The following is a 57,671-nucleotide window of genomic DNA, read 5'->3' as shown; positions in this document are numbered from 1 at the left end:
CATCTGGTGGTATGGGTATTGCTCTTGAAGCGCTTGGTTCCAAGTATTATGAACTTGCACTGGAGACAGGCATTTCCCCGGAAGCTTTCCACCGGATTGCATCACTAGCTTCAGGCGGTCTTGACTCGTTACCGCATAATGGTGCAGTTTTGACGTTACTTACAATAACGGCTATGTCACATAAGGACAGCTACAAAGACATCTTTGTTGTTTCTGTTGCAATTCCAATCCTCTCCGTTGTCGTTGCGATTATTTTAGCTTCCTTGGGGATTTACTAAAATAATTATCTTAGATTTATTTCACACTGGGTTCGTCCTAACCATACAGGTTTGTTTACATAAGAGATAAAGATGGTAAAATGGTATCATTAAAAGGAAAAGCCGGTTTAGAAATACACCATCGTGGTAAGAAGAAAGGTTGTCAAAATTGAATCAAAAGAAATCGAATCTAGTTGTAATTGCTGTGGTTGGTCTTATTTTTGCCTTACTGTTGGATATTAAATATAAAGGATTGGTTTATCAAATATTACAACCGAAAAAGGTACAGTCCTGACAAAGGGAATACGGATTCAGAGAATGCGGCAAAATAGATGCATACTCTGCTACCGTATTCTTTTTTTTCTAGATATTGGTTATGTTGGTTTTCAAATTATCTTTACAATGTTCCTACTTTGGAATAAAATATTGAATGTTGTTCTTTTTTTAGGCAACAGCGTTGTCAGTTAAATAGTCACAACTTTACAACTTAGAGGAGGCTTACATCAATGGACTCGAAAGAGCGGGATGCCATACTGAAAACTGTGCCACAAAAAGGTTTCTTTGGACATCCTAAAGGTTTATCTACACTGTTTTTTACAGAGTTTTGGGAGCGATTCTCTTATTACGGGATGCGCGCCATATTACTCTACTATATGTATTATGAAATTTATCAAGGCGGACTAGGAATCGAGCTAACTACAGCTAACTCGATTATGGCGATATACGGTTCCTTAGTATATATGTCAGGTATTATTGGCGGATGGATTGCCGACCGAGTACTTGGAATGAACCAGACGGTATTTTATGGCGGCGTATTGATCATGATTGGTCATATTATTTTAGCGTTGCCAGGTGGTTTCACTGCATTATTAATTTCCATGCTTTTCATCATCATTGGGACAGGCTTACTAAAGCCGAATGTTGGTGGAATGGTTGGAGAACTATATACGAAGACAGATCCACGTCGTGATTCCGGATTCAGCATCTATTACATGGGTATCAACATGGGTGGTTTTCTTGCACCTTTAATTGTTGGTACGATTGGTGAGAAGTATAGCTTCCATCTTGGTTTCGGTATTGCGGCAGTAGGTATGTTTGCTGGGTTAGTTGTATACTTATTCACTCGTAAAAAATTTATGGGTCTTGCAGGGATGCAGGTGCCGAACCCACTCTCTGCGCGAGATAAGGGCTTATACGGTAGAATCTTTATTTTTGGTGCTTTAATAATTGGTCTACTTGGATGGGTAGGTTTTTCTATTGGCATACTAACTATTGAGCGTGTCATCTTCTCTATCAGTATTCTAGGAATTATTATTCCAGCTGCTTACTTCATTGTAATGTATCGCAGTAAAAAGACTACAGATGATGAGCGTTCACGTTTAATAGCCTATATACCTTTGTTTATTGCTGCAATGATGTTCTGGGCGATTGCGGAACAAGGTTCAAACATCCTTGCAACATATGCGAATACACGGGTAGAACTTAGTTTTCTAGGCTTTGAAATACAATCTTCATGGTTCCAATCGTTGAATCCATTGTTTATTATTACGCTTGCACCGGTATTCGCTTGGCTATGGGTTAAATTAGGAGATCGTCAGCCTAGTACTCCACAGAAGTTCTCGTTAGCTTTGATTTTCGCGGGTCTTTCATTTATTATTATGATCTTCCCGGCGGTATTTGCTGGAGCGGAAGCCTTGGTTAGCCCTCTATGGCTTGTAATGAGCTTCTTCTTGGTTGTTCTTGGTGAGTTACTATTATCTCCTGTCGGATTATCCGCTTCAACTAAACTTGCTCCCGCTGCGTTTGCGGCTCAAATGATGAGTCTTTGGAATCTATCCAACGCATCTGCGCAAGCGATCAACGCACAAGTGGTACGTTTCTATTCTGCTGAAACGGAAGCTGTTTATTTTGGTGCCATTGGTGGATTTGCAATCCTGTTAGGGATTGGATTAATGCTTCTTGCACCGAAGTTGAAGAAATATATGCGTGGTATCAACTAATATAATAAAAAGCCAACCAGTTCAAATTGGTTGGCTTTTTATTTATATTTAAGGCTATTATTGTAATAAACAAAAGGAATATGTTTGAGAGCCGTTCGATTGTAGAAGGCTATCTCCAGATGAACAACTTCCTATATTTAGTCCGGTATCAGTCTTTTACAGGGGAATCACTTGTGTTTAAAGCGATGATGCCACCGATGATAAGCGCGATACCAAGTAACTTCACAAGGTCTAGTGCCTCATTCCAAAACATAAAACCGACTAATGCAGTTAATGCCGTCCCAGCTCCCGACCAAATGGCGTATACGAGGCTTAGAGGAAGGGTACGGAGGCACAGGGATAATAAGTAAAATGAAACACCATAGCCGACAGCAACCCCGATAGACGGAGCGAGTACCGTAAAACCATCGGATAACTTCAACATGGAGGTGCCGAAAACTTCTGCTATAATTGAAATGATGAGTAAAGCAAAACCTTTCATGACAAAAGATCAACCTCTTTTCATCCTGTCTATACTTTAAATGTTTAGTAAAACAACCCCTGCGATAATAAGAAAGATTCCAGTTAATTTTTTCATATTAAAAATCTCTTTATAGACTAAAACACCTACTAATGAGGTTAGTGCTGTCCCTACTCCTGCCCAGATAGCATAAACCATACCTATCGGCAATTCTGTGAGTGTCAAGGATAGACTATAAAAAGCGATTGAATACCCAATGATGACTCCTAGAGTCGGGATTATTCGCTTAAAACCATTAGTTAGTTTCAGTAAAGAACTGCCAAATACTTCACCTAAGATGGAAATGATAAGCAGTACGTATGCATTCAACTGTATACACCTTCCAATACTTGCTGTTCTAAACAATTATAGCTTTTCCATATGCATTCTGCAGTGTTGACGCTCCTCTTTGGCTCTATGATTTTTACAACAATTAGAAAAAATCTTATAATGAAAGTATATAAATAATGAAGCGACGATGGTGATGGAGTTGAAGAGACTAAATATATGGTTGCTGTTCTTTGCAATTTTTTTAACAAGTTGCTCCCAAGCGGGGGAGGGGAAGGTGCAGACAACATTGAATGTTGCGGCTGCCGTTAGTTTACAAGATGCATTAATGGAATTAAAGGAGATTTATGAAAAGGAAAGCGATGTCGAAGTTCTTTTTCAGTTGGGTGGGTCGGGCACACTTGCCCGTCAGTTGGAACAAGGGATGGATGCAGATGTTTTTTTATCGAGTAATATCACCTGGATGGATAACTTAGAAGAAAAAGACCTCATTATAAAAGAAACCCGAAAAGACATCCTACAAAATCGTTTAGTACTGGTGACGAATAAGGATGATGTTCCTTCTATTGATAATCTAATATATTTTAATTGGGAAGATGTAAATCGAATTGCGATAGGAAACCCGGAAAGTGTCCCTGCCGGAGAATATGCTAAGGAAGCGTTGATGGAACTGGAGATATGGGATGAGTGGGAGAACCAATTTGTATTTGCAAAGGATGTCCGACAGGTAATGGCATATGTTGAATCGGGAAATGCAGACTATGGGCTTGTATACGGTAGTGATATAGTAGTGTCAGAACAATTACACGTGGTGGCCACAATAGATTCTAGCCTACATACACAAATTATTTATCCTGGAGCAGTAATAAAGAATTCGGAACATGTAGAAGAAGCTACAGGTTTTTTACAGTTTCTGCAAACTGATGTGGCACAGGAAGTGTTCAAACATTATGGCTTTGGAGGTAATCCCTAATGGATATGGATCTTTTTCCTTTATGGATATCTCTGAAAACAGCAAGTGTTGCCACGATAATTGTATTTTTGCTCGGTGTTTTCCTTGCTTGGACTTTTTCTAGGCGGAATTTTTTGGGGAAGACGGTTGTAGAAGCATTGTTTTTATTACCTATGGTCTTACCGCCAACGGTTGTTGGATTTGGTTTATTATATCTTTTTGGCAGAAATGCTTTTTTAGGGAACATCTTGAGTGAATTCTTTGGCATACAAATTGTATTCACTTGGTATGCTGTCGTCTTGGCAGCCATTGTTGTATCCTTTCCGTTGATGTTTCAGAGCGCAAAAGCGGCATTTCAACAATATGACTCCAATTTAGAAAGGGTTGCTTATACAATGGGGGCTTCTCGTATCCGTGTATTTTGGACGATATCTTTACCGCTTGCTTGGCCAGGTTTATTGGCGGGTCTTGTTTTGACATTTGCGCGTGCCCTAGGTGAGTTCGGTGCAACGTTGATGGTGGCTGGTTTTGTTCCCGGAGTGACCGAAACCATACCTTTAGCCATTTACTTTGCAGTTGAGAGCGGGGACATGGCAACCGCGGGAATTTGGGTTACAATCATTAGTATGGTAGGATTTGTTGCACTACTCTGGCTGAATTGGTGGAATAAACGGAGCATGCAGCGATTTCATAAGTGATGGGTGGAAATAATATGTTGCAAGTTGATATAAATAAACGTTTGTTTCATTTTGAATTGGAAGCTAAATTCGTTCTCCAGAGTCAAATCATGGTACTTGTCGGGAAATCGGGCTCTGGAAAAACAAGTCTTTTAAATTGTATTGCAGGAATTATACAACCGGATTCAGGAAATATTTTATTAAATGAACAAACATTCTTTTCCTCTGCCGGTTCCCTCCCGATTCAAAGGCGGAAAATCGGTTATCTTTTTCAAGATTATGCTTTATTTCCTCATATGACTGTAGGAAAAAATATCATATATGGAATGAAAGACGAAAAGCTCACCCGCAGACTTATGAAGGAGCTGCAAATAGAGCATTTGGAAGAATATTATCCCCATGAGATTTCAGGAGGGGAAAAACAACGGGTTGCATTAGTGCGGGCGCTCGCAACGGAACCGAGGTTGCTTATGTTGGACGAGCCGTTTGCTGCACTTGATGATGACACGAGAGATCTTGCTCATCAACAACTTCTCGAGCTCCATACTCAATGGAAGATACCTATAATTCTCGTAACGCATAGTAAACGTGAAGCTGAAAAGTTAGGAGATGTGATATATACAATGGAGGATGGGAAGTTGGTGATTTGAACCGGATTGCTTCTATTGAATAGTATTAGAGGCATGTTTGAAATTTAGGTGTAATGATTCGGTCAGGAACTGGTTTTCTGTAAACGCACAGTTTTACACTACTCTCAGGAATGGAGGGAATATATTGGGAGCAAGGAAGCAAAAGAGGAAACGAAAAATAGAGGACCGTATCGAAAGGTTTGATTGGATTCTTACAATTGGGGAAATCATTTTATATCTGCCCCGGATATTTGGCCGTTCGATTCGGAAGCTATTTGATTGGTTTTAGGAGGTATTGTGATGACGGTGTTAAACAATGATTGGGCTCCGTTACTGGAAGAGGAGTTTTCAAAAGAGTATTATCAGAATTTGAGACAATTTCTGAAGGAGGAATACTGCAGCAGGACAATTTATCCTGGAATGGACGACATATTCAATGCGTTACATTATACAGGCTATAAAGAGACGAAGGTTGTGATTCTTGGGCAAGATCCTTATCATGGTCCTAATCAAGCCCATGGCTTAAGTTTCTCCGTTCAAAAGGGTGTGGCGGTTCCTCCTTCTTTAAGGAATATTTATAAAGAAATTCAAGATGATTTAGGTATCGAACCCCCTGACCATGGTTATCTAAAGAAATGGGCTGATGAGGGTGTACTCTTATTAAATACTGTTCTGACCGTCAGGGAGAAGCAACCCGCTTCCCATCGGGGGAAAGGTTGGGAGAACTTCACAAATAAAGTGATAGGACTTGTAAATGAAAAATCGGATCCGGTTGTCTTTATTCTTTGGGGCCGTCACGCTCAGGAAAAAGAGACCTTACTGACAAATCCGCAGCATCTTATTATTAAATCTCCACACCCAAGCCCGTTCTCTGCAAATCGGGGCTTTTTTGGAAGCAAGCCTTTTTCAAGAGCGAATGATTTTCTGAAAGCGAATGGTCGTCATCCGGTTAATTGGAATTTGACATAGACATGGTGTACATTTTGTAATGTAGGCGAAGGATGTATAGAAATAATGGATATTAAGCTGCATTGCAACTAGTCTTTATATTACTTATAATAGTTGATAATTATCATAATTTAATCATATTACTTCATCTAAAGGGGCGAGAATGAATGGACCGTGTCTACAACTTTTCAGCAGGGCCTTCTGTTTTACCACAGTCTGTGCTGGCAAAGGCGCAAGCGGAACTATTGAATTATGCAGATTCTGGAATGTCAGTAATGGAGCTTAGTCATCGATCTAGTCTATTTAACGACATTATTGAAAAAGCAGAGAAGGACTTACGTGATTTGATGGATATTCCTGATAATTATCAAATCCTATTTCTACAAGGTGGAGCAACACTTCAATTTTCCATGATACCATTGAATTTGATGGTAAAGGGGAAGGCTGGATATATCCATACGGGCTCTTGGTCGAAAAAAGCGATACAAGAAGCAAAGAAATATGGAGAAATTGATGTTATTGCCTCTAGTGAGGATAAAGGATTCACATACATACCAAAGCTGGATCAAGTACAATTCGACCAAGTTTACGATTATATCCATATAACAACAAATAATACGATTGAAGGTACTGCTTATTCCGATATACCTGACACAGGTGATATTCCACTTGTTGCAGACATGTCCTCGAATATTCTTTCAGAGGTTATTGATGTGAAGAAATTTGGAGTCATTTATGCAGGTGCTCAGAAAAATATAGGACCTGCAGGACTGACCCTTGTTATTATCCGGGAAGATTTGATTGGGAAAGCTAAAAAAAATTGCCCGGTCATGTTGGATTATAAGACTCACAGTGATAGCAATTCTCTATACAATACTCCGCCAACCTTTGCTATTTATATGGCTTCCCTTGTTTTCGAATGGTTAAAGGAGCTTGGCGGTGTGAAGAAAATGGAAGAACTCAATCGTGGGAAAGCGGCTATATTGTATGGTTATCTTGAACAGTCGAAGCTATTCTCAAGTCCGGTAGAAAAAGAAAGCCGTTCGCTCATGAATATTCCTTTTGCAACTTCGACTGCAGCACTTGATGCGGAGTTTTTAGCAAAAGCACAAGCTGCAGGACTTGTGACGTTGAAAGGGCACCGTTCGGTTGGTGGAATGCGTGCGAGCATTTATAATGCGATGCCGGTTGAAGGTGTGAAAAGACTCGTTGAAGTAATGGAAATTTTCGAGAACAGCCATAAAGTAAATGTGTAATGAGGATTATGTGATGGGACTTGCGGTAACAGTGACTGCGAATTTAAGGTATTTTCTACCCATGTATCTTCACCGATGAATACCGAGTTGTTGATGACTGGGATAAAGATTCTTTGACTTTATGATAATTAGTGTTCCGCTTCGAATACGATTGTTTGTTGTCTTGAATCTCTGTATTTCCCATTATAGATTGATGAAAAGAGACGATGTAATGAAGCAATATAAATATGATAAGTTACTAGGGATACGGACGGGGGAGGACCGTTTCGTCTCCCCATCGTTCAATACCCATTATAATCCGTATGAACCAACATCCTATGAAACATTGGAAACGTTAATAGAACACTACCCTATTGATAAAAACGATCATATCGTTGATTTTGGGTGTGGCAAAGGTAGAGTTAATTTCTTTCTCCATCATTTCACTGGAGCATCGGTAAAAGGTATTGAGATGAAGGATGAATTTTTTGAAGGCGCTCAGATCAATTTAGAGAAATATAAAAAAAATTTCCCTGACAGTACCAGCACCATAGAGTTTCTAGTTTGTTTAGCGGAAGAATATCGAATTACGGAAAGAGACAATCGATTTTATTTCTTCAATCCGTTTTCTGTACAAATCTTTCAAAAGGTCGTAAATAATATACTTCATTCTGTTGAGGAATACCCACGTTCCGTAGATATTATTCTTTATTATCCACATGAAGATTATATCTATTACCTTGAGAAAAACACTGCCTTTGAATTGATACAAGAAATTAAGATTGATTGTTTTTATAAAAATGATTCTGATGAGCGGATATTAATCTATCGAAAATAGAAGTACCCGTGTCATATTTACATGACACGGGTACTTGATTTTGTTCTATAGAAGATCTCTTCTTAAATCACTTGCTGAACGTGGAGATAAGTAACCTGGTGCAATGTCAAAAACGGTCTTGGCACCAACTGCCCCTTCTTTACTTAAACGATGTGCCGCTCGAGCATACGCGACGAGCACGCTGGAAGTGAATTCTGGATTACTTTCCAATTTGAGGGAGAACTCAATGAGCTGTTTATTATCCTCACCTGTTTTTCCAGAGCGAATCACAAATCCTCCATGAGGTGCTTTAGAATGCTCTTTTTTCAGTTCTTCTTCCGTAATGAAATGAACTTCTGTCTGATAGTCGGCAAAGTAGTTAGGCATTGTTTTAATCGTATTTTCAATTTCGTTTGTATCCGCGCCTTCTTCAGGAACGATATAACAAACACGGCGATGCTTTTCTGCTGTTTCTAATGTTGGGTTTTCTCCGCTGCGAACCCGTTCCATCGCTTCATCTGATGGAATCGTATATTGGACTCCGGCTTTAACACCTTCAACACGACGGACTGCATCAGAGTGTCCTTGGCTTAATCCTTTACCCCAGAATGTGTATGTTTCTCCGTTAGGGATAATCGCTTCACTGACTAAGCGGTTAATGGAAAACAACCCCGGATCCCAACCGACAGCAATAATGGAAATATTTCCACCTTGCTTGGCAGCTTCATCGACTGCTTCAAAGTATTCTGGAATCTTTGCATGTGTATCATAGCTGTCAATGGTATTAAAGAGTTTAGTATATTTCGGTCCTTGTCCTGGTAAATCTGTTGCCGAACCACCACATAGAATCATAACGTCGATCTTATCTTTATAACTTTCAACTTCATCGATATGTACTGCTTTAATAGATGGATCCTCCAGTTCAAGAGAAGCAGGATCTCTTCTGGTGAAGACGGCAACGATCTCCATATCGGAGGTTTGTTTCACAGCCTTTACCGTACCTTTTCCTAAGTTACCATATCCTAAAATACCTACTTTTATTGGATTGCTCATGAAAAATCCTCCTTGTTATTTTATGGGTTCATTCTACAGAAAAATAAACGATTCCTCAAATGTTAACACTAGAAGCTTTTACGTCCAGGGCATTCATTTTTTCCATGATTGTGATCATGCGAAGCAGCTGTTCATTAATTGGAGTTGGAACATGATACTTCTTTCCCAGCTCAACTACCGTACCAGCAAAATATTCCACCTCGGTCTTCCTGTTTCCTTCGATATCTTGGAGCATTGAAGTTTTCCCCTTAGGAGATAGCGCGTGCAGTATTGGACGAAAGTTTTTAACATCCTCATCCGTAAGACCGACACCAGCCTTTTTCGAAATTTCCACGACTTCATACATCGCGTCCTCCATCCAGCTGTATAGGGAAGGGACTTTATGAAAGTATTCATATGGTGCGCGCTTTACTGCAGAAACCTGATTCACACCAACGTTAAGCATGAATTTGGCCCAAATTGCATGCCAAATGTCTTGAGGAATTTCATAAGGTATCGCAGCTGCATCAAATAGTGTTTTGACTGCCTGCGCATCTTCTTCTGTCCCAAAATCCTCTCGGTAACCGAAACATATCTTACCTAAGCTGGAGAATCGGATCTGTTGATTTTCACGTACAGCATCGATTCCTACACACATACTATGAAGGATATGTGCATTTTCAGTTGCTTCGTATATCTCCTCTTCGCTGGAAATCCCATTCAGTAGCGATAATATTATTGTGTCAGGGCCGATATGGTGCTTTATTTCTTGAATAGCTTGCTTTAATTCTGCATTTTTCACTGAAAAAATTACTAAGTCGCGTGGTCCACTGTCTGTTTCAGGTGTTTCGTAACGAAAATTATATGTTTCCTCCAATACTTTTATTCCGCTTTGTTGATAGCGGGAAATTCTTTCCTCGTTCGCAACAACAGTAAAATCATCACCAAGATATTGATGTAACTTGCTTCCGTATGCAGCTCCAATTGCACCTAAGCCAATTAAAGAGACGGTACGAATTTTTTTCATTTTTAGAATCCCCCCAAATCTTATAAAGAAGAGCCATGATAAGATGTACTCAAAAAAACTAATGAATATATTAAAGTATTATATCAAAAAAGAGACGCATTCTAAAATATTCAGAAATATGAATAGGTAATGATAGAGTGATAATTATACTAATAGAATGAAATAACAACGATGAGCCGATAGTTGCTTACATCGGCCCATCGTTGTTATTGATTCTATCTTAGCGATTTTTTTCAAACACTACTGCTTCATAACCTAATACAGTAATAAATTCTCCGCTAATTTCCGAGTGATTGGTTCTTTCTTTTGAAAGGTTTGATACGGAAATTTTCCAATTCCCTGGTGCTGGTAATTTGACCCGTTTTTCAAGAGCTGTAGGGTTGATGAATATGGCAAAGTCCTTCTTATCCCCTAGAAGAGTGAAGTTGAATAGGGGCTCATTCTCATTGGATGGATGAAAACGTCTAGAAATTTCTTCCTTCGTGCGCAAACGGAATTCAGGATTCTCTTTTCTTAATAGAATCAGCTTTTTAACAAACTGAACATTATCATCTTCCAGCTCACGACGGCTCCAATCCAACTGATTAATCGCATCTCCTGAAATATAACTGTTTTCAACTCCGTATTTTGTCCGGAAAAATTCCTGTCCGGCGTGTAGGAATGGAACTCCTTGGCTTAAAATAGTAAGAGCAGTTGCGAGTTGGTGCATCTTTTTTCGGGTATCAGAATCTTCCTTATTTGTAAGTGCCAAGCGATCCCATAGGGTGTGGTTGTCATGGCATTCTACATAATTAATCGTCTGACCAATGTCATGCTGGTCCATTCCTTCCACTAAAGTTCCACCGCTTAGCAGTGCTGGAAGTCGTTCATAATTATGACCGTTCCCATTTACATAACCGGTATCGTGGGCATCAAATAACTTCCCCTTTAACGTGTCCCGGAAATAATCGTTAAAGAAACCAATTCCTTTTACTCGGTCCGCATGAGCGGAAATTGCTTTATCATTTCGAGGAATAGCAGTAGCTAGATCCCAGCCTTCACCGAACAGCAGAATTGTACGCTTCTCTTTGAGGCAACGTTTTTTTATTTGCTGCATAGTCTCTATATCCATATTTCCCATTAAATCAAAACGAAAGCCATCTACTTTATATTCTCTTAACCAAAAATCAATTGTATCGAGAATAAATTTACGGACCATTTTGCGTTCCGTTGCCAAATCATTTCCTACACCAGTGCCATTACTGAGAGTTCCATTTTCATGATAGCGGAAAAAGTATCCTGGGACGAGCTTCTCAAAAACTGATTCCTCCATAATAAATACATGATTAAGGACGACATCTTGAATTATCCCCAATTCTTCGTCATGAAATGCCTGAATCACTTTCTTCAGCTCATTTATTCTTGCGGTTGCCCTATCAGGGAGAACAGAGTAACTTCCTTCAGGAACTTGAAAAAATAGTGGGTCATATCCCCAGTTATAGTCGGATTCGGACTCTAAATCGGATACTCGAGCAAAATCATTGATGGGAAGCAGTTGGATGTGTGTGACACTTAGCTCTTTTATATAAGTTAAACCAGTCGAATAGCCGTTTTTAGTAGTCGTATTTTTCTCAGTCAAACCTAAATATTTTCCTTTGTTGACTATTCCACTGTTTGGATGGATAGTAGCATCACGTACATGAAGTTCATAAATAACGGCATCCACTGGATGTTCGATCGGAGTTTGAAATTCATCAAGCTGCATGGTACGCGAAAAGTCAACAAGTATGGAAGTTTCACTATTGGCCGACAAGCCTTTTGCATAGGGGTCATGAACGTTTATCTTTTTACCATGAATGATGGCCTCAAAATGATAACTGCAGCCATGCCAGTCCCCCGCTAGAGAAAGCGTCCATACTCCCTTTTCAGAACGATTCATTGGATAGAGGTTTCCTTCGACATTGACTTCAACACTGGTCGCAATTGGGGTCCATACGCGAAAGACCGCTTCTTGCTCCGTGCATAATGGACCTAATTCAACATCCAGTACTGCAAACCTTTCGTCGAACTCCTTCGTACGGACGATATTTCTTGGATGGATCGGTATTTGTTTTTCACCCCAAAGCAATACCAAATCTTCCCCGATTGGGAGCTCTTCATGATGTTTTACTTGCACTGCGTGGCTGTATGTCTCCTCGATAAACTCTGTTTGAAAATAGGTTTGCTTTTTCTCCCAATAGATAATGGGAGGATTATTGGTTTGTTTCCTCAAAGGGTCCAATTCATCAATTGGAATGGTGATGAGATGATAATCATCCATCCATGCCGTGTATTCGCTCATGAAACTATCTCCTTTTATGACTATAATTACCGAATTGTCATCTAAACAAAGTAATAGCCCTCTTTGTTCACATTTAAACCAATTGCTTCCTAATCATATTTACCTGTTCTTAATAGTATAGACGCTACGTTCTGATTGGTTTCTTACAAGGTTGTTAAGTTTTCTATAAGATTAGAGAAATAAACAGAAATTACAATTTATTTGTAATATATTTATAATATAGTTCTTTACGTCTGGATTATAGGTTCATCACAATGTTCAAAACTTAAGGAAAGACTAGGTTTAACCTCAAATTTGGCTACTTCTTGAACTTTCCTATGCAATCGACAAAAAGCTACAATAAAGTATAAAAAATATTCAAAATTCACCTTGCATTTATCTTGAAATGGTGATAATGTTTTTTGGTATATAAGGGAGGGAATCTAGTTGTACCGCATCGCTGAAGAAGATATTTTTTTATTTCATCAAGGAACAAATTACCAGAGTTATCAGCTGCTTGGCTGTCATTTTATTGATTGGGAAGAGGAGCAGGGTTACCGATTCGTTGTATGGGCTCCTCATGCCAAGCATGTCGCTATTGCGAGTGAATTAAATGGTTGGCAAGGGAATACACATGAACTAAAACGATGGAATGAGGAAGGATTATGGGTTGGTTTTTTCACTGATATACCTCCTTGTACCGCTTATAAATATCAAATTACTACAGTTGATAACGAAAGGATTTTAAAAGCAGATCCATATGCGACTCAAGCTGAAATTCGTCCACAAACCGCCTCTATGACCCCTTCACTTCAATCTTATGAGTGGAACGATGATGCTTGGCAAGAGCAAATGAAAATATATAATCCTTATACTTCTCCGATAACCATCTATGAAGTCCACCTCGGTTCCTGGAGAATCAAGGATAATGGAGATTTTTACACTTACACAGAGCTTGCACAAATACTAATCCCCTATGTAAAAGATTTAGGTTATACCCATATTGAGCTATTGCCGATTGCAGAGCATCCCCTTGATTTATCTTGGGGCTATCAAATCACTGGGTATTATGCCGTTACATCAAGATATGGCACACCAGAAGAATTTAAATATTTTATTGATTGCTGTCATCAGGCAGGAATTGGCGTCATTATGGATTGGGTTCCTGGTCACTTCTGTAAAGACGATTTTGGTCTGCGTGAGTTTGATGGAAGGCCGCTCTATGAATATCAAGATCCGAAAAAAGCCGAAAAAAGAAACTGGGGAACGCTGGCCTTCGATTTTGGTCGCCCGGAAGTCCAAAGTTTCCTAGTGTCAAATGCTATTTATTGGCTTAAAGAATTCCATATTGACGGTCTTCGTGTAGATGCTGTTGCCAGCATGTTGTATTTGAATTTTGATCGTCCTGATGATGAAGAAAAGATTTTCAATTCCTACGGTGGAGAAGAGAATCTAGAAGCCAGTGCGTTTTTGCAGAAGTTGAATGAAACGGTTTTTCGCTATCGACCCAATGCATTAGTAATGGCTGAAGATAGTTCTGATCTTCCGATGATCACGTCGCCAACTTATCTTGGTGGGTTAGGTTTCAATTTCAAATGGAATATGGGATGGATGAACGACATGCTGGAATTCATGAAGTTGGATCCAATTCATCGGAAATGGCATCACAATTTAGTAACCTTTTCATTTATGTATACGTTCGCGGAGAATTTTTTGTTACCACTGTCCCATGATGAAGTGGTACATGGAAAAAAATCATTACTCGATAAGATGCCGGGAGATCAATGGCAGCAATTTGCGAGTCTACGTTTATTAATCGGCTATATGTACACACATCCCGGAAAAAAGTTGTTATTCATGGGAACGGAGCTCGCACTTTATTCCGAGTGGAAAGACCAGGAACAATTAGACTGGCATCTATTGGATTACCCACTACATAAAGGAATTTTTCATTATGTTAAAAAGTTAAATCACTTTTTAAAGGACCAACCAGCTTTATATGAATTGGATCATGAATCATCTGGTTTTGAATGGATTGATCCACATAATATCGATCAAAGCATTATTGCATTTAGAAGACGAGCAAGAAACAAACAGGAGGAGTTGATTATTGTTTGTAACTTCACGCCAAAGGTTTATTACGACTATAAAGTCGGGGTACCAGAACCCGGAGTACATGAAGAAATCTTCAATTCGGATCACGAATCGTTTGGAGGTTCCGGCCAATTGAATGGGATGCATTTTAGCTTCCCTGATAAATGGCATGGAATGAAACAACACATCAAAGTAAAAATTGCTCCATTAGCTGTAATGATTTTTAAAAGAAGAGTTGAGGAGGATGCGAAGTGAAAGAATGTCTTGGAATGTTACTGGCTGGAGGAGAAGGAAAGCGATTAGGTCCATTGACGAGTGAAAATGCTAAGCCTGCTGTCCCTTTTGGCGGGAAATATCGAATCATCGATTTTACATTAAGTAATTGTGCAAATTCTTCCATTCCGACACTCGGTGTTTTGACGCAGTATTCACCAATCATGCTAAATCGTCACATAGGAACTGGAAAACCATGGGATATGGATCGACGGGATGGTGGTGTAACGACACTTTCTCCAGCGATTGGGAAGCATGGGGGAGATTGGTATTCTGGAACGGCTGATGCGATTTATCAAAATATACATTTTATCGATCAATATAATCCGAAATACGTCCTCGTAATCTCTGGTGATCATATTTATCAAATGAACTATCAATCCATTCTTAGACAGCATAAGGAAACAGCAGCTGATGCAACGATTTCAGTAATTGAAGTTCCCTGGGATGAGGCATCCCGCTTTGGAATTTTAAATACAGAAGATGGTTTAAGAATCTATGAATTTGATGAAAAGCCGGCTGAACCGAAAAATAATCTGGCATCAATGGGGATTTATATGTTTACCTGGTCTACACTACGCAAATATTTAATCGAGGATGCTGAGAATAAGAATTCGAGTCATGACTTCGGTAAAGATATTATACCGGCAATGCTTGAAGATAATAAGCCGCTATTTGGTTATCAGTTCGATGGTTACTGGAAGGATGTCGGGACCATCCGAAGTTATTGGGAAGCGACAATGGATTTGCTGGATGAGAATTCCGGTTCTCCGATTTCCGTTGCAAGAGAGGATATGAGTAAGCAAATTTATACAAATGAAGCTAATTTGCCACCTCATTTCATAGGAACTTCAGGGACAGTAATAAATTCATTAATCAATTCAGGTTGCTTTATCTATGGGCATATTTTGAATTCTGTGATCTTCCAAAAAGTGCTTGTAAAGAAAAACGCATATATAAATGAATCGATTTTACATCCAGGTGTATGTGTTGGCGAGGATGTCCACCTTGAACGGGTGATTGTGATGGAAAATACGGAGATTGCTGACGGGGTAAGAATACATGCATTAGAGGAAGAAGAGCCGATTGTGATTAATCAGGAAAATCTCTCAGAGTATGTTGCTGTAAGGGAGGAGATTGTGTAATGGAGCGAATGATGGGACTGATTAATTTGGAACATGAACACCATGTGTTTAATGAGTTGACCTATTTTCGGAACAATGCATCGCTTCCATTTGCCGGACGTTATCGTCTGATTGATTTTGCTTTATCGAATATGACGAATTCAGGTATTGAAGAAGTTGCTGTATTTGTACGGAATAAGTACCGCTCGTTACTTGATCATCTGGGAACAGGTGATAGTTGGGATTTGGACCGAAGACATGGGGGGTTGTTCATTTTACCTCCTGACTGGAATGATCCCACTGATCGATCTCTAGGTGATTTAAGCTTCTTCCATAATAATCGGGATTATTTTTATAGAGGAAAGGCAAATCATGTTTTGGTGAGTGGTAGTCAGTTTATCGCTAATACAGATTATAAAGATGCTTTCAAACGGCATCTCATCCACGATGCAGATGTGACAGTCATCTACACTGATGTTGATACCATCGGACCTGAACATCAAGCATACTATCGAGTCGAGACGGATCAGGATGGTTGGGTAACCCAGATGACGAATGACCACCGGAACCCGAATGTATTTACTGGGGTTTATATTATTAAAAAGGAACTTCTACTAGATATTGTGGATTATTGTATTGCCTATAACTATGACAATTTGTTTATGAATGGAATTAAGGAGCGGCTTCAGGAATTAAAAGTATATTCGTACCGTTTTGAGGGATACCACGCGTTTATCAATACAACTGAAAGTTATTATCGGGAAAATATGAAACTCTTGCAAGAACAGAATTTTTTAAGGTTATTTCAAAAACCATTTATCCGGACCAAGGTTTCGAGCAACCCGCCGGTGAAATATCAGGCACAAGCGGTGGTGAATAATTCAATTATAGCGAATGGTTGCATAATCAACGGTGACGTGGAGAACAGTATTCTTTTCCGTGGAGTGGAGGTAAGTGAACACTCACAAATAAGGAACTCCATTATTATGCAGCGCTGCAAAATTGAGGAAGATGTGTATTTGGAAAATGTCATTTTAGATAAAGATGTGCATGTAAAAAGTGGCCAGCGGATCATCGGCACAAAAGAGAAACCATATATCGTGGCAAAACGTCAGGTCGTATAGTTGTGAATAAGATTGTGGCAACTGGTAAACAACACACTATGTAAAATCAAGTTGAGGAGAGGTAGTAATGGAAAAAGTATTATTCGTCGCTTCGGAGGGAACACCATTCATTAAAACAGGAGGTCTTGCCGACGTCATCGGGTCCCTTCCGCAAGCTCTAAAGACATTTGAAGATCTGGACGTACGTGTCATGCTTCCATACTACGATGAAATCAGTGAGGAATGGAAAGATAACATGACCTATCTTACTTCCCTGGATGTGCAAGTAGGCTGGAGAAATCAAGAAGCAACGATTTATACGCTCAACTATCAAGATTGTATCTATTACTTTATTGAAAATGACTATTATTTTACAAGGAAAGGGATTTATGGTTATTACGATGATGGAGAAAGATTTGTTTTCTTTTGTCATGCCGTCATCGAAGCGTTGAAGCATCTTGATTTTCAACCGGATATTCTCCATGCGCATGATTGGCAAGCGGCACTTTCTGTGATGCTGGCGAAGATTACACAGCCGGTACCTAATTTAAAAACGGTGTTGACTATCCATAATTTGAAATATCAAGGACTCATGCCTGTCGATATTTACGATGATTTTTTCCAATTAGGGCGTGAACACATAGCTGGTATGGAGTGGAACGGGATGTTGAATAGTTTGAAAGGCGGGCTTTTCCATGCAGATAAAATTACAACAGTGAGTCCGACTTATGCGGTGGAAATTAAGGATCCTTATTATGGAGAAAATTTGGATCGCATTATTAAAGACCGTGAGAAAGATTTGATTGGTATCCTGAATGGAATTGACACAAAGGAATACAATCCAATGACAGACACACATCTACCCGTCAATTATCGTACCGCCCGAAGTAAAAAGCAGGAGAATCGTCTGCTTTTGCATGAAGAACTTAATTTTACGTATCAACCAGAAGCTCCGTTATATATTATGGTAACGAGATTAGTCGAGCAAAAAGGGCTTCATCTTGTGCAGCATATTTTGGAGGATTTTTTGCAGGAGGATATTCAATTCATCGTTCTTGGAACAGGTGAGCAAGAATTTGAAGACTACTTCCGTTATTTGGAGGACAAATATCCGGAAAAGGTGAAATCATTGCTGACATTTAGCGAAGCATTAGCTCGTCGTCTCTATGCAAGTGCAGACTTTTTAGTCATGCCGTCCCAATTTGAACCATGTGGCCTCTCGCAATTAATTGCCCTGCAATATAAAACAGTTCCAATTGTAAGGGAAACTGGCGGACTTAAGGATACAGTCACCGCTTTTAATGAGGAAACCGGTGAGGGGAATGGTTTTAGTTTCACTAATTATAATGCACATGAATTATTACATGTATTACACTATTCCTTATCCACTTACAAGGACGAGGAGAAGTGGAAGCAGCTCATAAAAAATGTGAATAAAGGTGCGTTTACTTGGAAACAATCAGCAAAGCAATATAGCAAACTATATCAAGAACTTACCGGTTCAGTGAAACAATTAGTAAGTGCAGGGAGCGATTCTTTTTGAAACGATTAACGGCCAAAGAGCTGGCAGCGCAAATAACCCAATTTATAAATACTAGCTATAACGTCGAGGTCCAAGAAGCAACGAATGAAGAAATATTCTATTCATTAGCTGCGGTTGTAAATGAACAAATAAAGCCTCTTTGGTTTGATACGAAAAATCGGTATAAATCTGAGCAGGCAAAGCAGGTTTACTATCTCTCTATGGAGTTTTTAATTGGCCGGTTAATAAAAAGCAATTTATTGAATACCGGAATGTTGGACGTTGCGAACCAAGCATTAGCGGAGCTTGGGTTTGATGCTGAAGAAGTTTACGCAGTGGAACATGACGCAGGACTGGGGAATGGGGGACTTGGCCGGCTTGCTGCTTGTTTTCTTGATTCTCTCGCATCGCTTGGTCTTCCAGGTCATGGCTATGGTATCCGCTATCGCTACGGATTATTTGAACAGCGGATCATTCATGGCAATCAAGTGGAGCTGCCGGACTATTGGCTGAAAAAACCGTATGCTTGGGAAGTGCGCAGAGAAGATGAAATCTGTGTTGTCCAATTTCAAGGTAACGTATTGATGCATCAACGGAACGATGGATCACTTGAGTTCAAATATGAACATACGGATAAAGTTTTAGCTGTACCCTATGATATCCCTATCATTGGATATGAAAATGAGACGGTAAATACATTGCGATTGTGGAGTGCAGAACCTATAACAGAAGAGCCGAATCATTCGACAGATCAGGATGAATTTTACCGTCATCTTGATTTTGAACACTCAATTGAACAACTATCGGGATTTCTCTATCCAGATGACTCAAGCTACGAGGGTAAAGAATTACGGTTGAAACAACAATACTTCCTTGTTTCAGCAAGTATACAAAACATTATGAAGCAGTTTAAGAAAAATTATCGTTTATCCCTGAAACATTTACCGGAAAAGGTTGTCATTCAGATTAACGATACGCATCCGAGTCTAAGCATCCCGGAACTGATGCGGATTCTAATGGATGAAGAGAGACTGGGTTGGGATGAAGCTTGGGACATAACGACGAAGGTGTTTGCGTATACCAATCATACGACGTTGAGTGAAGCCCTCGAAACATGGCCAAAACAAATGATGCAAAGTCTGCTTCCGAGGATTTACATGATCATTGAGGAAATAAATGAAAGGTTCTGTCAGGGGATTTGGTTTGAACACAAGGAACTGCGCGATAAGATTCCCGAGCTTGCGGTAATCGCCGATGATCAGGTCCATATGGCCCGCCTTGCAATCGTCGGCAGTTTCAGTGTTAATGGCGTAGCGAATATCCATACAGAAATTCTAAAGAAAAAAGAAATGAAAAATTTTTATTCACTTTATCCGGAACGATTTAATAATAAAACAAATGGCATTACCCACCGCCGCTGGTTAATGCAGGTAAACCCAAAGCTCACAACATTAATTAATGAGATGATTGGTGACCAATGGGTGAAAAGGCCGAAACAGTTGATCAATTTATTGCGATTTCAAAATGATAGGAACGTACTTGAAGAATTTGCCAAAGTGAAGCGTGAAAATAAAATTCTACTTGCTAATTTTATCCATGATCAAATGGGGATTACTATCGATGACCAATCCATTTTTGACGTGCAGATCAAGCGGCTGCATGAATATAAAAGGCAACTGTTAAATGTCTTTCATATCATTTATCTATATAATGAGCTGAAAGAAAATCCGAATTTAGATATGACTCCACGCACTTTCATTTTTGGTGCAAAAGCAGCACCAAGCTATCATTTAGCAAAAGAGACGATTAAGCTTATTAATACCGTTGCATCCATCATTAATTATGATAAAAGTATCCATGGTAAATTAAAAGTAATATTTATGGAGAATTATAATGTAAGCTTGGCAGAGAAGATTATTCCTGCCACAGATATAAGCGAGCAAATCTCAACTGCCAGTAAAGAAGCTTCTGGAACTGGAAATATGAAGCTTATGATGAATGGTGCCCTTACGATGGGGACAATGGATGGCGCTAATGTAGAAATTCATGATTTGGTTGGTCCACAAAATATGTTCATATTTGGCTTGCGTGCAGATGAAGTGTTGCATTATTATCAACATGGTGGATACAATGCTCGTGAAATCTATAATAACGATGATCGAGTGAAAAGAATCTTGGACCAGCTGCAAAAAGGTGAATTTGGTACACAAGATATAGAGTTTAAGGATATCTATTATAACATCCTGTATCATAATGACCCGTATTTCGTATTAAAGGATTTTGAGCCGTATATCGAAGCTCATGAATATGCAGAAAGTGTCTATCGTGACGAATATAAATGGCAGCAAATGAGTTTGATCAACATTGCCCACTCCGGTAAATTTTCAAGTGATCGTACGATAAGAGAGTACGTCAGTGATATATGGCAGATTAAACCGATATAATATATAGCGAAAGAAGCATTATTCGAATGCTTCTTTTTTTTGGCGAAAATAGTAGGCGTATCATGTCGAAATGAAAACGCTTTATGGAAAAAATCAAAAAATTTGTAGTTTAGCTATTGTTTTTTAATTTAAAAGATAGTATAGTAGGTCTCAGCTAATATATTGCATATGACATATTAGATTAAATTATTTGATAATTCAATAAAAAACACGAAGAAATCTCATCTGGGGGTAATGACAATGAAAGAAAAAGTATCGAAGTCGGCATATGTAGCAATAGGCTTTATGTTATTTGCACTATTTTTTGGAGCAGGGAACCTAATCTTCCCAGCACAGCTTGGCCAGTACGCAGGAGAAAATCTATGGCCGGCAATCATTGGATTTCTAGTAACAGGAGTAGGACTTCCATTATTAGGGGTTATTGCTATCGCGTTCTCTGGAAGTTCAAACTTACAGGAGTTGGCCAGTAGGGTTCATCCCGCATACGGCGTGTTTTTCACAGCTTTACTTTACTTAACAATAGGACCGTTCTTTGCAGCACCAAGAACAGGTACCGTTGCATACGAAGTAGGAATTTTGACGTTCGTTCCTGAAGGATCAGAGCAACTTGGCTTATTAATTTTTACTATTCTTTTCTTTGCTGTTGCGTTACTATTTTCGCTCTATCCTACAAAGATCGTAGATACTGTCGGTAAACTCTTGGCACCAGCTCTAGTATTGTTAATTGTTGTTCTACTAGCTGCTGCGTTTATCAACCCAATGAGTTCAGCTGGGGAAGCTCAGGAAGGCTATTCAAGCGGTGCATTTGTAACAGGATTCTTGGAAGGCTATAATACGATGGATGCACTGGCATCACTTGTGTTCGCAATTATTGTTATTAATGCAATTAAAGCATTGGGCATTAAAGACAAAGGTAGTATTCTATCTGCTGCCTCAAAATCAGGTATTATTGCTATTACACTACTTGGAGTTATTTATATCGGAATTGCATATTTGGGGTCTACATCAGTTGGAGCGTTAGGGCTGTTTGACAACGGTGGCCCTGTTCTAAGTGGAGCAGCAGCTCATTACTTTGGAAATGTAGGTTCTATTTTGTTGGCTGTTATGATCATCTTAGCTTGTTTGACAACAGCAATTGGATTGATTACAGCAAACGCAGAGTATTTCCATACTCTATTCCCTAAAATCAGCTATAAGAAATTGGTTGTATTCTTTGCAACGATTACGTTTATTATCGCTAATTTCGGACTAACAAATATTATCTCGTTCTCTATTCCAGTATTAATGTTCTTATATCCATTAGCAATCGTGTTAATGCTATTGACGTTTGCATCACCGTTATTTAATAACGCACGCCTCGTCTATGTAGCAACCATTGGAGTTACATTCTTGATTGCCATCGTTGATGGAATAACAACACTTTCTGGAACAATTGGAGTTGAATTTGGATTCATTGCACCAGTAGTTGATTTCTATGATGCAGCTTTACCTCTTTATAATCAAGGTTTAGGCTGGCTCGTACCGGCACTTGTAGTAATGATCATCACTGGTATAATCTCTAGAGTTTCAGGTGGCTCAACAGCTGCAGAAACAAACTGATTAGTATAAAGAAACCCCGTATGAAATAGTTTCATACGGGGTTTTTATAATTGCTGATGACTAGGATACTAGTGCATCCAGCGTACGAATCCAGTTTTTCTCCATAACTTCAGCAGCAGATTCTGCTTTACCTTCTTTTAAAAACTGAATGATTGCGTGATGTTCCGAGATTGATTCTTCTGTAAGGTCGATTGCATTGTGAAAAAAATGCCTTCTTACATGGGCTTGCAGCATGCGAAGAATCTGTTTAATATATGCATTTTCCGCAGCGTCTACAATAAGTTGGTGAAAGGACTCATCAATTTTTAAAGCAGAATAATAGCTCTTTGAATTAATTGCTTGCTCAAATTTCTGATTCACTTTTTCCAACTCTTCTATAACGGATGAATCTATTTGCTCAGTTGCTATTTTTGTAGCAAGTGCTTGTAAAACGGCAAGAGGTGGTAGTAAGTCATTAATGGATTCACGTTCTATTTCTGTGACTTGTGTAGCTTTTCCAGGATACATTCTTACAAACCCTTCCATCTGAAGGAGCTGCAATGCTTCTCTGACAGGAGTACGACTGACTCCGAGCGATTCTGCAAGTTCGGAATCATTTAGTTTTTCGCCAGGAAGGAGGGTGCCGTCTATAATCCATTGTTGGATTTGGTTGTAGGCATGATCCTTGGCAGTCAATCTTGTAGTTGTGGAATGATTCTCAGGAATCGGCATCCTTTAACCTCCTTATTTTCCTAATACTTCTAGTATATACTAAGTGAAATGGAAAAGAAATATGTAGTATATCGCAAACTGAAAATGAACGGTATGACCCAAACCAAGTTTACTATATGGAAAAAATAGGAAGTATAATTACCTAAATATGTAAAATACATATCGGCTGTTTCTCAAAAAACGCAGAATTACTTTGCCTAAGCTTCTATTGTTTGTTTCTTTGGTTTGGATAATTTAGAATGATAGTAATATAGGTAAGGAAGGCATTGGGGAAGTAGTCGTAATATAATGACAGGCAATGTTGAGAATTGGAGGAACTAACTTTGACACAGACATATAAAGTTGGAAATGTATCTATCGGGGAAGGGATGCCTAAAATTTGTGCTCCATTGACGGGTACCAATGTGGATGAAATATTGGAAGAATGCAAGATGATTCGTGCATCAGCTGTTGATCTTGTAGAATGGCGTGTAGATTTCTTCGATGATGCTCTTCTTACGGACCGTGTACTGGCTACGTTACCAAAGATAAAAGAAGTTCTGGAAGATTTACCGCTTATCTTCAGCTTCCGCACTGCGGAGGAAGGTGGAGAAAAGAAGATTACTGATAAGCAATATGTTTCGCTTAATAAAGCCGTTGCAGTATCTGGTCATGTTCATATCATCGATATCGAATTGTTCCGTGGAAAGAATGTAGTGGAAGAACTAGTGACAGCTGCTAAGGAGAGCCAAATATACACGATCATTTCGAATCATGATTTTAATAGAACGCCTGAAATGGAAGAACTCATACGAAGGGTAACAAGCGCGATAGAGTTAGGAGGAGACTTCCCTAAATTAGCCGTTATGCCGCAGAGAGAAGAAGATCTTCTCACTGTGCTTAAGGCGAGCTTACAAATGAAACGTACATATCCAGAACAAGCTATTATTATGATTGCTATGGGGTCTTTAGGAATGATTTCACGGTTGAGTGGGGAAATATTTGGCTCAGCTATTACCTTTGCTTCTGTGAGAAATGCTTCAGCACCAGGTCAAATTTCCGTGACGGATATGAAATCAATTTTACAGCTCATTCATGATGCAAAGTAGATAAAAGTCGACTACATATTGTAGAGTGATTATCTGTTTAGAACATTAGTTATAAAAGTTCTTTATAAATGGAGTCTCACTTTACAATTGAAAAAATCAGTTGTAAAATGACCTACATTGCTTCATGTAGCTTTAATGGAGTTGGAGGTTTTATCATGTTTACAAGAAAAACGTTAGAATTTCTTATATCATCGGAACACTTGCAGAACTTAGGAATCGCCATCGGGATCTTTTTGTTATTTTTGCTTTTTCGCGGGCTGTTTACAAAGTATGTTTTTCGCCTCATCATGCGAATGATCAATAAGACAAAAATTAATTTTCTAGCGAACATATTCAAATCTTTTCAAAAGCCGATGGAATGGCTGTTCACAATTGTTGGATTGTATTTAGCCGTTCGTTTTTATCCTTACATCGATATTGCTGCTGATGGACTGTTCATGCGATTGATTAGAGTATCGTTCATTGTATTATTCACTTGGGGAATGTTAAATCTATCTTCATCTTCTTCCAATCTATTTCATAAAATTAATGAACGCACGAATTTGAGGATTGACGAAATTCTTATTCCGTTATTATCTAGGACCGTTCAAGTAGTTATTGTTGCCATCAGTTTGACGATTATTTTACAAGCGTTCGGGTACAATATTGAAGGTTTAATTGCTGGTTTAGGACTGGGTGGACTTGCAATTTCCCTTGCTGCTAGAGATGCGCTCGCTAATATTTTAGGTGGAATAGTAATTATTTCGGAAAAACCATTTGATCTTGGAGATTGGATTTTAACACCGTCTGTTGAAGGAACTGTAGAGGATATCAGTTTCCGAAGTACTAGAGTCCGAACTTTTGCCCATGCACTTGTCACCGTTCCTAACAATACGTTGGCGAATGAAAATATAACAAACTGGAGTAAAATGGGTAAACGAAGGATTAATTTCACCATACGTATTATTTATGGTACCCCTCCAGAGAAAATCAAACGTGTTATTGAACGGATCAAAACGTTGCTTCAAGAACATAAAGAGGTCCATCCGGAAACGATTATGGTGAATTGGGAACAATATAGAGAAGATGGTTTGGAAATTATGCTATATTTCTTTACCAATACAACGGTTTGGGCAGAACATTTAGATGTTCGTGAAGAGATCAATTTCAAAATCCTTGAGATTCTTGAAGAAGAGAACGTAGAGATTGCTATACCATCGCGACGCCTTATGATGGAAGGGGAAGCGGGGGAAATTATACAAAAAGAGAAACAAAGAGGTACAGAGTAAATCCTTCCGGAGACGGAGAAGCCCTACTACAATGGTAGGGCATTTTTTTGTTCAAAAATCAATCGCTTATCCGATTTCAATCATTAACATTTCCTTTATGATTAACTTAACAGCAATCGAAAGGGGAAATGAATGATGCAGTTGATCGATCGCTCGTTATATCGTTGTCTTATGGAAGAGCGCTTAGAGAACATAAGAACTTCTACGGTGAAAGCCAGCAGGAGAAGAAAAAGGAAGTAATTTATAAATATGGGGAAGTAGTTGATAGCCCAGTGAACCTCCCGCATTGCTGCAAATAAACAATTCCAGTTCTAAAAGCTTTATGATAAAATAAAGTAGATTGCAGGAGTGTAGGAGGAAGAACGATGTATAATTTTGCGGCAAATGTAGTAAAAATTATTTTAAGCATATTTGGCAGAATTAAAGTTTATCAAAAAGATAAGTTACCAGAAAAGGGTGGGTATATTATTGCCTGTACTCATACTGGTTGGGTAGATATTTTATGGCTCGGAGTAGCTTTGTTGCCAAATCAAATTCATTATATGGCGAAAAAGGAATTGTTCCAAACTAAATTTACAAAATGGTTGATGACCGTTCTTAATGCATTTCCGGTTGATCGGGAAAACCCGGGGCCAAGTACAATAAAAATACCTCGTAAACTATTGAAGGAAAAGAAAATCATCGGTATATTCCCTAGTGGAACGAGAACGACAGAAGAAGTTCCATTGAAACGTGGTGCGGTCACTATCGCAGCTTATGGAAAAGCGCCGATTGTGCCAGCGGCGTATGTCGGACCGAATAATTTTAAAGACTTGCTAAAATTTCAGAAGCCGAAATTGATTTTTGGTGATCCAATATACTTGCCTGAAGGGCAAGACAGAAGAGAAGCCATGGATATCATGATGAACGAATTAAATGATACAATGTATGGTTTGCAGAAACAATTGGCGGATAAATAAATGAGTGGAGAGACCTTATGAAAAACATGGAAGATGTTTATCATAAGGTCTTTTATATATGTATAGTCAGGGTATATGAAGCTTTCACGAGGGGAAACTAGAAGAAATGATTGACAATTATTATAATATGTATTAAACTTACATAAAGTAACTTAGTTTATAATTGTAATATATCCAGAAGGGATGAATATAAATGGAAAAGAAATTCTTTCAAGATCCGACGATTTATGTGGGAGAAGTAAATATCAATGTCACAAATATAGAAAGATCATTGGATTTCTATCGTGATTTTCTTGGATTTAAAGTTCTTGAACAAACAGAAACAAAAGCAAAATTAACAGCTGATGGCAAAAATACATTGCTGACTATCGTTCAACCAGAAGGTGTACAGCCAAAAGCTCCAAGAACATCTGGTTTGTATCACTTTGCAATTCTGCTTCCAAACCGCAGTGACCTTGCTTCACTACTTCAACACATTGCAGAGAAGTCAGGAGGAAATATGCGTTTAGGAGCTTCTGATCACTTTGTAAGTGAGGCACTATACTTTGACGATCCAGACGGAAATGGAATTGAAGTGGCTGTGGACCGCGATTCTTCTATCTGGAAGTGGCAGGGAGACAAGGTGGACATGGGTACGGTCGCTCTGGATGCTCAAGGACTAATGGCTGAATTGAAAGGGCCATGGCAAGGGATGCCAGAGGATACCATTATGGGTCATATTCATCTACATGTAGCAGATATTGAAGAATCCCGTAACTTTTACGTGAATGGTATTGGCTATGATATTGTAACAGAGATGCCGAGTGCCCTATTTGCTTCTCATAATGGATACCACCACCATATCGGGATGAACGTTTGGAACGGTGTGGGTGCTCCTCAGCCCCCGGAAAACAGTGTTGGATTAAATTGGTTCTCACTCGTATTCCCTAATGAATCAGTTCGTGAATCAACGGTGGAAAAGGTCCGCAACTTGGATGCACCTGTTCGGGAAGCAGATGGAGATTACTTTGTAGATGACCCTGCAGGAAATACCATCCGTTTTGTAATTGGATAAGAAATAACATTAAACAAAGTAAAAGCAGATCAACCAGATGAAAATCTGACTGATCTGCTTTATTATTTATACCAAGCAGTGGCAGCTTGCACTTCGCTCATGGTTAATTGGTGACCACGATTTTCCCAGTGTAATTCCACATCCGCACCAGCATTGGCTAATAGTTCATTTAATTCCTCAGATTCCTGTGGAGCACAAATTGGATCGTTCGTTCCTGCAGCGATAAACACACGTTTACCTGACAAGTCTGGAAGCTCAATACCTCTTCTAGGAACCATCGGATGGTGGAGGATTGCTGTTTTGAGAGCATCTTCATAATGGAACATCAAACTTGCAGCAATATTTGCGCCATTGGAGTACCCGACTGCAGTAATATTATTTCGGTCAAAACCGTATTTTTCAGCAGCTTCATCAAGGAATTCATTTAATTCCTTAGTGCGAAAAACTAAATCCTCTTCATCGAATACACCCTCAGCTAATCTCTTGAAAAAGCGTGGCATTCCGTTTTCAGATACATTTCCGCGTACGCTCAGCACATTTGCTTCTTTATCGATAATTTCCGCAAGTGGCAGCAAATCTTGTTCGTTGCCACCAGTTCCGTGGAGTAAAAGTATAGTAGGTCTTGATTCATCTGTGCCTTTCTGGAAAATATGCTTCATAAAATTCTTCCTCTCTATTTTGGTCTCTTGATGGTGAATATGTCTCCGATGTTTGCATAGTCATGTCCAGCAAGACGGCTTACCGCTCGGAGGTTTTCATAATTTATTTTTCCAGCTTCATAGATTTCTTCCGCAATATGAAACCTTTCTATTTTGCCGATAATCAAATCTGTTGTGATATGTTGTCCGTTACCGAGTTCAACTGTCTTTTCTAAAGAGCATTCATATCTTGCTTTTGCTTGTTTAATGGCAGGAGTCTGAACGATCTGACTGGCCACTACATCCAGGTCGGTCAAATCAATTTCACTTTCATCTGGTGGCAAAGTAGCAGCTGTTTTGTTGATTTCGGCCACATTATCAGCATCTACAATATGAATGACAAATTCACCAGTATCGAGGATATTTTTTGCTGTATCCTTTTGCTCGCCATTCTTGCGTTGAATCGAAACAGAAAGCATAGGTGGGTCTATGGCGGCGATATTAAAATAGCTGAAAGGAGCTGCGTTTACAATCCCGTCTTTAGACTTACTAGTTATAAAAGCAATTGGGCGCGGAATGACCGTACCGATCATCAACTTATAATTTTCTCTTTCTGTATTATCTTTTGGATCAAAGGAAAGCATAAAGCACCTCCATTTCGTCATAGAACTAGATAATTCTTCCAGCTTTCTTCCCGATTGTTTTTACTGTTTCAATGAGGATGCGTTTATGCTCATCGGGGACATCGGAGAAGATTTCCTCGATTCTAGCTTGGTGTTTTGGAAAAATTTCATTCATTACCTGATTCCCTTTTTCCGTGATTTCAATATAAATGACACGGCGGTCGTCTTTACAATTAGAACGGCGTAATAAATCATTTTTTTCTAACTTGTCAATTACATAAGTTATCGATCCAGTATTAATGAGAACGGCTTCAGATATTTGCTTGATTGTTTGTCTACCTTTGTGGTATAGTGCTTCCAGAATAGCAAAATCAGATGTTTTCATCCCATGATCGGCAATGTCTTGTTTTACTAATTCTTCTAACGTTTTAGATGCCTTCATGACAACGACAAAAGCTTTCAACGATAAGTTTTCACTCATGACTCTTTCTCCTTCATTACATATACTGAATTAAGATATATTTAATTAATTGTATTATAGATGTAAAAGTTCATACTGTCAAGGAATCTATTGGGTTTCCTGAGAAACAAGTTCCCCACCTAGATCATGTTTTAGGTGGGGAAACTGCATAATTGGCTCACTTCAGCAATTGCATTCTGGTATTAAACAGTGTCGGGTAAGATAGAAAGCCGAGCATGATACTTGTTACAGCTGCAGTTGTCAAAAGAAGAAAGAGAATGAGCAACTGGAACTGCACAGCTTGAATCGGGTCAGCTCCGGCGATGATTTGACCGCTCATCATTCCTGGCAATTGTACAAGTCCTATCGTCTTTTGACTTTCCACTGTAGGAATTAAACTTGCCTTAATTGCTGTAATAAGTGAATAGTGGATAGCTTGTTTTGGTGTACCTCCCAAAGAAAGAATGAGCTCCGTTTCGTCTCGTCTTGATTCGATTTCAGCTGTGAAGCGATTTAGAAACAAAATGGATAAAACCATGGAATTTCCAATAACCATCCCACTGATTGGGATGATATATTGTGCCTCAGCCGGTGTGATTTTAAATCCAATAAGTATTCCTTGAGTCAAAGCTTCAACAAATACAAAGGTAATTACAAGCTTCCAAGTGATTCCTCGGATGGTAGCCCCCTTTTTCCTCGCGTTATGGGTTGCAGCGGTAATCATAAGAATAATCATAAGCAGGATATAGATAAAATGATCAGCAGCGAAAACAAATGTTAAAACATAACCAACAGCAAGCAGCTGAATAATGGAACGAATGGTTGCGATTATGGTGTCCTTTTCCAAGCCGAGCTTTAAAGTCTTAGATAGAAATAGGGGGATGAGGACGAATACGAGTGCCAAAGATAAAGTCAGGAAACTCATTTAATTTCCCCCTCTACAAATTGTTTTACCCTCTGATCTTTCGGTTCCAGCAGCAGACTGCTTGGTCCGTATTCCACAAGTTCACCTTTCATCATAACCCACGTATCATCTCCAATTTGAATAGCTTGATTTAAATTATGGGTGATCCAAATGATTGTTACGCCAAACTCTTTATTTATTCTTTCTATTAATTTCTCTATATCATCTCTAGAAACTCGATCAAGAGAAGAGGTGATTTCATCCAATAGCAAGATTTCCGGTCGGTTGACAAGTGTTCTGGCAATGGATACCTTTTGCCTTTGGCCACCGGAAAGGTCGGTGACTTTTCTCTTTAACATGTCTTTATCAAGGCCCACTTTAGTGAGCAATATTTCAGCCTCCTCTTCGGTTAACATTTCTCCAGCTAGAGTGCGTGGCAACTTTAAATTGTCATAAACCGTGCCGGATAACATAGTCGCACTTTGCAATGCCAAACCTACATTTCTTCTTAATTCTGTAGGATCATATTGATTGATATCTTTCGCATTGACGGTAATGTTACCCTGTGTTGGTGAAATTAATCCGTTACACAGCCGGAAAAGTGTTGTTTTCCCCGCACCAGAAGGACCGACAAGTGTGGTAATCTTACCTTTTCTGAAAAAGCCGGTAATATTTTTTAATATTTGAAGTGAGCCGTCGTAATAAGACACTTGACTAAATTCAATTGCTTTATCTATTTGCTGATTCACAGTTCTACCTCTTTTCACAAGGGGAAGAATAGATTAACATCCCCATTTCCTGTTAATAGTTTACCCCAAATTACAGTTCTGCAATGATAATTCGCTTACTTATGTTTATTGCCGTATCATAAGTGGAATCGTTTGAATCGGAAAGATGCCGTTGCCTATAATAAAAGTAGTCGGGCTGTTAACACATGGAAAGGGATGATTGAAATGACATTTCCTGTATTGGAAGGTAAAGTAGCAATCGTAACCGGAGCAGCAATGGGGATGGGGAAGGCAACTGCAGAACTGTTTTCGAAAGCAGGAGCTAAAGTAGTTGTAGCAGATTTTAACGAAGAAAAAGGTGCTGAAACTGTTGAAGAGATTAAAGCAGCAGGTGGAGAAGCAGCCTTTGTAAAAGTGGATATTTCTAATTCTGAGCAAGTACAAAGCATGGTGAAGTTCACGGTGGATACGTATGGAAAGCTGGATGTTGCTGTAAACAACGCCGCATTGACGCCAGATGATAAACCCGCAGATGAATTTGATGAAGATTATTGGGACCGTTTAATGGCTGTTGACCTTAAGGGTACAGCATTATGTCAAAAATATGAATTGCAACAAATGAAAAAACAAGGATATGGTGGGTCGATTATTAACATTTCTTCTGTAAGTGGCTTCCGTCCACAGCCGAATAATATTGCCTATGTAGCTGCCAAGCATGGGGTGGTTGGGATGACAAAAGTTGCCGCCTTAGAAAATGGTCCATACAATATTAGAGTCAACTCGGTTGCACCAGGAGCAATTGACACACCGATGCTACGTGGAGCCTTAGAGCAGTTTGGTTTAGATGAAGAAAGCTATGCACCACAACTGAGTTTATTAAACCGCTTCGGACAAGCTGAAGAAATCGCTGAAGCAAGTCTATGGTTGGCATCTGATGCATCTTCTTATGTAACAGGAACAACTATTCATGCCGATGCGGGATATGTAAATCGTTAATGATTAATCATTCCAAAGCCTTGGCGTTTGCCGGGGCTTTTTTGTTGCCTTCTTATCGATAGGGTTGAAATTGAAACAGAGATTTTGTAATGAAGTAGATTCTTGCTCCATCATTTTTTAACATGATTATGCATAGTTATTACAAAGCTTATAGAAGGGTGGAGGGGGAAGGATGTACTACCCGTATGTTCCTCAACAAGTATACAGGCAACCTGAGCGACGGCGTATGACTGTAACAGGTGAAGGAAGTGTATCAGCACAGCCGGATACAGTCTCCATACAGTTAGGGGTCCGGACGGAAAGTGAATCTGTCTTACAGGCTGAACAGGAGAATGCATCGGTAATGAATCAGGTGATCGATGCATTAATCGGAACCGGTATACCGAGAGAGAACATAAAGACCGCAAGTTTTACGATTTCCCCATTGTATGACTTTGTTGAAGGGGAGCAGGTCTTTAGAGGCTATCAAGTAATCAACAGTATAACAGTGGAATTGAATGATGTTTCCAAAGCAGGACTTGTTATTGACACTGCTGTTCAGAATGGGGTGAATCAGGTGTCGTCTCTTCAATTTTCGCTACAGAATCCAGAGATTTATTACAATGATGCTTTGGATAAAGCTTTGAAAAATGCAATTAGTAAAGCAACTTCCATTGCCCAAAGTCTACAGGTGAATCTTGATCCTACCCCTGTAAAAATTACAGAACAAGTAGCTGAACTGCAACCGCGTTTCCAGACGTTTGCAGCGCTCGAAAGCACCACTCCTATAGAGCCAGGACAATTGAAGATACGGGCCACGGTTAAAGCTATATTTCAATATTAAAACAGGAAGCGTAAAATTTACGCTTCCTGTTCTTTATTTTTCCCTTAATAGTTTATTTTTCGTTTTCAACAGATCTTGAAACTCCTGCTCCAGTTCATTGGTTGGTTCGATACTAAGTTTGCTCAAGACTTCAGAAATTTTTGTGTCTAATAAGAGCAACTCTTGTTCCAACGTATCAACTTCCATTTCAACATCGCGATTATTAAATTGTGCATAGCTTCCTTGGAAATCAATTAAAGTTTGATTTTCAATGGCTAGAATCCGTTCGGCCACATGATCGATGAACATTCGGTCATGAGAGATGAATAGAATTGTTCCCTCATACTCCTTCAGTAGTTCTTCCAATGCTTCCATTGCATATATATCAAGGAAGTTCGTCGGTTCGTCTAGAATCAGTGTATTACAGTCGTTCACCAACAGCTTTGCTAAAGCGACTTTAACCCGTTCACCGCCGCTCAGTACGTCGATTGGTTTGTAAACAGTATCTCCAAAAAAGTGTAATCGTGCCAGAATGGTTCGGGCCATGGATTCATCTTGGATAGAAGTGCTCATCACGTTATCAAGTATTGTTTTCTCCGTCTCCAAGACGTCCAAGTTTTGGCTGAAGTAACCGATTCGTACAGCTGGTGAAATGGTGATACCGGAATTATTCTTGATCAGTTGTCGAACTAAAGTTGTTTTGCCGGACCCGTTTTTCCCGATGATGGCAACCTTTTCACCGCCTTTAATTTGAAAGCTGGTCTTTTGCCAGAGTATACGGTTGCCTATTTTACCTTGAACATCTTCTGCACGAAGGATAATCCTTCCATGTAAGTTTTCCTGGTTTGGTAATTCCATTTTAATTTTTGGCAGTTCTTTAATTTTCTCTACTTTCTCAAGCTTTTCCAGTCGAGTTTCAATTGATTTCGCAACTTGTTGCAGCTTTTTTTGTTTTTTAGCGAAGTAAGGTTTGGCTCCAGTAATTTTGGCTTCTGATCTGCTGAGTTGTTTAGGCTTTTTCGTTGCCTTGTTCGCTTTCTGTTGTTTGAGAACGATAGCTTCTTCAAGCTGCTGCTTTTTTTGCACGTAGTTTTCGTAGGCTTTTTCCTGTTCTTTCAGTTTTATTTCCTTTTGCACCGTATAGTCTGAGTAATTTCCTTTATAAACAGTTATCTTGCCCTCTTCAATTTCCCAGATGGTTCCACAAATCGCATCTAGAAAAGCACGATCATGTGAGACGAGGACAATAGCCCCTTGATAACGCTCAAAAGCCTTTTCCAATTTTATTATTCTTTCTGTATCTAAATTGGTTGTAGGTTCATCAGCAAGAAGCAATTCAGCTTTTTCTCCAAGTGCGCGGTCGATGTATTGTTGAGTTACTTCACCACCGCTTTTTACGGTGTCAGTATTTTTTAATTGAGGAAGCAAGGTACAGTCGGCTTTTCCAGTAATATTTCCACTATGTGCAGTTCTATTACCTGCGATGATTTCCAGCAATGTCGTCTTTCCAGAACCATTTCTACCGACAAGTCCTATCCTTTCCTTCGCGCGTATTTGTAAATGATCGATGTCAAAAAGCATCCGATCACCAATATCATAAGTCAAATTCGTAATTTCTTTGATGACCAAGTATATCAACTCCATTCCAGGCATGAAAAAAGCCCCTATAGTTAATCAGAATAGGAGTCAGGAAAAAAGGGTCAATCGAACCCTAATAACGTACATTTTAATCCAATCCTATTCCGAAACAAAATTGCATGAGAAATAAGCAGGTAGTTTCTGCTTCTCAACCAAAATTGATACGTTTCGTGTGTAATAGGATTAGTTTTTCATGTTCTCTTGGTTCACCCTTTCCATATTGGTTATTTTTATTATACTATAATGTTCAATAATTGGAACTGATTCCATAAAAAAAAGACAGCCTCCACCCCGGAGGCTGCCTTTTCCCAAACCGTAAAGGCTTAGGAATGCGGAAAATTCATTTCCTTTCATGAGGACGGACTTGTTCAACCCCGTCTTACTCTTTTCATCTTACCGTTAAAACCAAAACAGCAGTTGTTTTCAGTTGCACTTTTCACAAAAAATCACTTTGCTCAAACACTTTAGAGAATTTGACTCTTAAATTGTTGCCGACGGGATGGTTCCGTCTTGAAGTAAATTTTCCGCCAAGGCGTGCATTTCCCTATTAGAATTTGCTTTTTGATAAGTTGCTAGTTACACATACAAGTTACCAATTTGCTAAATTCCAATAGTAGTTCGCCTTGTCATTTACTATACCCGTTTCCAAAGGAATAAAACGTATCTTTTGTAAATTTTACAGTATGAAATGAAAAAAACACCTTTACAAGAAAAACAGATTCACTTATAGTAAAAGTACCTAATTATTCTAGGTAGGTGAAATTATGTTTAATCGAGAACTTGTTAAAGGGAGTACATCCTTACTTGTGCTTCAGCTTCTTAATGAACGCGATATGTATGGCTATGAGTTAGTCAAGGAAATGGCTAAACGAAGTGATGACCGTCTGCAAATGAAGGAAGGGACGTTATATCCTGCTCTTCATAAAATGGAAAGGCAAGCTTATATCCAACATTATTGGAAGCATCAAGAAAAGGGGCCAGCCCGCAAATACTACCGAATTACAGAAGAAGGAAAAGAAATTCTTGCAGAACGTACATCTGAATGGAAATTGTATGTTCAGGTAATGAATAACCTTATTGGAAGAAATGAAGCATGAATGCAGAGGCACAACGGTTTCTCGATGACCTGGAGAAAGCACTTGGGGATGATCCGAAATGTGCAGAAATCATGGCGGAATATCGCCTGCATGTTGAAGAGGTACTGTATGAACTGTCAGAGGAAGGAACTTACGATGCGCTTGTAAGTAGACTTGGCTCCCCAAAAGAATTAGCGGAACTTTGGAAAACAGAGAAATCGGTAACCCCTAGGAAAATGCAGCAACTGTTCGTTTTCTTGAATATTGCATTGTTTATCCTTGGTGCCATACTTACGGTTGGATACAATGTGTTCGGATGGCAGTGGCTAGGAATCCTTTGGGGAAATCTAACAGAATCAACAACCATTATCATCTTTATTTATATGTTCTTCTGGGGATTATTGGGCTATGAAATTGGGAAAGCGTTCGGCGCCCGTGGAAAAAAGATACTGAGGCGCACGTTTATCATTTGTATCATACCTAATCTAATTCTCATGTACTTAATCGTATTCCGTCTCATCCCTTATGAATGGTTTGACCCACTTTTGGATGGGAAGTTTATTTTACTATGTATTTTCTGTACGTTTGCTTTATATCCGATCAGCTGGTTAGGTTACCGTTGGGGAAGAAAAGCATCAGTTTAACGGACTGGATCACTTGCATTATTCAGTCCGATTTATGTTCATGATTTTTTACCTATGTACATAGAATATCTATATACATAGGAATTCTATGTAATAGAATGAGGCGTTGAATTATGAAAACGAAACAAAGAGAGTGGATGTTCTTATTCGTCTGTATATTTTTAGGGATACTTGCAGAACTAAGCTTCCTTCATGGCGAGATTGGAATATCTTATATCATTTTTATCGCAGTCTTTTATTCGGTCGTGTTTATCCGTTTTCGTTTTTCTTTTGAACACCGAAGAATTGGTTTATTGCTGATGGCTGGGATTTGGATATTGGCGGGAAGCTATGTGCTTTATGACAGTACGGTGTTTTATTTGTTGAATACCCTTGTCATTCCTGCTGTAGTGTTTTTCCATATCGTGTTAATTACTAGTCCAGGCAGCTTAAACTGGAGTAAACTTTCTTTTATTAAACTTGTTTCTGGAAAATTGCTGGACACCTTTAATTTCCTCACGAACTATTTAAGTTACGTTGGTCGGACATTATCGAGGAATGGAAAGCAAGGGAAGAATGATACACCTCGCCATATCCTTTTAGGATTCATTATTGCGATACCTTTATTATTTATTGTTATTCATTTATTGATGTCTGCTGATGTGGCCTTCAAGGAATTTGTTCAACGATTGTTCTTTTTTGAATTGCGGATGAATATAGTGGAGATTGGTTTTAGAATTGGTTTTATACTGATTATGAGTCTCTTTTTCTTTTGTGTATTTAAAGTGCTTGGCAAACGAACAAACCGCGAGATTGAAATGAATCAAACTAACAATATAAAAATTTGGCCGGGGACGATGGCTGTAACGATTCTAGTATTATTGAATGCTGTATATGTCTTGTTTCTAGTTATACAATTCCAGTATTTATTTAGCGGTGGACTACATGAAGGTTTTACGTATGCGGATTATGCAAGACAAGGTTTTTTTGAACTGTTGCTGGTAACCTTGATCAATTGGACGGTATTGCTTGTATGTATGAAGCACGTAAAGCGGGAAAGCAGAAGTTTGAATCGAACCTTGCAAATTTTATATTCCATCTTAATTGGTGTCAGTGGTGCACTATTACTTTCTGCTTGGCAGCGGCTCATGCTTTATGAAGAAATGTATGGGTATACAATGGAACGGTTGCTTGCTCAATCTTTTATGATGTTTTTAATGGTGATTTTCGCCTATACGCTCATTCGAGTATGGTTGGAAAATCTGCCTATTTTACATTTTTACTTAATTAGTTCGTTTATATTTTATGCACTTCTGAATGTCGTCAATTTAGAAGAAACCATAGTAGAAAATAATATAGAGCGTTATGAGGAAACAGGTAAAATTGACTTGTATTACTTAAATCGTCTTGGTGGAGAAGGGTTAAAAGGACTGATTTATTTATATGAACAAGACCCGGACATTCCTGAATTGAAAGAAATATTAGCGGAAAACCAGGAACGGTTCACAAGGGATGAAACACCATCCTGGCAATCATTTAATTTTACAAGAAATGAAGCAAGAAGTTTATTGAAGGAGCTTGAGCTCTAACCAAACTGGAGGTGGGACCATGACGGTCAATATACCGAGACATGTTGGTATTATTATGGACGGTAACGGAAGATGGGGGAAATCACGCGGACTCACAAGAAGTGAAGGCCATTATGCCGGAGTTCAAGCAATGGAAAAAGTAATCGATGCGAGTATTGAAGTAGGAATTCAAGCATTGACTTTATACGCCTTTTCGTCTGAAAACTGGTCACGATCCAAAGAAGAAGTTAATTATTTAATGCGTCTGCCTATCCGATTTTTTAAACAAAAGCTTCCAGATTTTATGAGGCGTAATGTGAGAATCCTTGTATCGGGGGATATGGATGGGCTACCGAAGGCGACAAAGAAAGTGCTTGCTCAATCGATGGAAAAAACGAAAAATAATAGCGGATTGATTGTCAACTTTGCATTTAATTATGGCGGCAGAGGCGAAATTGTGCAAGCCGCCCGACGGATGATTCAAGAGCTGCAAGAGAGCGGTCAAGGTTTGAATGAAGATGCACTCCAGAAATACTTATACACGAGTGAATTGCCGCAATTGGATTTAGTAATCCGTACCGGCGGAGAACAACGCTTAAGTAATTTCTTGCTGTGGCAATGTGCGGATGCGGAATTATACTTTACGGATGTATATTTCCCGGACTTTGATGAAAAACATCTAAAAGAAGCGGTATACGATTTCCAAGAACGTACATCAGAATATAGCTTTGCGGAAATTTATAGTAAAGCAAAATAAATAATGGTACTGAGCATATTAATTTATGTTCAGTACCATTATTTTTTTTCAAGAAGGCGTATGAACCGTTCACGAAAAATATTTTTATCTTCTTGCGTAAATGGTTTCGGACCTTTCGTCCGTTTTCCAGCTTTTCGGGCTTGAGCACTCAAGTAGCGTGTCTGGAGCAAGTCATCGATATTCTTATTTGTATACATAAACCCCTTATGGTGCATCACTAAACACCCTTTTGCTAAAGCGAGAGATGCAAGACCATAATCTTGTGTAATGACGAGATCACCTTTAGACGCAAGTTTCATGATCCGATAATCCGCTTCATCTCTTCCGTGGTCCACGTAAACCGTACCCACTCCAAGAGGATACTCTTGCATGGAAAAGTGCGAAATGCTCGTTACAAGAGTCACTTCATAGTTTCTCTTCGTTGCTTCATCAATAATAATATCTTTCACTGGACAAGCATCTGCATCTATATATATCTGCATAAAATCACCTCGTTTATTGTCTTTCTCTAGCATACCAAAGTTTTGTGAAAATAGTCCTTTATATATGATGAATGGTTTAGAAATTGTTATGAAAATTGGCTTCGATCCTTTTAGTAAAGAAGTTTTTTTATATCCCACCGGATATGGATGTATATCAAATAAATTGAAAAAAGTCGGCTCAATTAGCCGACTTTTTTGAGTAGATCATTATTAAAGTATTGGAGGTATTTTTTACGACCTAGGAAGCGTAGTTTGTACTTCGCTATACGGTTGCTTCCGCTTCTGTTGCTGATTTAAAATAATGACCGCTAGAATGACTGCACTGATTCCGCCGAATAATTTACTGACAATCATCGGGAACACCATTCCTGGTTCGATTCCCGCGACAAATCCTAAATGGCCACCGAATACGAATCCAGCGCTCACGCTGAAGGCAATATTAATTACTTTGCCACGTGTGTCCATTTCTTTTAACAGTGCCAGCATGGGAATAATATGGGCAAGGGTTGCAATTAATCCTGCAGTTGCCGTTTGATTGATGCCAAGCATGGAACCGAGTATCCTCAAAGGCTTTTTAAAAGTCTTTGAAATAAAGAGTACCATTGGGAAGGCTCCGGCTAAAAAGATTGCAATCGTACCGACAATTTGAATACCTTCAGATAACGGGGCGAGGCCGGGTATAATAACAATCCCTGTCAATGTTTCCATCACTATTGCAATTAGTCCTATAATCGCGAGGGCCTCGATGAATTTTCCGAAGATGGAAAAGCCCCGAACCATCATAACTGGTATTTTCCATAGCCCAACCACAATCAATAGAGAAATAAGAATAGTCGGTATTAGATTCCTAATCAACATCTCCATTTCGAAGCCAGCTACTAGTCCACCAATGAACGTACTAAGTGGTATGGTTACGATACCAATAAGAATTCCTTGCGCTAAGAAATGACGATCTTCTTTTTCAATGATGCCTAATGAAACTGGTAGAATAAAAACGATTGTAACTCCAATCGATGTTCCGAGGAATACCCATGCAAAGAGTCCGGCTTCAGGATTGAGAGCCATCGTTTCGGCCAGTGCATAACCCCCCATGTCAATTGCAAGTATAGTATTGGCAAATATTGCAGGATCTGCTCCCACCAGACCGTAAATTGGTGTAATGATTGGTAGTAGTATTTCAGCAATGACCGGTGCTAAAGAAATGATTCCAATCATGACAACGGCAAGCGAACCCATAGTCATCAATCCATCCATAAAACGCTCACCAAAACCAAAACGATTGCCTATGATTTTATCAATTGCACCGATGATAAAGAAGAAAACAACAATATATATGATTATTTCATTCATTCGACGTTCTCCGTTTCAAAGTATGTATTTCCGTTATGAACCTATTATGCGACTTGTTTGCTTGGCGTGCAAGTACTGTATGTATGGAAAGGAAACAGAAACAAAGACAGTGCAGCTTGGATTATTCAGCTGCACTGTCTTCTAAGAAATTTTAGCATCAATCTTCTTGAATAAATCATTCAGTCCCTCACTCATCGTCGGATGGGTGAAAATATTATCTCGTAAAGCTGTATATGATAGCTTTGCTTCCATTGCTAGACGGACAGTATTAATGATTTCACTAGATTCTGCACAAAATAGAGTGCAGCCAAGGATTTCTTTCGTTTCGGGATCAACTAATGCTTTTAATAAACCTGTTGATTGTTTATTGATTTTTGTATAAGGAATGTTTGCAGCTGGCATGCTAGCCACTACATAATCTATATTTTTTTCCTTTGCTTTCTTTTCATTTAAACCAACATGAGACAGCACTGGATCAAGGAATACACTGTAAGGGACATTTTTTCGGTAGGCTAACGAGTAGGTCCCTTCGCTTATTAGTTGGTCCCTGATAATCCGATAATCATCAAGTGAAATATAAGTGAATTGTGGTCCGCCGTTTACATCTCCGATTGCCCAAATATGTTTCTGTGAGGTTCTAAGGTAATCATCAACAATGACAGCTCCTTTATTATCAATCTCTACACCTGCTTTGTTTAAATTGAGACCTTCTGTATTCGGCTTTCTACCGGTTGCAAGAAGGAGGGCAGATGCTGTCTCTTCTGCTTTTTCACCTGCTTCATTCTCAACAATGGCTTTAATTCCATCTGAATGATTTGATACAGCGGTCAATTTACAACCTTGTAGGAAAGAGATATTTTTCGCTTGTAGTGTCTTTTTAATTTCTTCTGCAATATCTCTATCTTCCTGTGGCATGAATTCCGTGGAGCTATCGATTACAGTCACATTTGAACCGAAATTGGCATACATCGATGCAAATTCAAGGCCAATATAGCCGCCACCAGCAATAAGCAACTCTTCCGGAAGCTCGGATACTTGTTGTAATTCGGTTGAGGTATAGACGTGATTTGTTTCATTTAATCCTGTAATGGGTGGAATATTTGGTTGGGAACCAGTATTGATGATAAAGTAATCTGCGGTGAGGTCAAGGGATTCTGTTTCAGATTCCAAATGAACTTGCTTGTCAGAAATAAAGCTAGCTTTGGCAGTATAGACCATCACCGTTTCTTGGTCAGCCAGATTGTTGTAGTTTTTCTCTCTTAATGCAGCTGTCACTTTATTTTTATCCTCAATAGAACTTCTATAGAAATTTTGTTTATCTTCCTTCAGGTCTTCTTCTTTCTTTCCATGATGAATAAGTATTTTTGTTGGAATACAAGCGATATTAATACAAGTTCCTCCATACATTTCGGCTGATTGCTCCACCATAGCTACGTTTTTTCCTTTTGCTGCAAGATCAGCGGCAAGTGTTTTTCCCCCTTTGCCGAAGCCGATGATGATATAGTCATAATGTTTCATACGATCGTCTCCTTTCATAAAAACTATTACCTGTTTTTGACTTTTTAAACGGACAGCATATTTCTGCAATATTAGGGTAAATCATTAAATAGTCTTTACCTTTATTCTTTAGGTGTAAATTTATTTTAAATGTTTGAAGAAAAATATTGCATGTTTATAAAATTTATTGCATAATAATACAAAACAAAGATTACTGGGAGGAATTTAATTTATGCTATCTGTGGCGAAGGATATGAAAATTAACAACGATGGTTTCTTTGGAAGAGATTTATTAAGCCTTGAAGATTATACTCCAGACGAAATTAATTATTTACTGGAACTTGCTTATTATATAAAAGAACAACGTAAAAAGGGAATTGCATTTGAACCGCTGAAAGGAAAGATCCTTGGAATGATTTTCGAGAAATCTTCCACAAGAACCCGTGTCTCGTTTGAAGCGGGGATGATGCAATTAGGCGGCCAGGCAATCTTTTTGAGCTCAAGGGATATCCAACTTGGACGTGGTGAAACCATAGCAGATACCGCACGTGTATTATCCGGATATTTGGACGGCATCATGATTCGGACATTTTCACATGATAGCGTGGAAGAACTTGCGAAATATGCTTCCATCCCAGTCATTAATGGACTAACGGATCTTCATCACCCATGTCAGGTACTAGCAGACTTACAAACGATTCTTGAAATCAAAGGTACATTAAAAGGGCAAAAGCTTGTCTATATCGGAGACGGAAACAATATGGCCCATTCATTAATGATTGGTGCTGCGAAGACAGGTATGGAAATGGTAGTGGCAGCTCCTGAGAAATATTTACCAGATGAAAAAGTCACTAACAAGGCGCAAGACATTGCCAAAGAAACAGGTGCGATAATTTCTGTCACGACGGATGCAGCGGAAGCAGTACAGAATGCTGATTTCATCTATACGGATGTATGGGCGAGCATGGGGCAAGAAGAGGAGCAGGAAGTACGGAAAGCAATTTTTGCTGAATATCAAGTGAATGACGAACTATTGGCTAAGGCGAAATCTGACGTCACTTTCCTACACTGTCTCCCCGCACACCGTGGAGAAGAAGTGACAGAAAGTGTCTTGGAAGGAAAACATTCTGTCGTATTCCAACAAGCGGAGAATCGTCTGCATGCACAGAAGGCGCTTTTGACAGCGTTGATGAGTTAACGATAGCAAAACACCCTACATGAAAATGTTCATGTAGGGTGTTTTTTACTGTCCAAAATTCATGATGAGTTCCGAATGAACTATATCTGCTCAACCTTTAATCCGTCAGCGTCCATCTTTAAAGGGATTACTTGATAATCTGGTAAAACATCTTTGAACTGCTGGACTAGATGTTCACTTTTTCCATTGGGGACGAACGATACCATCGTTGGTCCGGCTCCGCTGATAACCGACCCATATGCACCATGTTCTTTTGCCTGACGTTTAATCAAATCATAATTTGGAATAAGAGATTTTCTATATGGTTCATGGAATAGATCCTTTTCCATCATCTTACCGGCTAGTCCATAATTGCCTTGTAAAAGTGCTGCGATGGTTAAATTGCTGATTCCACTTGCCAGGGCTGCATCATGGTTAAGGTATTGTTCAGGCAAGACATTCCTTGCAGCCTCTGTTTTCAACTCAACTTTCGGAATATAAGCGACAAGTTCCAAATCTAAATCCGAGATTTTTAACCAATCCACTTCATTATCTACATAAGTCGAAACGATAAGTCCTCCTAGCAAAGCAGGGGCGACATTATCTGGATGGCCTTCTATTGCTGTAGCGTATCCTAATTTCTCTTCAGATGTTAATTTTAACTCTCCTAATTGGTCGGCAATTTCTATTCCAGCAATAATCGCAGCCGCACTGCTGCCCAGCCCCCTGGCAAGTGGTACACTTGTTGTTTCCTTAACGAGACAGGGGGAGAGGGTTTTCCCATGCTGATCAGCCACTTGTTTCGCAATTTTGTATATGAAATGCTCTTCAAAGGGAGTACCAGGAGCAAAACTTGGGGAGATAAACTCCCATTTGTCCTGCTTCGTAACTTCCAATGTCAAGTATAAATTGACCGCCAAACCTAGAGAGTCAAAACCAGGTCCAATATTGGCGGAACTGGCTGGGACACGAATCATAAAACTAGTCATTGTTAGTCAACTCTTCGATATAGTTTTTAATTGCTGTTGCATCATTAGGCAGGGAAACAGTCTCAATCTCTTGATTATCCTGGACGGTTTGCGGGTCCTTCAATCCGTTGCCGGTCAGAACCGCAACGACCTTACTTCCTTGTGGAATATTCCCTGCTTTACATTGTTGAATAACGCCAGCAATGGAAGCGTTGGAACCTGGTTCTGCGAAAACACCCTCTGACTTAGGGAGATGTTTGAACGCAGATAAAATCTCTTCGTCACTAACAGATGTTATCATCCCATTGGACTCATCGCGGGCTGCTGTAGCCAGTGCCCAACTAGCTGGGTTACCAATCCGAATTGCTGTTGCAATTGTTTCTGGTTGTGTAATGATTTCATCCTTTGTAATAGCCGCAGCGCCTTCAGCCTCAAAACCAAACATTTTCGGCAGGCCTGTTTGTTTTTCTTCATTGTACTCTTTAAAGCCTTTCCAATAGGCACTGATATTTCCGGCGTTACCGACTGGAATAGCTAGAATATCAGGTGCACTTCCTAAAGCATCGCAAATTTCAAAAGCAGCTGTTTTTTGACCTTCTATACGGTAAGGGTTTACTGAGTTTACAAGGGTAACCGGTGTTGTTTCACTGATTTCCCGAACCATACTTAATGCCTCATCAAAATTTCCATCAATTTCAATGATTTCTGCACCATATATAACGGCTTGAGCTAATTTTCCGAGTGCCACTTTACCCTTAGGAATAACAATGATTGCACGCATCCCTGCACGAGCTGCATAAGCTGCAGCAGCTGCTGATGTATTACCAGTAGATGCGCAAATCACGGACCTGCTGCCTGCTTCTTTTGCTTTTGCTACAGCCATAACCATTCCGCGATCTTTAAAGGAACCAGTTGGATTCGCTCCTTCAATCTTTCCATACAATTCAATTCCTAACTCCTTAGACAAAGTTGGGAAATGAAGGAGAGGTGTATTTCCCTCGTTTAATGAAATATTAGGTGTGTTCTCTGTGACTGGTAAATAGTCACTGTATTGTTTGAGCAATCCTTGCCAAGTCATTCGACTCCATCTCCTTCAACGCGATAATAACTCGAAATTTCCTTTAAGACAGGTAAATTCTGAACCTTATCTAGTAATTTTGTAAAGTTTTCTTCTGATGTCTGATGTGTGATGACAATAATCTCTGCTGATTTTTCCTTTTTATTAGGTCGCTGGATAATCCGTTTTAAACTAATTTCTTGCTCATGGAAAATTTTAGATAATTGCGAGAAAACTCCAGCCTCATCTTTTACGTTTAAGCGTAAGTAATATTGCGAAAAACGTTCACTCGGTGTTTTTAAAGCTTTGTTATGATAGTTTTTGACAACCTGTTCGCCGGTTACTCCAAGACGGATATTTTTAACGACATTTACCAAGTCGGAAACGATAGCTGTAGCCGTTGGGAGACTCCCTGCTCCTGGTCCATAGAACATAGTTTCACCGACGGCTTTACCATATACATATACCGCATTGTATTCATTTTTTACGGAAGCTAGCGGGTGATCATTGGATAAAAATGTCGGCATGACATGAACCTCCAATTGCCCATCTTCAAAATCGGCATATCCAATGAGTTTCATCGTATAGCCGAGTTCACTGCCATTTTTAATATCCTCGGTAGAAACTTGAGAGATTCCAGTAACAGTAACATCTTTAAGGTCAACCGGAGTAGAAAAAGCGAGACGTCCCAGGATTGCCATTTTCCGTGCCGCATCCAATCCTTCCACATCCGCAGTCGGATCAGCTTCTGCAAAGCCTAATTCCTGTGCCTGTTTTAAAGCATCCCCATAACTTGTACCTTCTTCTGCCATCTTTGTTAATATGTAATTTGTCGTTCCATTGACAATTCCCATGACTCTTTCAATACGATCAGAGGCTAAGCCGTCCGTAATCCCTCTTAAAATAGGAATACCTCCTGCAACACTAGCTTCATAGTAAAAGTCGCATTTATTCTTTTCAGCTGCTGCATGAAGTTCAGGTCCATGTAACGCGACTAAATCTTTATTTGCAGAAACCACATGTTTCCCTGCGGAGAATGCTTGTAAAATATATTCCTTAGTAATATCCACTCCACCCATTACTTCGATGACAACATTAATGTCAGGATCATTCAATACATCATCAGGATTTGAAGTTAACAAAGCAGGATTTACATCCACTTCGCGGGCTTTTTCCAAGTTACGGACGAGAACGCGTTTTACTTCGATTGGTACTCCAAGTTGGTGTTTTAGCTTCTCTTGGTGGTTATTAATGATATGGACCACACCTGATCCGACTACTCCTAGGCCTAATAAACCGATTGATACTTTTTTTACCATCTCATCACCTCATCACTGCAGAGTATTGCAGTATTATTTTATATATTTAATCAATTTAAACATGAAAAGCAAATGATATCAATATCCTAATGACTAGTATTATTATGTTAAGCGCTTACTTTTTTTAAAAATGAATAACATATTTAAATTTCTATTAATATCATATAGTAGCCCGTACGGTAAAGGGGGAGTTTTATGCGAAATGAGATTATCGGCAGCATTTTTTTCATTTTATTAATTCTTGGTTTGCTCATCGGCATGTTATTTGATCGGGTAGAATTATTTGGGTTTCTTGGTTTAATGTTAGGGTTGGGTGTAGTCCTCTTATTCAGGAAAAAATATTTTTGAAAAAAAGCAGGCCCAACCTCGGTATGGGAACCTGCTTTCGTTTGTTGTATTAAAGGGGAATTTTGGTTTGGGATTTTTCACTCTCCAATTGGAGAAGAAATTCTTTTAATGAAAGACCTGCCCGGAAGCCTCCAAGCGCACCATTCTTCTGGATGACTCGATGGCATGGAATAGCGATGAGCACTGGATTTCTTCCAATTGCTGTTCCAACAGCTCTAACGCTTTGCGGATTACCGATGTCATTGGCGATGTCCGAGTAGGTTCTTGTTTCACCGTAAGGTATATGCTGTAAAACTTTCCATACCGCAAGTTGAAAGGGTGTCCCTCTGAGGTCAAGAGGGATGTCGAACGTACGGAGATCTCCTGAAAAGTATCTTTCCATAGCTTCTATATATATCCGAAGTTTTTGTTCATCTTTTTGAAATGTGCGATGCGGTTCCTGCTTTAGCAGCCAAGATTGCATCTGCTGTTCGTCTTCATTGAATCCGCCGGCCCAGCATAAGCCCTTTTCCGTAGCAGCTAAAATCATCCTTTTATCATCCCGCTCAAAACTGTCATAATAGACAATTCTTCCGTTTCCCATATCAAAACAACTCCTATTTGTTTTCTGTTTCATCTTCAACGGCTGGATAAAAACCATGGGATTCACCAAAATATTTATTGTACCTTTGTTTAAACTTATAGAATAAATATTGCACCAGCACTTTCAAAATCGCATAACCAGGAATACCTAAAATTACTCCGATGATACCAAATAGATTTCCTGCTACAAGTAAGACAATGATAATCGTGAGTGGATGAACCTGCATTGTGCGTCCCATGACATTTGGTGAAACAAAGTTACCCTCAAGGAATTGCACAGCCATCCAAACAATTGCCAATTTGAGTAGCATGATCGGCGAATCTACAATAGAAATGATGATCGCCGGCAGAATGGCTATCATTGGTCCGAGGTATGGTACAACGGAAGTGACTGCGGCGATAATCGCTAGAGTCAACGCATATGGCATCCCGATAATTAAATATCCGATATATAGGAGGAGCCCAATACATGACGCAACAATAATCTGTCCTTGGATATAAGAACCGACTTGCGTATCCATATTATCCAGAATTTGATTTGCATCTTTACGAAATGCAGGTGGTAAAAGAGTAAGGAAGTATTCTTTAAATCTTGTACCGTCCTTTAATAGGAAAAAGAGAATAATAGGAAATGTTACGATGGCTACCACGATATTCGTAACTGTAGATGCGATATTTTGCACACTTTCAAATGCATTTAATAAGTAGCCGCCAATGATTCCAGGCAAATCACTGAAATTATCGACAATCCAATTATATCCCTCCTCGTAATAAGGAGCGAGAAAGGAGTTTTGAACCCATTCGGTAATACCAGCTCCAAGCTGAGCTAAGTAGTTAGGGAAGTTTTTAATTAAATCTTGGATTTGAGTTTCAATCAACGGTGCTGTAAGAAGAACAACACCCGTTAATATCCCGGCAATGGCAAGGATGAGAATGATGATTCCCCAAATTCGTTTGATCCGGATCTTTTCTAAAAGATTTACGACTGGATTTAACAAATAAAAAGCAATGAACGCCAGAATTATCGGTGGAGTTATCGTTGAAACAATGACGATAACCGGATAAAACACAAATGATACACGGTCGTAGATAAAAATGGTGATACCAATTAAAGACAGTAATGCAAATAGAAAAAATAGATTTTTTCCACCAAGAAATTTAATAAATCGACTTGTCTGATTCATACGTAACCCCTTTTTCCTATAGTTTTCTATTTTACTTACAGTATAAGGTAAGATATGAACAAAAAACAATTACAATAGTTAACATCTAGTAGCTGTTAATTTCTTTTTGTTTCTCTTTCTGCATCAAAGATATGGACATCGTAGCGAGGGCGATTACAACAAATAACCCGCCGATAAAGGGGTTGATTTCAACTCCAGACCGGTCTATCGTTACCCCGCCTATAAAGGAACCGAAAGCGATGCCGAAGTGTAAAGCAGAATTGCTGATGCTGATCTGCATATCTGCTGTTTCTGGATCAATAGCCATCAGGTAAGTTTGCATGGCTGGAGTAACTGACCAGCTCATCAACCCCCATAATGCTAGAACAATCATGAATAACGGCAGATAAGCAGTACTATAGGATGTTGCAAAAATCATCGCTGCATAGATAATGATGAAAATTGGGATAATGCGGGTACTGCCAAATTTATCTGACATGGTACCACCAAATGCTCCCCCACAAACTGCGGCTATCCCGAAAATGAGATAAACGATACTGATCATATGCTCTTCCAGCCCCATAGTCGTTTGACTAAATGGAGTTAAATATGCATACAATACAGCATGTCCCGACATCATCATAAAGATGGTCAAATGCGCAAATAGAATTTTGTTGTTTTTGAGTGACTGGACTTGTGATTTAATGGAACTTACAGGTCTTGGAGGTACACGTTCCATAAAGAAGTGAACACCGAGCATACTGATGACAGTTAGAATCACAATCAATATAAAGGGGGCTCTCCAACCGAAGAGGTTTCCTAAGCTTAGGCCAATCGGTACGCCTAATACGAGGGAGGCACTTACTCCCATACTTACAACGCCAATTGCCCGACCACGATATTTTGGTTCGACAATATTGGCTGCTAAAACGATACAAAGAATGATTAAAATGGAGCCGCTGATTGCAGAGATGATTCTTCCCACAAATAGCACACTATAAACCGGGCTTATAGCCGCGATAATATTACCGACCAGAAAGACGGATAAGGAAATTAATGTCAAACGTTTCCTTTCCATTTTAGCAGTAAGGACGAGCAGGACCGGAGCGGCTATCCCAAATGTAAGGGAAAAGACAGTGATCAACATGCCGGCTAGTCCGAGGCTGACATTCAAATCTTCAGCAATGAGGTCTAATATTCCTCCAATAAGCAGTTCAACCATTCCGACAACAAAAGAGACGGTCATTAGAAAATATACACGTTTATTCATGGTGTGACACCTTTCTATTATGAGTACAATTACCATCTTACGTGGTATGGCTTAAAATCACAAGAACAAGCATGCCAGATAGGCTAAGTAAGTTGGGAAAACTAGGGAAATGAGCACAAAGAGGAAAAAACTCAGTTGTTTTGTTATAATTGAACTACCTCAATGTGCAAAGGGAGGACTTAGTGTTGAGCGCAAAAGCAAACTTGCAAAAAGAAGCAATGCATATGTTAAAGCTGACAAGCAGAACATTTTACATACCGATTAAACTGTTGAAACCGAAGCTGCAAAAAACAGTGGGTGCAGCTTATTTATGTATGCGGGCAATTGATGAAATTGAAGATCATGAAACGTTGGCTAAAGAGATTAAAACACAACTGTTGCGGGATACGAGTAAACTTTTACAGTCCAAGACAGGATTTGATCGGGAAGCATATGAAGCATTGACAAAACCATATGATGAGCTCCCTGAAGTGACTCACCGCCTTGCAGATTGGATTGAATTTTGTCCAGAAGACATTCGCGATAAAGTGTTGGAGTCAACAAGCGAAATGGCTGATGGAATGGCGAAATGGGTTGAGAAAGACTTTGATGTCCGAACGAAAGAAGAACTGGATGAGTATACGTACTATGTAGCAGGTCTTGTTGGTGTCATGTTATCCGATATTTGGAGATGGTATGATGGCACAGAAACTGACTACGACTTGGCGGTAGGCTATGGACGTGGATTACAAGCTGTCAACATGCTCCGTAATCAAGATGAGGACGCGGAGCGGGGAGTAGGCTTTTTGCCAGATGGTTGGACACGTGCCGATATGTTTGAATATGCTTGGGGAAATTTAGCCAAAGCAGACGAGTATATGAAGGATCTTAAAACAAGAAATATTGTTTTATTCTGTAAGATTCCTTTAGCCTTAGCGAAAAAGACACTCAAGGCGATGGATGAAGGGCATGAAAAAATGACTCGTGCAGAAGTAGAAGCAACGGTTAATGAGATTATAGATGAGAAAGCATAACAAAGCTGCCTGTCAAATTGGATAGGCAGCTTTTATATTTATTTTGCTTCCGATTGCAGATAGGATAAAGAAACTTTCAAATTCGCATTCTTTTCCCGGATACGATCGAGCAGTACCTTGTCTTTTGTTTCAATTTTTGTCCGAATCGCATAAGTGTATAGTATCATTGTTCCAAGGTTCGTAGTCTCCACTTGACGCAATTGATGGGAGAGTGTGAATTCGTCGAACACATCATCGAGCAGATTTTCATGATTTAAATTTTCAGGCACAGTCACTTTAAGGATTTGTGTATCTTTACCTTTTCCATAGTTGACTTTGTATAGAACATAAAATAGGATACTAGCAAAAAACGTCAAGATGATTGCTAATGTAAACTCATACAAACCGCATGTCATACCAACAGAAAGACCGAAGAATATATACGCAATATCTTTAGCATCCGTTACAGCACTACGGAATCGAATAAGTGAGAACACCGCAAATAAACCAAATGCCACTCCAGCATTACCACTGACTACATTCATAATGACCGAGACCACTACACTCATGATGATAATCGTATGTACAAAGTTTTGTGAGTACCGTTCTCCTGTGAAGGTGAGCTGGTAGACCAAAGTAATAATTATACTCAACACCGTAGAGAGTGTCATTGCCGCTAAACTTAGCATTAAGGTAGATTCCTCCCCATTCACTGAAAAAAATTGTTGAATTGCTTCCATTTTAAAATCCTCCTATACTTACTAATTCTTTATTTGTTCCAACTGGCGGGTGCATGTCATAGAGTAACTCCATGCTCGTGCAAAACTTTGAGGCACTCCGCTGTTCACAGTTCAATTCTTGCAGGATACGTGCGAGCCATAACGGAACACTATCGTCCACTTTCACCTCAAGAACGACTAAATTTGGATCAATGAACAGTTCACCGTATGATCCGTTTTCCAACTGTAAATCATGGTTTCTGCATCGCAAGTTAAAATCAAATGTCATTCTTAAGTTCGCGTCCTCCCGATGGTGAAGGGCATGTCGATCGTAACTGACGACCATTTCGGGCTTTAAATTATAGAGCTTCTTGAAATAATCAATTTCACGTAAAACTTGCTGGTTAGAGGTCTCGATATTGTTCAAGTCCTCATCCAATGCATGGATATAGCGGTATGCTTCCGACAATGGCAGCAGCATTCTGCGTTTGTTCACTACTTTTTTATGTTTTTGTTTTACTTCAAAAAATGCTGTGCTGTCTAAATTTGCATCGTTATATACTCGCAATCTGAGTTTTTGCCGATACATTAGTTTGTTTTTTGTTTCATAGTAGATTTTTTTATCCGTGCTTTCAAAATATAGACTAGTAACGGTGTATTTACCGTCTTCACCAAATTTATCCGGTCTCATAAATGGATAAATTTTTTCAATTAATGATTCGTATTGATTCATGGTGATTAAATATTTTTGTTCTTTTCTTCTAAAAATCTCAATAGCCATGACTCATCCTCCTTGCAAACTAATATTAGCCGGCCGGAGTAAGACCTCCATGTGAGAAAGATGAGAAATTGATTAGAAATCAATGAAGAAATATTAATTTAATGTAAATCCGAGATTAAAGTTATGTAAAAAAGGTGTATCTAGGCTTTGTACCTAAATACACCTTTGTTTGTCGATGTTCTTTAAAAGCACTGGAATGACTGGATTTGGTTAAGGTCGATTCCGAAGTATACCCAGCGATTACCTCTCCAGCGGTAGCCAGCGATGGAGTTTCTTCCGACGAAGACTGGATAGAACCAGAATTGATCTCTTCTTAGCCAAATATAAGTGAAACGGAATAAACAACGGCGGATTCCGCCTGGATCAATTGCAAAGGTTTGGAATTGCCTTTCCTGTGGTGTAAAGCTTGGTGGTGGAGAAGTTGGTGGTCCCCCTTGCTGTTGTCCAGGGAATCCTCCAGGCCCACCTGGTCCTCCAGGGAACCCTCCCGGTCCGCCAGGTCCTCCAGGAAATCCGCCTCCTCCAGGAAATCCCCCTCCGCCTGGGAATCCTCCGGGACCACCGGGGAATCCTGGTGGTCCAAATGGAGGTGGTCCTTGTTGTTGTCCTCCTCCAAAGAATTGACCTAAACCAGGGAAATTAAATAGTCTTTCCTCCTCATCCTGGTAATCATAAGGGTTATATGATTCATAGTTTTCATATGGATTATGTGGATAATGATTCATCACTTTTCTAGCCTCCTAAACTTCTTTTCTCTCCAATATATGGTGAAAACGTCTAGGTGGGATTAAATTGCCCAAGAATGGGCTATAGCTGAGATGTAAAATTAGTGTTGACTCTAACGTTACGTCATAGTTTATATTGAGATGGAAGGAGGGTTTTGGATGAAAATAAAAGAAGTTGCTGATCTAGTCGGAATCAGTGTGCGCACACTCCACCATTACGACGAAATTGGTTTACTCACGCCTGAGAAAACAACGGAAGCTGGTTATCGGATTTATTCGAAGGAGAATCTTGAGTTGCTTCAGCAAATCCTATTTTTTCGAGAACTTGGCTTTCCATTGAAAAAGATAAAAGAAATCATCCATGCTCCGACCTTCGATAAGGAAGAGGCTTTAAAGATGCATCGAAGCAGGTTGTTGAATAAGAAAGATCAGATTGATCAACTGATCAGTACGATTGATAAGACATTATTAACCATGAAAGGAGAGATGGATATGTCGGATAAAGAGAAGTTTTCCGGCTTTGATTTTAGCAATAACCCATACGAAGAGGAAGCGAGGCAGCGTTGGGGAGACAAAGCTCTAGATGATGCCAACGAAAAGCTAAAGAGCAAATCTACCGAGGAATTAAAAGAGTTTCAGGATAAATTCAATGATATATATCGTAAATTAGCTGAAATCCGTCATGAAGCTCCAGATTCAGACATTGCCCAAGCGAGGATTCATGATTGGTTTGTTTTTCTTAACGCTTTTGGAAATTATTCTAAAGAAGCGTTTAAGGGACTCGGCGAGATGTATGTTTACGATGAACGGTTCACCAAGAATATTGACCAATTTGGGGAAGGGCTGGCAGTGTTTATGCGCGATGCCATGGCTATTTATGCAGATCGTTTAGGCGAAGAGGAATAAACAATTCTGCCAGGTAGTTTATTAAAATTCTATTATTGCTTCATTGGACTCTTGTACGGAAATCAATCCGACTAGGGTCCATTTTTTATGATGAATAACTCTTAATTGGTACTTTTACTGTATGGAAATTTTGGTAAAATCAAGATATTTGCACAAAATACTTTATTAATTTTTAGGAAAGATGATATGATACAGAGAAATAAACTTAAGGAGGCTGACATAATGACTGTACAAACAACTTATAAAACTTCATTGCAACAGGATGTCAACATGCTTGGAAACATCTTAGGTGAGATACTTGTCCTCCATGGCGGTAAAGAGTTACTTGATAAGGTCGAAACCATTCGGAAAATGACGAAAAGTATTCGAACTGAGTTTGATAGAGTGACATACAACAAACTTAAAGAAGAAATCAGCAGCTTAAAGCCACCAATGAGAAAACAAGTGATCCGTGCTTTTTCTATTTATTTTCATTTAGTGAATGTCGCTGAACAAAATCACCGTATCCGACGCAGGCGCCAATACTTGCTGGAAGAAGGTACAAGTCAGCCGTTCTCACTGGAACAAACGGTCCGTAAAGTGAAAAGTTATTCACTTAATGATGAAGAAATCCAGAATGTATTAAATGATTTATCCATTGAGCTGATTATGACAGCGCACCCGACAGAAGCAACGAAACGAACTGTTCTGGAAACGCAGAAGCGGATATCAGAGAACCTTCGTAAATTGGATAATCCACTAATAACGAAAAGAGAGAGGGCAGCGGTAAAGGATAGCTTGTTCAATGAAGTGATCACATTATGGCATACCGATGAACTCAGACATAGAAAACCTGAGGTATTGGATGAAGTGAAAAACGGACTTTATTACTTTAATCAAGTCTTATTCGATACATTGCCTGATGTTTTCTGGGAATTGGAAATGCAACTTCAAGAACAAATCTCGGAAAAGGAATGGCAAGTGCCGAACTTCATCCGTTTTGGATCTTGGATTGGAGGTGACAGGGATGGGAATCCGAATGTCACACCAGAAATCACGTGGACAACATTAGAAATGCAGCAAAAGCTAATCTTGAAAAAGTATGAAGCTTCCCTTATTGAATTGATGAAAAGGTTTAGCCAATCTACTGAACGTCAATCTATTAATCAAGAATTAATAGATAAGGTGGAAAAAGAGGAAGAACTTTACTTAAAAGATTCGGAAAAGTGGCGCATAAAATCTGAAATATACAGACGGAAATTTGCAGTGATCTTGAAACGTTTGCGTGAAAAGGGAAAATCATCCCATGGTTATCAGTATGCAGAAGAATTGGCTGCTGATTTGAAAGAAATTCAAACAAATGCAGAGAAAAACTTACCGGAAAATAAAAAGCTTAAATCGATTCGAAAATTAATCCGACAAGTGGAGCTATTCGGTTTCCACCTGGCAACACTTGATATAAGAAATCATAGTGGGGAACATGAAGCAGCGATCACTGAGATTTTGAAAACGGTGCATCTCGCAGATGATTATTCAGCTCTTCCAGAATCTGAAAAACAAAAATTATTATTCGACATTCTGGCAAATCCAAGACCATTATTGCTTACAGATGATCGATATACCGAAGCGACTCAAGAAATGTTGAGCGTTTTCCGGTTGATTAAGCGAGCACATGAGGAGTTTGGAAAACGAGCCATCGAAGTTTATATCATCAGTATGACAGAAGCTCCGAGTGATTTGTTGGAAGTCCTTGTTCTTGCTAAAGAGACAGGACTATACCGGATTAATCAAGATGGATCAGTTGAAAGTGATCTGAATGTTGCACCGCTGCTCGAAACGATTGACGATTTAAAAGCAGGTCCTGAAATTATGAAGACATTATTTGAAACAGATATTTATCGTAACCAGCTGCGGGCACGTAATGATCACCAAGAAATCATGCTTGGCTATTCCGATGGAAGTAAAGATGGCGGTACATTGAGTGCAAACTGGGAGCTATTCAAAGCGCAGAAAGATATTCATCGGATGGCGAGGGAATATAATATTCGATTGAAATACTTCCATGGAAGAGGGGGATCCTTGGGACGTGGAGGCGGTTCATTGCACACAAGTATTCTTTCGCAACCAGTAGAGACACTTGGAGATGGTGTGAAAATTACGGAGCAGGGAGAAGTGCTTTCGTCCCGATATTTATTAGAAGATATCGCCTATCGAAACTTGGAGCAGGCTGCTTCCGCATTATTTGAATCAAGTGCCCGAGTCGCCAGTGCTCCTGACCGAATGCAGTTGCGGAAAGAAGAATGGGAAAGAGCAATGGAAGTCATGTCCGAGAAATCATTGGAAAAATACCAGTCACTCGTTTTCGGAGACCCAGACTTTCTGACGTATTTCAACGAGGCAACTCCTTTAACAGAATTGGATGCGTTAAACATCGGTTCTCGTCCAATGAGCAGAAAGAACAGCAAGCGTTTTGAGAACCTACGTGCAATTCCATGGGTGTTTGCTTGGACACAGTCGAGACACTTGCTGCCGGCATGGTATGCGGCAGGTACAGGATTACAAGCATTCATCGAGCAGGACGATCGTAATGTGGAAATCTTGCAGACTATGTATAACGAGTGGTCATTCTTCCATGCAACAATTAATAACCTGCAAAAGGCACTATTGACAGCAGATATGGGAAGTGCAAAAGAATACTTGGACTTGGTGGAAGATCCAGAAATAGCAGAGAGGATCTTTAATAATATTCTCGACGAATATAAACGAACAAAAGCGGCATTATTGCAGATTACAGGCAATGAAGCATTACTTAGCCATTCACCGAATATCCGCGAATCTATTCATTTGCGGAATCCATATGTTGATCCACTCAATATCATGCAAGTGGACTTGATTAAAAAACTAAGAGATACAACAAACCCTTCAGTAGAATTGGAGATTGATGTATTGCTGACAATCAATGGAGTTGCAGCAGGCTTAGTTAATACAGGCTGATTATAAAAAGAGCGAACTCGTTTCGCTCTTTTTTTCTGTATATAGAATTACCTTCTAAATCGAACGTGAGGGCTTCTTAAGTGCTGTATGTTGCTAAAATTACAGTCTAATCGTACGCGAGAGGTTCTTACGTGCTGCAAGTACATAAAACACCTTTCCTAATCGGACATGAGAGGTTCTAACGTGTTACGAGCACATAAAAAACTTACCTAATCAAACGTGAGAGCTTCTTGCGTGCTACGAGTGCATAAAATACCTTTCCTAATCGGACGTGAGAGGCTCTAACGTTCTACGAGTGCATAAAACACCTTCCCTAATCGAACGTGAGAGGTTCTCACGTGCTACGAGCACATAAAAAACTTACCTAATCAAACGTGAGAGGTTCTAGCGTGCTACGAGTGCATAAAACACTCTTCCTAATCGAACGTGAGAGGCTCTAACGTGCTACGAGTGCAGTCAAGTCCATAATTCTGTGTAAAAGCATATTTTCGACCAGTAGTAATATTATTTGAAACCATAGTGTGAGAGCAGCCACAGCTTTGCTACTTGCCATTGACTGTAGTGCCCGATTCTTAGTATTTGCTGGAAGGGGTCGGGGCCCCACCGGCAAATGCTTAGAATCGGTTTATCCGTGTTACAATTTCGTGTAG

The 57,671-nt window shown here is 39.3% G+C and carries 55 protein-coding genes (1 of these 55 running past the window's edge); 31 read left to right on the top strand and 24 right to left on the bottom strand.

Going from position 1 to position 57,671, the window contains the following annotated elements:
• The 3 genes from ACFSBH_RS06010 to ACFSBH_RS06000 form a co-directional block, all read left to right on the top strand.
• Positions 1 to 278 carry the 3' portion of a GntP family permease gene (locus ACFSBH_RS06010; protein ID WP_251513507.1) on the top strand. It extends 1,006 nt beyond the left edge of the window, so only the last 278 of its 1,284 coding nucleotides appear in the window; the start codon falls outside the window, past its left edge; its stop codon occupies positions 276 to 278.
• Positions 279 to 426: 148 nt separating this feature from the next.
• On the top strand, positions 427 to 552 hold the full coding sequence (locus tag ACFSBH_RS06005) for a hypothetical protein (protein WP_285853682.1): 126 nt from the start codon (positions 427 to 429) through the stop codon (positions 550 to 552).
• A gap of 211 nt (positions 553 to 763) precedes the next feature.
• Entirely contained in the window at positions 764 to 2,257 is a 1,494-nt protein-coding gene (locus ACFSBH_RS06000) for a peptide MFS transporter (protein ID WP_251513504.1), read from the top strand.
• Positions 2,258 to 2,405: 148 nt separating this feature from the next.
• Here ACFSBH_RS06000 and ACFSBH_RS05995 read toward each other — a convergent pair whose 3' ends face one another.
• Complete coding sequence (locus ACFSBH_RS05995; protein WP_251513500.1) at positions 2,406 to 2,738, bottom strand: DMT family transporter; 333 nt, start codon at positions 2,736 to 2,738, stop codon at positions 2,406 to 2,408.
• Between the two features lie 36 nt (positions 2,739 to 2,774).
• The gene (locus tag ACFSBH_RS05990) at positions 2,775 to 3,086 is read right to left on the bottom strand and encodes a DMT family transporter (RefSeq protein ID WP_251513496.1); all 312 of its coding nucleotides are present in this window, start codon (positions 3,084 to 3,086) and stop codon (positions 2,775 to 2,777) included.
• Positions 3,087 to 3,321: 235 nt separating this feature from the next.
• On the opposite strand from ACFSBH_RS05990, the gene modA reads away from it, so the two are divergent.
• The 7 genes from modA (at position 3,322) to ACFSBH_RS05955 (ending at position 8,323) form a co-directional block, all read left to right on the top strand.
• The gene (gene modA / locus ACFSBH_RS05985) at positions 3,322 to 4,017 is read left to right on the top strand and encodes a molybdate ABC transporter substrate-binding protein (protein ID WP_251513492.1); all 696 of its coding nucleotides are present in this window, start codon (positions 3,322 to 3,324) and stop codon (positions 4,015 to 4,017) included.
• A 5-nt stretch (positions 4,018 to 4,022) separates the two neighbouring features.
• Positions 4,023 to 4,694: a molybdate ABC transporter permease subunit gene (modB, locus tag ACFSBH_RS05980; RefSeq protein ID WP_251513624.1), complete on the top strand. Its 672-nt coding sequence runs from the start codon at positions 4,023 to 4,025 to the stop codon at positions 4,692 to 4,694.
• A 14-nt stretch (positions 4,695 to 4,708) separates the two neighbouring features.
• Positions 4,709 to 5,323 carry an ATP-binding cassette domain-containing protein gene (locus ACFSBH_RS05975; protein WP_251513489.1) on the top strand — a complete coding sequence of 205 codons (615 nt, stop codon included), beginning with the start codon at positions 4,709 to 4,711 and terminating at the stop codon, positions 5,321 to 5,323.
• 124 nt (positions 5,324 to 5,447) lie between these two features.
• Complete coding sequence (locus ACFSBH_RS05970) at positions 5,448 to 5,591, top strand: hypothetical protein (RefSeq protein WP_251513486.1); 144 nt, start codon at positions 5,448 to 5,450, stop codon at positions 5,589 to 5,591.
• 11 nt (positions 5,592 to 5,602) lie between these two features.
• Entirely contained in the window at positions 5,603 to 6,271 is a 669-nt protein-coding gene (locus ACFSBH_RS05965; protein ID WP_251513483.1) for a uracil-DNA glycosylase, read from the top strand.
• Positions 6,272 to 6,417: 146 nt separating this feature from the next.
• A complete protein-coding gene (gene serC / locus ACFSBH_RS05960) occupies positions 6,418 to 7,506 on the top strand; it encodes a 3-phosphoserine/phosphohydroxythreonine transaminase (protein ID WP_379596533.1) in 1,089 nt (362 codons plus the stop codon).
• A gap of 211 nt (positions 7,507 to 7,717) precedes the next feature.
• Positions 7,718 to 8,323 carry a class I SAM-dependent methyltransferase gene (locus ACFSBH_RS05955; RefSeq protein ID WP_251513475.1) on the top strand — a complete coding sequence of 202 codons (606 nt, stop codon included), beginning with the start codon at positions 7,718 to 7,720 and terminating at the stop codon, positions 8,321 to 8,323.
• A 45-nt stretch (positions 8,324 to 8,368) separates the two neighbouring features.
• Here the strand turns inward: ACFSBH_RS05955 and ACFSBH_RS05950 are convergent, their stop codons facing one another.
• From ACFSBH_RS05950 to pulA, 3 genes are all read right to left on the bottom strand, one after another.
• The gene (locus tag ACFSBH_RS05950; RefSeq protein ID WP_251513472.1) at positions 8,369 to 9,355 is read right to left on the bottom strand and encodes a diaminopimelate dehydrogenase; all 987 of its coding nucleotides are present in this window, start codon (positions 9,353 to 9,355) and stop codon (positions 8,369 to 8,371) included.
• A 55-nt stretch (positions 9,356 to 9,410) separates the two neighbouring features.
• Positions 9,411 to 10,361, bottom strand: coding sequence for a ketopantoate reductase family protein (locus ACFSBH_RS05945; protein ID WP_379596530.1), 951 nt, complete (start codon positions 10,359 to 10,361; stop codon positions 9,411 to 9,413).
• Between the two features lie 220 nt (positions 10,362 to 10,581).
• A complete protein-coding gene (pulA, locus tag ACFSBH_RS05940) occupies positions 10,582 to 12,681 on the bottom strand; it encodes a type I pullulanase (RefSeq protein WP_251513469.1) in 2,100 nt (699 codons plus the stop codon).
• A 426-nt stretch (positions 12,682 to 13,107) separates the two neighbouring features.
• Here pulA and glgB point away from each other — a divergent pair, with 426 nt between their 5' ends.
• The 6 genes from glgB (at position 13,108) to brnQ (ending at position 22,819) form a co-directional block, all read left to right on the top strand.
• Positions 13,108 to 15,009 carry a 1,4-alpha-glucan branching protein GlgB gene (glgB, locus tag ACFSBH_RS05935; RefSeq protein ID WP_251513468.1) on the top strand — a complete coding sequence of 634 codons (1,902 nt, stop codon included), beginning with the start codon at positions 13,108 to 13,110 and terminating at the stop codon, positions 15,007 to 15,009.
• Positions 15,006 to 16,172 (top strand): glucose-1-phosphate adenylyltransferase, encoded by a 1,167-nt coding sequence (locus ACFSBH_RS05930; RefSeq protein ID WP_251513467.1) that lies wholly within the window; start codon positions 15,006 to 15,008, stop codon positions 16,170 to 16,172. The genes glgB and ACFSBH_RS05930 overlap by 4 nt, the downstream gene beginning before the upstream one ends.
• Positions 16,172 to 17,275 (top strand): glucose-1-phosphate adenylyltransferase subunit GlgD, encoded by a 1,104-nt coding sequence (gene glgD / locus ACFSBH_RS05925; protein ID WP_251513466.1) that lies wholly within the window; start codon positions 16,172 to 16,174, stop codon positions 17,273 to 17,275. Before ACFSBH_RS05930 ends, glgD begins: the two co-directional genes overlap by 1 nt.
• 67 nt (positions 17,276 to 17,342) lie before the next feature.
• Positions 17,343 to 18,797, top strand: a complete 1,455-nt coding sequence (gene glgA, locus ACFSBH_RS05920) for a glycogen synthase GlgA (RefSeq protein ID WP_251513464.1) — start codon at positions 17,343 to 17,345, stop codon at positions 18,795 to 18,797.
• Entirely contained in the window at positions 18,794 to 21,220 is a 2,427-nt protein-coding gene (locus ACFSBH_RS05915; protein WP_379596526.1) for a glycogen/starch/alpha-glucan phosphorylase, read from the top strand. The genes glgA and ACFSBH_RS05915 overlap by 4 nt, the downstream gene beginning before the upstream one ends.
• Positions 21,221 to 21,460: 240 nt before the next feature.
• Positions 21,461 to 22,819, top strand: coding sequence for a branched-chain amino acid transport system II carrier protein (gene brnQ / locus ACFSBH_RS05910; RefSeq protein WP_251513462.1), 1,359 nt, complete (start codon positions 21,461 to 21,463; stop codon positions 22,817 to 22,819).
• Positions 22,820 to 22,879: 60 nt separating this feature from the next.
• Here the strand turns inward: brnQ and ACFSBH_RS05905 are convergent, their stop codons facing one another.
• Positions 22,880 to 23,530, bottom strand: a complete 651-nt coding sequence (locus ACFSBH_RS05905) for a GntR family transcriptional regulator (RefSeq protein ID WP_379596523.1) — start codon at positions 23,528 to 23,530, stop codon at positions 22,880 to 22,882.
• Positions 23,531 to 23,853: 323 nt separating this feature from the next.
• On the opposite strand from ACFSBH_RS05905, the gene aroD reads away from it, so the two are divergent.
• From aroD to ACFSBH_RS05885, 4 genes are all read left to right on the top strand, one after another.
• Positions 23,854 to 24,618: a type I 3-dehydroquinate dehydratase gene (gene aroD, locus ACFSBH_RS05900; RefSeq protein WP_251513459.1), complete on the top strand. Its 765-nt coding sequence runs from the start codon at positions 23,854 to 23,856 to the stop codon at positions 24,616 to 24,618.
• 155 nt (positions 24,619 to 24,773) lie between these two features.
• On the top strand, positions 24,774 to 25,886 hold the full coding sequence (locus ACFSBH_RS05895; protein WP_251513458.1) for a mechanosensitive ion channel family protein: 1,113 nt from the start codon (positions 24,774 to 24,776) through the stop codon (positions 25,884 to 25,886).
• A 365-nt stretch (positions 25,887 to 26,251) separates the two neighbouring features.
• Positions 26,252 to 26,845: a lysophospholipid acyltransferase family protein gene (locus ACFSBH_RS05890; RefSeq protein ID WP_251513457.1), complete on the top strand. Its 594-nt coding sequence runs from the start codon at positions 26,252 to 26,254 to the stop codon at positions 26,843 to 26,845.
• 193 nt (positions 26,846 to 27,038) lie between these two features.
• Positions 27,039 to 27,899 (top strand): VOC family protein, encoded by an 861-nt coding sequence (locus ACFSBH_RS05885; protein ID WP_251513456.1) that lies wholly within the window; start codon positions 27,039 to 27,041, stop codon positions 27,897 to 27,899.
• A gap of 62 nt (positions 27,900 to 27,961) precedes the next feature.
• On the opposite strand, the gene ACFSBH_RS05880 is transcribed toward ACFSBH_RS05885, so the two are convergent.
• The 5 genes from ACFSBH_RS05880 to ACFSBH_RS05860 form a co-directional block, all read right to left on the bottom strand.
• A complete protein-coding gene (locus tag ACFSBH_RS05880) occupies positions 27,962 to 28,558 on the bottom strand; it encodes an alpha/beta hydrolase (RefSeq protein WP_251513455.1) in 597 nt (198 codons plus the stop codon).
• Positions 28,559 to 28,572: 14 nt separating this feature from the next.
• Positions 28,573 to 29,181: a flavin reductase family protein gene (locus ACFSBH_RS05875; protein WP_251513454.1), complete on the bottom strand. Its 609-nt coding sequence runs from the start codon at positions 29,179 to 29,181 to the stop codon at positions 28,573 to 28,575.
• 25 nt (positions 29,182 to 29,206) lie between these two features.
• Positions 29,207 to 29,641: a MarR family winged helix-turn-helix transcriptional regulator gene (locus tag ACFSBH_RS05870; protein WP_251513453.1), complete on the bottom strand. Its 435-nt coding sequence runs from the start codon at positions 29,639 to 29,641 to the stop codon at positions 29,207 to 29,209.
• Between the two features lie 157 nt (positions 29,642 to 29,798).
• The gene (locus tag ACFSBH_RS05865) at positions 29,799 to 30,545 is read right to left on the bottom strand and encodes an ABC transporter permease (RefSeq protein ID WP_379596519.1); all 747 of its coding nucleotides are present in this window, start codon (positions 30,543 to 30,545) and stop codon (positions 29,799 to 29,801) included.
• Positions 30,542 to 31,273: an ABC transporter ATP-binding protein gene (locus ACFSBH_RS05860; RefSeq protein ID WP_251513451.1), complete on the bottom strand. Its 732-nt coding sequence runs from the start codon at positions 31,271 to 31,273 to the stop codon at positions 30,542 to 30,544. The genes ACFSBH_RS05865 and ACFSBH_RS05860 overlap by 4 nt, the downstream gene beginning before the upstream one ends.
• A gap of 132 nt (positions 31,274 to 31,405) precedes the next feature.
• Here ACFSBH_RS05860 and ACFSBH_RS05855 point away from each other — a divergent pair, with 132 nt between their 5' ends.
• Together ACFSBH_RS05855 and ACFSBH_RS05850 are read left to right on the top strand one after the other, a co-directional pair.
• A complete protein-coding gene (locus ACFSBH_RS05855) occupies positions 31,406 to 32,248 on the top strand; it encodes an SDR family NAD(P)-dependent oxidoreductase (protein WP_379596516.1) in 843 nt (280 codons plus the stop codon).
• A gap of 172 nt (positions 32,249 to 32,420) precedes the next feature.
• On the top strand, positions 32,421 to 33,071 hold the full coding sequence (locus ACFSBH_RS05850; RefSeq protein ID WP_251513449.1) for an SIMPL domain-containing protein: 651 nt from the start codon (positions 32,421 to 32,423) through the stop codon (positions 33,069 to 33,071).
• A gap of 33 nt (positions 33,072 to 33,104) precedes the next feature.
• Here ACFSBH_RS05850 and ACFSBH_RS05845 read toward each other — a convergent pair whose 3' ends face one another.
• Positions 33,105 to 34,679, bottom strand: a complete 1,575-nt coding sequence (locus tag ACFSBH_RS05845; RefSeq protein ID WP_251513620.1) for a Vga family ABC-F type ribosomal protection protein — start codon at positions 34,677 to 34,679, stop codon at positions 33,105 to 33,107.
• Between the two features lie 773 nt (positions 34,680 to 35,452).
• On the opposite strand from ACFSBH_RS05845, the gene ACFSBH_RS05840 reads away from it, so the two are divergent.
• From ACFSBH_RS05840 to uppS, 4 genes are all read left to right on the top strand, one after another.
• Positions 35,453 to 35,785 (top strand): PadR family transcriptional regulator, encoded by a 333-nt coding sequence (locus ACFSBH_RS05840; RefSeq protein WP_251513448.1) that lies wholly within the window; start codon positions 35,453 to 35,455, stop codon positions 35,783 to 35,785.
• On the top strand, positions 35,782 to 36,408 hold the full coding sequence (locus tag ACFSBH_RS05835) for an HAAS signaling domain-containing protein (protein WP_379596513.1): 627 nt from the start codon (positions 35,782 to 35,784) through the stop codon (positions 36,406 to 36,408). Before ACFSBH_RS05840 ends, ACFSBH_RS05835 begins: the two co-directional genes overlap by 4 nt.
• 113 nt (positions 36,409 to 36,521) lie before the next feature.
• Positions 36,522 to 37,976 (top strand): DUF4153 domain-containing protein, encoded by a 1,455-nt coding sequence (locus tag ACFSBH_RS05830; RefSeq protein WP_251513446.1) that lies wholly within the window; start codon positions 36,522 to 36,524, stop codon positions 37,974 to 37,976.
• 19 nt (positions 37,977 to 37,995) lie between these two features.
• A complete protein-coding gene (gene uppS / locus ACFSBH_RS05825) occupies positions 37,996 to 38,712 on the top strand; it encodes a polyprenyl diphosphate synthase (RefSeq protein ID WP_251513445.1) in 717 nt (238 codons plus the stop codon).
• Between the two features lie 38 nt (positions 38,713 to 38,750).
• Here uppS and ACFSBH_RS05820 read toward each other — a convergent pair whose 3' ends face one another.
• The 3 genes from ACFSBH_RS05820 to ACFSBH_RS05810 form a co-directional block, all read right to left on the bottom strand.
• Complete coding sequence (locus ACFSBH_RS05820) at positions 38,751 to 39,194, bottom strand: YaiI/YqxD family protein (protein ID WP_379596510.1); 444 nt, start codon at positions 39,192 to 39,194, stop codon at positions 38,751 to 38,753.
• A gap of 231 nt (positions 39,195 to 39,425) precedes the next feature.
• Positions 39,426 to 40,544: an ethanolamine utilization protein EutH gene (eutH, locus tag ACFSBH_RS05815; protein WP_251513442.1), complete on the bottom strand. Its 1,119-nt coding sequence runs from the start codon at positions 40,542 to 40,544 to the stop codon at positions 39,426 to 39,428.
• Between the two features lie 141 nt (positions 40,545 to 40,685).
• The gene (locus ACFSBH_RS05810; protein WP_251513440.1) at positions 40,686 to 42,062 is read right to left on the bottom strand and encodes an FAD-dependent oxidoreductase; all 1,377 of its coding nucleotides are present in this window, start codon (positions 42,060 to 42,062) and stop codon (positions 40,686 to 40,688) included.
• A gap of 232 nt (positions 42,063 to 42,294) precedes the next feature.
• Here ACFSBH_RS05810 and argF point away from each other — a divergent pair, with 232 nt between their 5' ends.
• Entirely contained in the window at positions 42,295 to 43,239 is a 945-nt protein-coding gene (gene argF, locus ACFSBH_RS05805) for an ornithine carbamoyltransferase (RefSeq protein WP_379596507.1), read from the top strand.
• A gap of 80 nt (positions 43,240 to 43,319) precedes the next feature.
• Here the strand turns inward: argF and thrB are convergent, their stop codons facing one another.
• Genes thrB through ACFSBH_RS05790 form a run of 3 tightly spaced genes read right to left on the bottom strand, consistent with a single transcriptional unit; the run spans position 43,320 to position 46,562 of the window.
• Positions 43,320 to 44,207 (bottom strand): homoserine kinase, encoded by an 888-nt coding sequence (gene thrB, locus ACFSBH_RS05800; protein WP_251513435.1) that lies wholly within the window; start codon positions 44,205 to 44,207, stop codon positions 43,320 to 43,322.
• Positions 44,200 to 45,264 carry a threonine synthase gene (gene thrC, locus ACFSBH_RS05795; RefSeq protein ID WP_251513433.1) on the bottom strand — a complete coding sequence of 355 codons (1,065 nt, stop codon included), beginning with the start codon at positions 45,262 to 45,264 and terminating at the stop codon, positions 44,200 to 44,202. Before thrC ends, thrB begins: the two co-directional genes overlap by 8 nt.
• Positions 45,261 to 46,562 (bottom strand): homoserine dehydrogenase, encoded by a 1,302-nt coding sequence (locus ACFSBH_RS05790; RefSeq protein WP_251513430.1) that lies wholly within the window; start codon positions 46,560 to 46,562, stop codon positions 45,261 to 45,263. The genes thrC and ACFSBH_RS05790 overlap by 4 nt, the downstream gene beginning before the upstream one ends.
• Positions 46,563 to 46,757: 195 nt before the next feature.
• Here ACFSBH_RS05790 and ACFSBH_RS05785 point away from each other — a divergent pair, with 195 nt between their 5' ends.
• Positions 46,758 to 46,910, top strand: coding sequence for a hypothetical protein (locus tag ACFSBH_RS05785; protein WP_251513427.1), 153 nt, complete (start codon positions 46,758 to 46,760; stop codon positions 46,908 to 46,910).
• A gap of 49 nt (positions 46,911 to 46,959) precedes the next feature.
• Here the strand turns inward: ACFSBH_RS05785 and ACFSBH_RS05780 are convergent, their stop codons facing one another.
• The 3 genes from ACFSBH_RS05780 to ACFSBH_RS05770 all read right to left on the bottom strand — a co-directional run bounded on the left by ACFSBH_RS05780 (position 46,960) and on the right by ACFSBH_RS05770 (position 49,925).
• Positions 46,960 to 47,493 (bottom strand): methylated-DNA--[protein]-cysteine S-methyltransferase, encoded by a 534-nt coding sequence (locus tag ACFSBH_RS05780; protein WP_251513424.1) that lies wholly within the window; start codon positions 47,491 to 47,493, stop codon positions 46,960 to 46,962.
• A 13-nt stretch (positions 47,494 to 47,506) separates the two neighbouring features.
• Positions 47,507 to 48,676, bottom strand: coding sequence for an AI-2E family transporter (locus tag ACFSBH_RS05775; protein ID WP_251513422.1), 1,170 nt, complete (start codon positions 48,674 to 48,676; stop codon positions 47,507 to 47,509).
• Between the two features lie 85 nt (positions 48,677 to 48,761).
• Positions 48,762 to 49,925 carry an MFS transporter gene (locus tag ACFSBH_RS05770; RefSeq protein ID WP_251513419.1) on the bottom strand — a complete coding sequence of 388 codons (1,164 nt, stop codon included), beginning with the start codon at positions 49,923 to 49,925 and terminating at the stop codon, positions 48,762 to 48,764.
• Positions 49,926 to 50,110: 185 nt separating this feature from the next.
• Between ACFSBH_RS05770 and ACFSBH_RS05765 the strand changes: the two genes are divergently transcribed.
• Positions 50,111 to 50,938: a squalene/phytoene synthase family protein gene (locus ACFSBH_RS05765; protein WP_251513417.1), complete on the top strand. Its 828-nt coding sequence runs from the start codon at positions 50,111 to 50,113 to the stop codon at positions 50,936 to 50,938.
• Positions 50,939 to 50,976: 38 nt separating this feature from the next.
• Here ACFSBH_RS05765 and ACFSBH_RS05760 read toward each other — a convergent pair whose 3' ends face one another.
• From ACFSBH_RS05760 to ACFSBH_RS05750, 3 genes are all read right to left on the bottom strand, one after another.
• Positions 50,977 to 51,657, bottom strand: a complete 681-nt coding sequence (locus tag ACFSBH_RS05760) for a DUF4956 domain-containing protein (RefSeq protein ID WP_251513415.1) — start codon at positions 51,655 to 51,657, stop codon at positions 50,977 to 50,979.
• Position 51,658: 1 nt separating this feature from the next.
• On the bottom strand, positions 51,659 to 52,417 hold the full coding sequence (locus ACFSBH_RS05755; protein WP_251513412.1) for a polyphosphate polymerase domain-containing protein: 759 nt from the start codon (positions 52,415 to 52,417) through the stop codon (positions 51,659 to 51,661).
• Between the two features lie 182 nt (positions 52,418 to 52,599).
• Positions 52,600 to 53,142 carry a hypothetical protein gene (locus ACFSBH_RS05750; protein ID WP_379596572.1) on the bottom strand — a complete coding sequence of 181 codons (543 nt, stop codon included), beginning with the start codon at positions 53,140 to 53,142 and terminating at the stop codon, positions 52,600 to 52,602.
• 159 nt (positions 53,143 to 53,301) lie between these two features.
• Between ACFSBH_RS05750 and ACFSBH_RS05745 the strand changes: the two genes are divergently transcribed.
• Both ACFSBH_RS05745 and ppc read left to right on the top strand, forming a co-directional pair.
• Positions 53,302 to 54,048, top strand: coding sequence for a MerR family transcriptional regulator (locus ACFSBH_RS05745; protein WP_251513410.1), 747 nt, complete (start codon positions 53,302 to 53,304; stop codon positions 54,046 to 54,048).
• Positions 54,049 to 54,270: 222 nt separating this feature from the next.
• Positions 54,271 to 57,021, top strand: a complete 2,751-nt coding sequence (gene ppc / locus ACFSBH_RS05740; RefSeq protein ID WP_251513408.1) for a phosphoenolpyruvate carboxylase — start codon at positions 54,271 to 54,273, stop codon at positions 57,019 to 57,021.
• The last annotated feature ends 650 nt before the right edge of the window (positions 57,022 to 57,671 follow it).

The organism is Oceanobacillus luteolus, assembly GCF_042678205.1.
Lineage (GTDB): Bacteria > Bacillota > Bacilli > Bacillales > Amphibacillaceae > Oceanobacillus > Oceanobacillus luteolus.
This window is presented reverse-complemented; position numbering and strand designations above follow the sequence as displayed.

Coding starts and splice junctions, on each gene's coding strand:
- ACFSBH_RS05975 (WP_251513489.1), top strand. CDS start 4,709: ATGTTGCAAGTTGATATAAATAAACGTTTGTTTCATTTTGAATTGGAA.
- thrB (WP_251513435.1), bottom strand. CDS start 44,207: ATGACTAGTTTTATGATTCGTGTCCCAGCCAGTTCCGCCAATATTGGA.
- ACFSBH_RS05770 (WP_251513419.1), bottom strand. CDS start 49,925: ATGAATAAACGTGTATATTTTCTAATGACCGTCTCTTTTGTTGTCGGA.
- ACFSBH_RS05870 (WP_251513453.1), bottom strand. CDS start 29,641: ATGAGTGAAAACTTATCGTTGAAAGCTTTTGTCGTTGTCATGAAGGCA.
- ACFSBH_RS05905 (WP_379596523.1), bottom strand. CDS start 23,530: ATGCCGATTCCTGAGAATCATTCCACAACTACAAGATTGACTGCCAAG.
- ACFSBH_RS05820 (WP_379596510.1), bottom strand. CDS start 39,194: ATGCAGATATATATAGATGCAGATGCTTGTCCAGTGAAAGATATTATT.
- ACFSBH_RS06000 (WP_251513504.1), top strand. CDS start 764: ATGGACTCGAAAGAGCGGGATGCCATACTGAAAACTGTGCCACAAAAA.
- ACFSBH_RS05890 (WP_251513457.1), top strand. CDS start 26,252: ATGTATAATTTTGCGGCAAATGTAGTAAAAATTATTTTAAGCATATTT.
- ACFSBH_RS05965 (WP_251513483.1), top strand. CDS start 5,603: ATGACGGTGTTAAACAATGATTGGGCTCCGTTACTGGAAGAGGAGTTT.
- ACFSBH_RS05830 (WP_251513446.1), top strand. CDS start 36,522: ATGAAAACGAAACAAAGAGAGTGGATGTTCTTATTCGTCTGTATATTT.
- ACFSBH_RS05785 (WP_251513427.1), top strand. CDS start 46,758: ATGCGAAATGAGATTATCGGCAGCATTTTTTTCATTTTATTAATTCTT.
- ACFSBH_RS05840 (WP_251513448.1), top strand. CDS start 35,453: ATGTTTAATCGAGAACTTGTTAAAGGGAGTACATCCTTACTTGTGCTT.
- ACFSBH_RS05895 (WP_251513458.1), top strand. CDS start 24,774: ATGTTTACAAGAAAAACGTTAGAATTTCTTATATCATCGGAACACTTG.
- ACFSBH_RS05875 (WP_251513454.1), bottom strand. CDS start 29,181: ATGCTTTCCTTTGATCCAAAAGATAATACAGAAAGAGAAAATTATAAG.
- ACFSBH_RS05865 (WP_379596519.1), bottom strand. CDS start 30,545: ATGAGTTTCCTGACTTTATCTTTGGCACTCGTATTCGTCCTCATCCCC.
- ACFSBH_RS05850 (WP_251513449.1), top strand. CDS start 32,421: ATGTACTACCCGTATGTTCCTCAACAAGTATACAGGCAACCTGAGCGA.
- ACFSBH_RS05745 (WP_251513410.1), top strand. CDS start 53,302: ATGAAAATAAAAGAAGTTGCTGATCTAGTCGGAATCAGTGTGCGCACA.
- ACFSBH_RS05945 (WP_379596530.1), bottom strand. CDS start 10,361: ATGAAAAAAATTCGTACCGTCTCTTTAATTGGCTTAGGTGCAATTGGA.
- eutH (WP_251513442.1), bottom strand. CDS start 40,544: ATGAATGAAATAATCATATATATTGTTGTTTTCTTCTTTATCATCGGT.
- ACFSBH_RS05955 (WP_251513475.1), top strand. CDS start 7,718: ATGAAGCAATATAAATATGATAAGTTACTAGGGATACGGACGGGGGAG.
- ACFSBH_RS05775 (WP_251513422.1), bottom strand. CDS start 48,676: ATGAATCAGACAAGTCGATTTATTAAATTTCTTGGTGGAAAAAATCTA.
- ACFSBH_RS05810 (WP_251513440.1), bottom strand. CDS start 42,062: ATGAAACATTATGACTATATCATCATCGGCTTCGGCAAAGGGGGAAAA.
- ACFSBH_RS05880 (WP_251513455.1), bottom strand. CDS start 28,558: ATGAAGCATATTTTCCAGAAAGGCACAGATGAATCAAGACCTACTATA.
- thrC (WP_251513433.1), bottom strand. CDS start 45,264: ATGACTTGGCAAGGATTGCTCAAACAATACAGTGACTATTTACCAGTC.
- ACFSBH_RS05755 (WP_251513412.1), bottom strand. CDS start 52,417: ATGGCTATTGAGATTTTTAGAAGAAAAGAACAAAAATATTTAATCACC.
- ACFSBH_RS05885 (WP_251513456.1), top strand. CDS start 27,039: ATGGAAAAGAAATTCTTTCAAGATCCGACGATTTATGTGGGAGAAGTA.
- ACFSBH_RS05995 (WP_251513500.1), bottom strand. CDS start 2,738: ATGAAAGGTTTTGCTTTACTCATCATTTCAATTATAGCAGAAGTTTTC.
- ACFSBH_RS05835 (WP_379596513.1), top strand. CDS start 35,782: ATGAATGCAGAGGCACAACGGTTTCTCGATGACCTGGAGAAAGCACTT.
- brnQ (WP_251513462.1), top strand. CDS start 21,461: ATGAAAGAAAAAGTATCGAAGTCGGCATATGTAGCAATAGGCTTTATG.
- argF (WP_379596507.1), top strand. CDS start 42,295: ATGAAAATTAACAACGATGGTTTCTTTGGAAGAGATTTATTAAGCCTT.
- ppc (WP_251513408.1), top strand. CDS start 54,271: ATGACTGTACAAACAACTTATAAAACTTCATTGCAACAGGATGTCAAC.
- ACFSBH_RS05790 (WP_251513430.1), bottom strand. CDS start 46,562: ATGGTAAAAAAAGTATCAATCGGTTTATTAGGCCTAGGAGTAGTCGGA.
- uppS (WP_251513445.1), top strand. CDS start 37,996: ATGACGGTCAATATACCGAGACATGTTGGTATTATTATGGACGGTAAC.
- glgA (WP_251513464.1), top strand. CDS start 17,343: ATGGAAAAAGTATTATTCGTCGCTTCGGAGGGAACACCATTCATTAAA.
- ACFSBH_RS05950 (WP_251513472.1), bottom strand. CDS start 9,355: ATGAGCAATCCAATAAAAGTAGGTATTTTAGGATATGGTAACTTAGGA.
- ACFSBH_RS05760 (WP_251513415.1), bottom strand. CDS start 51,657: ATGGAAGCAATTCAACAATTTTTTTCAGTGAATGGGGAGGAATCTACC.
- glgD (WP_251513466.1), top strand. CDS start 16,172: ATGGAGCGAATGATGGGACTGATTAATTTGGAACATGAACACCATGTG.
- pulA (WP_251513469.1), bottom strand. CDS start 12,681: ATGAGCGAATACACGGCATGGATGGATGATTATCATCTCATCACCATT.
- modB (WP_251513624.1), top strand. CDS start 4,023: ATGGATCTTTTTCCTTTATGGATATCTCTGAAAACAGCAAGTGTTGCC.
- ACFSBH_RS05750 (WP_379596572.1), bottom strand. CDS start 53,142: ATGAATCATTATCCACATAATCCATATGAAAACTATGAATCATATAAC.
- ACFSBH_RS05780 (WP_251513424.1), bottom strand. CDS start 47,493: ATGGGAAACGGAAGAATTGTCTATTATGACAGTTTTGAGCGGGATGAT.
- serC (WP_379596533.1), top strand. CDS start 6,418: ATGGACCGTGTCTACAACTTTTCAGCAGGGCCTTCTGTTTTACCACAG.